The organism is Streptomyces sp. yr375, assembly GCF_900110755.1.
GTDB lineage: Bacteria > Actinomycetota > Actinomycetes > Streptomycetales > Streptomycetaceae > Streptomyces.
The window spans coordinates 1-55,193 of sequence record NZ_FOFF01000048.1; the positions used below are offsets into that span (position 1 = coordinate 1).

56 protein-coding genes, 1 tRNA gene and 1 pseudogene (1 of these 58 running past the window's edge) are annotated in these 55,193 nt (G+C 70.9%); 35 read left to right on the plus strand and 23 right to left on the minus strand.

Annotated elements, in window-relative coordinates; translation table 11 throughout:
• Positions 1-248 (minus strand): annotated as a pseudogene (locus BMZ82_RS32130) (integral membrane plasmid transfer protein); the annotation flags it as partial.
• Entirely contained in the window at positions 245-514 is a 270-nt protein-coding gene (locus tag BMZ82_RS32135) for a DUF6284 family protein (protein ID WP_093780927.1), read from the minus strand. The gene BMZ82_RS32135 and the pseudogene BMZ82_RS32130, both read right to left, overlap by 4 nt.
• A gap of 537 nt (positions 515-1,051) precedes the next feature.
• Here BMZ82_RS32135 and BMZ82_RS32140 point away from each other — a divergent pair.
• The 3 genes from BMZ82_RS32140 (at position 1,052) to BMZ82_RS42200 (ending at position 3,667) form a co-directional block, all read left to right on the plus strand.
• Entirely contained in the window at positions 1,052-1,828 is a 777-nt protein-coding gene (locus BMZ82_RS32140; RefSeq protein WP_093780928.1) for a GntR family transcriptional regulator, read from the plus strand.
• A 14-nt stretch (positions 1,829-1,842) separates the two neighbouring features.
• Complete coding sequence (locus tag BMZ82_RS32145) at positions 1,843-2,391, plus strand: UTRA domain-containing protein (RefSeq protein ID WP_093780929.1); 549 nt, start codon at positions 1,843-1,845, stop codon at positions 2,389-2,391.
• Between the two features lie 400 nt (positions 2,392-2,791).
• Positions 2,792-3,667 carry a hypothetical protein gene (locus BMZ82_RS42200; RefSeq protein ID WP_256252230.1) on the plus strand — a complete coding sequence of 292 codons (876 nt, stop codon included), beginning with the start codon at positions 2,792-2,794 and terminating at the stop codon, positions 3,665-3,667.
• Positions 3,668-4,628: 961 nt separating this feature from the next.
• Here the strand turns inward: BMZ82_RS42200 and BMZ82_RS41375 are convergent.
• From BMZ82_RS41375 to BMZ82_RS42870, 3 genes are all read right to left on the minus strand, one after another.
• Positions 4,629-4,943, minus strand: coding sequence for a hypothetical protein (locus tag BMZ82_RS41375; RefSeq protein ID WP_218159070.1), 315 nt, complete (start codon positions 4,941-4,943; stop codon positions 4,629-4,631).
• 140 nt (positions 4,944-5,083) lie between these two features.
• Positions 5,084-6,064 carry a hypothetical protein gene (locus BMZ82_RS41380; RefSeq protein WP_218159071.1) on the minus strand — a complete coding sequence of 327 codons (981 nt, stop codon included), beginning with the start codon at positions 6,062-6,064 and terminating at the stop codon, positions 5,084-5,086.
• Entirely contained in the window at positions 6,061-6,951 is an 891-nt protein-coding gene (locus BMZ82_RS42870) for a 2OG-Fe(II) oxygenase (protein WP_371271339.1), read from the minus strand. Before BMZ82_RS42870 ends, BMZ82_RS41380 begins: the two co-directional genes overlap by 4 nt.
• Positions 6,952-6,983: 32 nt before the next feature.
• Here BMZ82_RS42870 and BMZ82_RS41390 point away from each other — a divergent pair, with 32 nt between their 5' ends.
• The 4 genes from BMZ82_RS41390 (at position 6,984) to BMZ82_RS41020 (ending at position 11,361) form a co-directional block, all read left to right on the plus strand.
• On the plus strand, positions 6,984-7,712 hold the full coding sequence (locus tag BMZ82_RS41390; protein ID WP_218159073.1) for a hypothetical protein: 729 nt from the start codon (positions 6,984-6,986) through the stop codon (positions 7,710-7,712).
• Entirely contained in the window at positions 7,709-9,037 is a 1,329-nt protein-coding gene (locus tag BMZ82_RS41395; protein ID WP_256252231.1) for a helicase-associated domain-containing protein, read from the plus strand. Before BMZ82_RS41390 ends, BMZ82_RS41395 begins: the two co-directional genes overlap by 4 nt.
• 531 nt (positions 9,038-9,568) lie before the next feature.
• On the plus strand, positions 9,569-11,041 hold the full coding sequence (locus BMZ82_RS32165) for an ATP-binding protein (protein WP_093780930.1): 1,473 nt from the start codon (positions 9,569-9,571) through the stop codon (positions 11,039-11,041).
• A 176-nt stretch (positions 11,042-11,217) separates the two neighbouring features.
• Positions 11,218-11,361, plus strand: a complete 144-nt coding sequence (locus tag BMZ82_RS41020; RefSeq protein WP_177244767.1) for a hypothetical protein — start codon at positions 11,218-11,220, stop codon at positions 11,359-11,361.
• Between the two features lie 87 nt (positions 11,362-11,448).
• Here BMZ82_RS41020 and BMZ82_RS32170 read toward each other — a convergent pair whose 3' ends face one another.
• Complete coding sequence (locus BMZ82_RS32170) at positions 11,449-12,174, minus strand: restriction endonuclease (protein ID WP_093780931.1); 726 nt, start codon at positions 12,172-12,174, stop codon at positions 11,449-11,451.
• 453 nt (positions 12,175-12,627) lie between these two features.
• Between BMZ82_RS32170 and BMZ82_RS32175 the strand changes: the two genes are divergently transcribed.
• The 4 genes from BMZ82_RS32175 to BMZ82_RS32190 all read left to right on the plus strand — a co-directional run bounded on the left by BMZ82_RS32175 (position 12,628) and on the right by BMZ82_RS32190 (position 18,047).
• Positions 12,628-15,075, plus strand: a complete 2,448-nt coding sequence (locus BMZ82_RS32175; protein ID WP_093780932.1) for a helicase-associated domain-containing protein — start codon at positions 12,628-12,630, stop codon at positions 15,073-15,075.
• A 63-nt stretch (positions 15,076-15,138) separates the two neighbouring features.
• The gene (locus BMZ82_RS32180; RefSeq protein ID WP_093780933.1) at positions 15,139-16,560 is read left to right on the plus strand and encodes an ATP-binding protein; all 1,422 of its coding nucleotides are present in this window, start codon (positions 15,139-15,141) and stop codon (positions 16,558-16,560) included.
• Positions 16,561-16,694: 134 nt separating this feature from the next.
• Positions 16,695-17,003 carry a hypothetical protein gene (locus tag BMZ82_RS32185; RefSeq protein WP_143098943.1) on the plus strand — a complete coding sequence of 103 codons (309 nt, stop codon included), beginning with the start codon at positions 16,695-16,697 and terminating at the stop codon, positions 17,001-17,003.
• Between the two features lie 165 nt (positions 17,004-17,168).
• Positions 17,169-18,047: an oxygenase MpaB family protein gene (locus BMZ82_RS32190; protein WP_256252232.1), complete on the plus strand. Its 879-nt coding sequence runs from the start codon at positions 17,169-17,171 to the stop codon at positions 18,045-18,047.
• Positions 18,048-18,148: 101 nt separating this feature from the next.
• On the opposite strand, the gene BMZ82_RS32195 is transcribed toward BMZ82_RS32190, so the two are convergent.
• Complete coding sequence (locus tag BMZ82_RS32195; RefSeq protein ID WP_093780936.1) at positions 18,149-19,444, minus strand: wax ester/triacylglycerol synthase domain-containing protein; 1,296 nt, start codon at positions 19,442-19,444, stop codon at positions 18,149-18,151.
• A gap of 258 nt (positions 19,445-19,702) precedes the next feature.
• Here BMZ82_RS32195 and BMZ82_RS32200 point away from each other — a divergent pair, with 258 nt between their 5' ends.
• On the plus strand, positions 19,703-20,896 hold the full coding sequence (locus BMZ82_RS32200; protein ID WP_256252233.1) for a macrolide family glycosyltransferase: 1,194 nt from the start codon (positions 19,703-19,705) through the stop codon (positions 20,894-20,896).
• Positions 20,897-21,054: 158 nt separating this feature from the next.
• Positions 21,055-21,525 carry an acyl-CoA thioesterase gene (locus BMZ82_RS32205; protein WP_093780937.1) on the plus strand — a complete coding sequence of 157 codons (471 nt, stop codon included), beginning with the start codon at positions 21,055-21,057 and terminating at the stop codon, positions 21,523-21,525.
• A gap of 33 nt (positions 21,526-21,558) precedes the next feature.
• Here BMZ82_RS32205 and BMZ82_RS32210 read toward each other — a convergent pair whose 3' ends face one another.
• From BMZ82_RS32210 to BMZ82_RS32230, 5 genes are all read right to left on the minus strand, one after another.
• Positions 21,559-23,499 (minus strand): copper resistance CopC/CopD family protein, encoded by a 1,941-nt coding sequence (locus tag BMZ82_RS32210; RefSeq protein ID WP_093780938.1) that lies wholly within the window; start codon positions 23,497-23,499, stop codon positions 21,559-21,561.
• Positions 23,500-23,662: 163 nt separating this feature from the next.
• Complete coding sequence (locus BMZ82_RS32215; protein WP_093780939.1) at positions 23,663-24,451, minus strand: SDR family NAD(P)-dependent oxidoreductase; 789 nt, start codon at positions 24,449-24,451, stop codon at positions 23,663-23,665.
• Entirely contained in the window at positions 24,448-24,945 is a 498-nt protein-coding gene (locus tag BMZ82_RS32220; RefSeq protein ID WP_093780940.1) for a cupin domain-containing protein, read from the minus strand. Before BMZ82_RS32220 ends, BMZ82_RS32215 begins: the two co-directional genes overlap by 4 nt.
• Positions 24,942-25,562, minus strand: coding sequence for a GNAT family N-acetyltransferase (locus BMZ82_RS32225; RefSeq protein ID WP_093780941.1), 621 nt, complete (start codon positions 25,560-25,562; stop codon positions 24,942-24,944). The genes BMZ82_RS32220 and BMZ82_RS32225 overlap by 4 nt, the downstream gene beginning before the upstream one ends.
• Positions 25,555-28,083, minus strand: a complete 2,529-nt coding sequence (locus BMZ82_RS32230; RefSeq protein WP_177244768.1) for a penicillin acylase family protein — start codon at positions 28,081-28,083, stop codon at positions 25,555-25,557. The genes BMZ82_RS32225 and BMZ82_RS32230 overlap by 8 nt, the downstream gene beginning before the upstream one ends.
• 77 nt (positions 28,084-28,160) lie before the next feature.
• Between BMZ82_RS32230 and BMZ82_RS32235 the strand changes: the two genes are divergently transcribed.
• The 4 genes from BMZ82_RS32235 to BMZ82_RS42205 all read left to right on the plus strand — a co-directional run bounded on the left by BMZ82_RS32235 (position 28,161) and on the right by BMZ82_RS42205 (position 30,136).
• Complete coding sequence (locus BMZ82_RS32235; protein ID WP_093780943.1) at positions 28,161-28,904, plus strand: siderophore-interacting protein; 744 nt, start codon at positions 28,161-28,163, stop codon at positions 28,902-28,904.
• 68 nt (positions 28,905-28,972) lie between these two features.
• A complete protein-coding gene (locus BMZ82_RS32240; RefSeq protein WP_093780944.1) occupies positions 28,973-29,566 on the plus strand; it encodes an HhH-GPD-type base excision DNA repair protein in 594 nt (197 codons plus the stop codon).
• A gap of 82 nt (positions 29,567-29,648) precedes the next feature.
• Positions 29,649-29,966 carry a hypothetical protein gene (locus BMZ82_RS40400; RefSeq protein ID WP_143098944.1) on the plus strand — a complete coding sequence of 106 codons (318 nt, stop codon included), beginning with the start codon at positions 29,649-29,651 and terminating at the stop codon, positions 29,964-29,966.
• A 47-nt stretch (positions 29,967-30,013) separates the two neighbouring features.
• Entirely contained in the window at positions 30,014-30,136 is a 123-nt protein-coding gene (locus BMZ82_RS42205; RefSeq protein ID WP_256252234.1) for a hypothetical protein, read from the plus strand.
• A gap of 39 nt (positions 30,137-30,175) precedes the next feature.
• Here the strand turns inward: BMZ82_RS42205 and BMZ82_RS32250 are convergent, their stop codons facing one another.
• The gene (locus tag BMZ82_RS32250; protein ID WP_093780945.1) at positions 30,176-31,726 is read right to left on the minus strand and encodes a helicase HerA-like domain-containing protein; all 1,551 of its coding nucleotides are present in this window, start codon (positions 31,724-31,726) and stop codon (positions 30,176-30,178) included.
• A gap of 105 nt (positions 31,727-31,831) precedes the next feature.
• On the opposite strand from BMZ82_RS32250, the gene BMZ82_RS32255 reads away from it, so the two are divergent.
• Both BMZ82_RS32255 and BMZ82_RS32260 read left to right on the plus strand, forming a co-directional pair.
• Entirely contained in the window at positions 31,832-32,128 is a 297-nt protein-coding gene (locus BMZ82_RS32255) for a type II toxin-antitoxin system VapB family antitoxin (RefSeq protein ID WP_004943146.1), read from the plus strand.
• Between the two features lie 189 nt (positions 32,129-32,317).
• On the plus strand, positions 32,318-33,040 hold the full coding sequence (locus tag BMZ82_RS32260) for a LytR C-terminal domain-containing protein (RefSeq protein ID WP_093780946.1): 723 nt from the start codon (positions 32,318-32,320) through the stop codon (positions 33,038-33,040).
• 28 nt (positions 33,041-33,068) lie between these two features.
• Here the strand turns inward: BMZ82_RS32260 and upp are convergent, their stop codons facing one another.
• The gene (gene upp / locus BMZ82_RS32265; protein ID WP_093780977.1) at positions 33,069-33,704 is read right to left on the minus strand and encodes a uracil phosphoribosyltransferase; all 636 of its coding nucleotides are present in this window, start codon (positions 33,702-33,704) and stop codon (positions 33,069-33,071) included.
• 156 nt (positions 33,705-33,860) lie between these two features.
• On the opposite strand from upp, the gene BMZ82_RS32270 reads away from it, so the two are divergent.
• The 4 genes from BMZ82_RS32270 (at position 33,861) to BMZ82_RS32285 (ending at position 35,694) form a co-directional block, all read left to right on the plus strand.
• Entirely contained in the window at positions 33,861-34,133 is a 273-nt protein-coding gene (locus BMZ82_RS32270; RefSeq protein ID WP_093780978.1) for a hypothetical protein, read from the plus strand.
• A 367-nt stretch (positions 34,134-34,500) separates the two neighbouring features.
• Positions 34,501-35,064, plus strand: a complete 564-nt coding sequence (locus BMZ82_RS32275) for a tRNA adenosine deaminase-associated protein (RefSeq protein ID WP_093780947.1) — start codon at positions 34,501-34,503, stop codon at positions 35,062-35,064.
• A 56-nt stretch (positions 35,065-35,120) separates the two neighbouring features.
• Positions 35,121-35,552 (plus strand): tRNA adenosine(34) deaminase TadA, encoded by a 432-nt coding sequence (gene tadA, locus BMZ82_RS32280; protein WP_093780948.1) that lies wholly within the window; start codon positions 35,121-35,123, stop codon positions 35,550-35,552.
• 57 nt (positions 35,553-35,609) lie between these two features.
• A tRNA-Ser gene (locus tag BMZ82_RS32285) sits at positions 35,610-35,694 on the plus strand.
• A 61-nt stretch (positions 35,695-35,755) separates the two neighbouring features.
• On the opposite strand, the gene BMZ82_RS41400 is transcribed toward BMZ82_RS32285, so the two are convergent.
• From BMZ82_RS41400 to BMZ82_RS42875, 3 genes are read right to left on the minus strand one after another with little or no spacing between them, the layout of a single operon-like run.
• Entirely contained in the window at positions 35,756-35,896 is a 141-nt protein-coding gene (locus tag BMZ82_RS41400; protein ID WP_218159074.1) for a hypothetical protein, read from the minus strand.
• Complete coding sequence (locus BMZ82_RS41405; protein WP_218159075.1) at positions 35,889-36,167, minus strand: hypothetical protein; 279 nt, start codon at positions 36,165-36,167, stop codon at positions 35,889-35,891. The genes BMZ82_RS41400 and BMZ82_RS41405 overlap by 8 nt, the downstream gene beginning before the upstream one ends.
• Positions 36,131-36,394 carry an alcohol dehydrogenase catalytic domain-containing protein gene (locus BMZ82_RS42875; RefSeq protein ID WP_218159076.1) on the minus strand — a complete coding sequence of 88 codons (264 nt, stop codon included), beginning with the start codon at positions 36,392-36,394 and terminating at the stop codon, positions 36,131-36,133. Before BMZ82_RS42875 ends, BMZ82_RS41405 begins: the two co-directional genes overlap by 37 nt.
• A gap of 122 nt (positions 36,395-36,516) precedes the next feature.
• Between BMZ82_RS42875 and BMZ82_RS32295 the strand changes: the two genes are divergently transcribed.
• Complete coding sequence (locus BMZ82_RS32295) at positions 36,517-37,116, plus strand: TetR/AcrR family transcriptional regulator (RefSeq protein WP_093780949.1); 600 nt, start codon at positions 36,517-36,519, stop codon at positions 37,114-37,116.
• Between the two features lie 10 nt (positions 37,117-37,126).
• Here the strand turns inward: BMZ82_RS32295 and BMZ82_RS32300 are convergent, their stop codons facing one another.
• Together BMZ82_RS32300 and BMZ82_RS32305 are read right to left on the minus strand one after the other, a co-directional pair.
• Positions 37,127-37,963, minus strand: a complete 837-nt coding sequence (locus tag BMZ82_RS32300) for a patatin-like phospholipase family protein (RefSeq protein WP_093780950.1) — start codon at positions 37,961-37,963, stop codon at positions 37,127-37,129.
• A 55-nt stretch (positions 37,964-38,018) separates the two neighbouring features.
• Complete coding sequence (locus tag BMZ82_RS32305) at positions 38,019-38,336, minus strand: PLD nuclease N-terminal domain-containing protein (protein ID WP_093780951.1); 318 nt, start codon at positions 38,334-38,336, stop codon at positions 38,019-38,021.
• 187 nt (positions 38,337-38,523) lie between these two features.
• Between BMZ82_RS32305 and BMZ82_RS41025 the strand changes: the two genes are divergently transcribed.
• From BMZ82_RS41025 to BMZ82_RS42880, 5 genes are all read left to right on the plus strand, one after another.
• Positions 38,524-38,700: a hypothetical protein gene (locus BMZ82_RS41025; protein ID WP_093780952.1), complete on the plus strand. Its 177-nt coding sequence runs from the start codon at positions 38,524-38,526 to the stop codon at positions 38,698-38,700.
• Between the two features lie 42 nt (positions 38,701-38,742).
• Positions 38,743-39,036 carry a Dabb family protein gene (locus tag BMZ82_RS32315; RefSeq protein WP_093780979.1) on the plus strand — a complete coding sequence of 98 codons (294 nt, stop codon included), beginning with the start codon at positions 38,743-38,745 and terminating at the stop codon, positions 39,034-39,036.
• 212 nt (positions 39,037-39,248) lie between these two features.
• On the plus strand, positions 39,249-40,223 hold the full coding sequence (locus BMZ82_RS32320; protein WP_256252235.1) for an RNA polymerase sigma factor SigF: 975 nt from the start codon (positions 39,249-39,251) through the stop codon (positions 40,221-40,223).
• Positions 40,224-40,553: 330 nt separating this feature from the next.
• A complete protein-coding gene (locus tag BMZ82_RS32325) occupies positions 40,554-41,459 on the plus strand; it encodes an RNA polymerase sigma factor SigF (RefSeq protein WP_093780954.1) in 906 nt (301 codons plus the stop codon).
• A gap of 378 nt (positions 41,460-41,837) precedes the next feature.
• Entirely contained in the window at positions 41,838-42,245 is a 408-nt protein-coding gene (locus BMZ82_RS42880) for a hypothetical protein (RefSeq protein ID WP_143098945.1), read from the plus strand.
• A 99-nt stretch (positions 42,246-42,344) separates the two neighbouring features.
• Here the strand turns inward: BMZ82_RS42880 and BMZ82_RS32335 are convergent, their stop codons facing one another.
• Complete coding sequence (locus tag BMZ82_RS32335) at positions 42,345-42,542, minus strand: hypothetical protein (RefSeq protein ID WP_093780956.1); 198 nt, start codon at positions 42,540-42,542, stop codon at positions 42,345-42,347.
• Positions 42,543-42,770: 228 nt separating this feature from the next.
• Here BMZ82_RS32335 and BMZ82_RS32340 point away from each other — a divergent pair, with 228 nt between their 5' ends.
• The 4 genes from BMZ82_RS32340 to BMZ82_RS32355 are packed head-to-tail and all read left to right on the plus strand — an operon-like array spanning position 42,771 to position 47,244.
• A complete protein-coding gene (locus tag BMZ82_RS32340) occupies positions 42,771-43,283 on the plus strand; it encodes a MarR family winged helix-turn-helix transcriptional regulator (protein WP_093780957.1) in 513 nt (170 codons plus the stop codon).
• Between the two features lie 52 nt (positions 43,284-43,335).
• Entirely contained in the window at positions 43,336-45,858 is a 2,523-nt protein-coding gene (locus tag BMZ82_RS32345; protein ID WP_093780958.1) for an MFS transporter, read from the plus strand.
• Between the two features lie 42 nt (positions 45,859-45,900).
• Complete coding sequence (locus BMZ82_RS32350; RefSeq protein WP_093780959.1) at positions 45,901-46,722, plus strand: YceI family protein; 822 nt, start codon at positions 45,901-45,903, stop codon at positions 46,720-46,722.
• Positions 46,723-46,776: 54 nt separating this feature from the next.
• The gene (locus tag BMZ82_RS32355; protein WP_093780960.1) at positions 46,777-47,244 is read left to right on the plus strand and encodes a PPOX class F420-dependent oxidoreductase; all 468 of its coding nucleotides are present in this window, start codon (positions 46,777-46,779) and stop codon (positions 47,242-47,244) included.
• Between the two features lie 20 nt (positions 47,245-47,264).
• Here BMZ82_RS32355 and BMZ82_RS32360 read toward each other — a convergent pair whose 3' ends face one another.
• Positions 47,265-48,047: a TetR/AcrR family transcriptional regulator gene (locus tag BMZ82_RS32360; protein WP_177244769.1), complete on the minus strand. Its 783-nt coding sequence runs from the start codon at positions 48,045-48,047 to the stop codon at positions 47,265-47,267.
• A 228-nt stretch (positions 48,048-48,275) separates the two neighbouring features.
• On the opposite strand from BMZ82_RS32360, the gene BMZ82_RS32365 reads away from it, so the two are divergent.
• Both BMZ82_RS32365 and helR read left to right on the plus strand, forming a co-directional pair.
• Positions 48,276-49,571: a glycosyltransferase gene (locus BMZ82_RS32365; protein ID WP_093780961.1), complete on the plus strand. Its 1,296-nt coding sequence runs from the start codon at positions 48,276-48,278 to the stop codon at positions 49,569-49,571.
• Positions 49,572-49,645: 74 nt separating this feature from the next.
• The gene (gene helR, locus BMZ82_RS32370; protein ID WP_093780962.1) at positions 49,646-51,814 is read left to right on the plus strand and encodes an RNA polymerase recycling motor ATPase HelR; all 2,169 of its coding nucleotides are present in this window, start codon (positions 49,646-49,648) and stop codon (positions 51,812-51,814) included.
• Between the two features lie 58 nt (positions 51,815-51,872).
• On the opposite strand, the gene BMZ82_RS32375 is transcribed toward helR, so the two are convergent.
• Positions 51,873-53,366, minus strand: coding sequence for an MFS transporter (locus BMZ82_RS32375; RefSeq protein WP_093780963.1), 1,494 nt, complete (start codon positions 53,364-53,366; stop codon positions 51,873-51,875).
• Positions 53,367-53,471: 105 nt separating this feature from the next.
• Positions 53,472-55,193, minus strand: partial view of a glycosyltransferase family 39 protein gene (locus BMZ82_RS32380; RefSeq protein WP_093780964.1) — the 3' portion only. 549 nt of this gene lie beyond the right edge of the window; the window shows 1,722 of its 2,271 coding nt (coding positions 550-2,271); its start codon lies beyond the right edge, outside the window; it ends in the stop codon at positions 53,472-53,474.

A 55,193-nucleotide genomic window follows, 5' to 3' on the forward strand; every position in this document is an offset into this window, starting at 1 on the left:
TGCCCGCCCCGCAGATTCGGACGCACCGACCGCAGCAACAGGCCCGCCGCCCCGATCAGCAGCGCCATCCCCACCCCGCCCGCCACACAGGCAGGCACGTTCAGCGGCAGGTCACGGGCAACCGTCCACGCGCCGGCCAGGACCGCGCCGACGAACGCCAGCAACAACCCCGTCTTGGTGTCCGTCCGCGCGATCTCCGCCTTCACCTCAGCGTGCGCCGCCGTCAGCTTCTGCGTCGGGGTACTCATGCCGCACCGCCGGGCAGCATCGCGGCGGCCGGGCCGTTGGCCAGGTCCCGACGGGCGGCCAGCACCCGGTTGCGGGCCCGGCGGATGCGGCGGGCGTCGAGCTCGTTCGCGGGGCGGTCCATGGCCGTGATCTGCGCGTCGAGCAGGTCGACCTCCGCCGCGATGACGGGGGACTCCAGCTCGATCGCGTCCAACTCGGTGTCCGTCGGCTCGATCCAGTCGGCGAACGCCGTAACAGCGTCCTGAACAGTCACGATGGGGTTCATAGGGTCGTGGTTCCTCTCACAGGGTTGAACGGCCCGACAGCGGCCCCGGGTCTAGCCACCCGGGGCCGCGCGCCGTTAAAGGGAAGAGCCGCACAGGACATGCGGTGCGACCGCGAAAGCAGCGGTCGGAGTGCCCCGGGCGGGATTCGATCCCGCGCCCTTCACGGCTCGATGCCGGGGCTGAGGTCATGCGGTGGTGCAGGTGTCTCCCTTCGGGAACACGAGCTCCCGTTTGTAGGCGTATGGAGACGTTGGCCTTTCGGCCTAGCCATCCGGTTGACCAGGGATCCGGTGCCCTCGGTCCGCTCTGTCCCGGACCCCTTTCGGAGCAGCCCAGAGAAGGCCCCTCCTGCCGCTCCGCTGAACTAGTTCTGCGGTGCGATGTGACGATTAAGGCACGCTCTGGAGTGGGTGTCAACAGAACTAGTTCAGAAGCTCCGAGATTCGCTCGGGCGATCGCGAAGCGGCCCGGCTATCCTTATAGGACTAGTTCTGTAAGACTGGGGGCGTGTGAGTCACACATCAAGGGAGTCAGGCATGGAGGAGACCAAGGTTCCGAAGGTCCAGCGGCTTGCCGCTGAGCTTCGGGCGAAGATTCGGGAGGGGGTCTACCCCCCGGGTTCTGCGCTGCCCAAGGTTCGGGAGCTTCAGGAATCCGAAGGTGTCGCCTACCAGACCGCGCGCGATGTGTACCGGGTGCTGGAAGACGAGGGCCTGATCATTTCCCGCAGGGGTGAAGGCACGTTCGTCTCCCCTATCCTCGGGAAGATCCACCGGGACGGGACCGGCCGCTACATCAAGTCGGCTCGGGAAGAAGCCGGCGCGCGAGGCGCGTTCGCGGCCGAGATTGCCAGGCTCGGGATGACGTCGAACGCGTCAACCGTGATCAGCCGGGAGCGACCACCGAAGCGAGTTGCTCAGATTCTGGGCATCCATCACGCTGCAAAGGCACTGGTCAGGGCGCGGGTCATGCGTGCTGATGCCACCGTCGTGCAGGTGGCTACCTCGTACTTCCCTGGTGACGTGGCGTTCGATACGCAGCTTGAGCAGCAGGACACCGGGGACGGCGGAAGCAAGTCTCGTCTTGCTGAGCTCGGGTACCAGCAGACCCGTATCCGGGAGTCCGTGGATGTACGGCCTCCGAGCAAGGAAGAAGCCGAAGCGCTTGGCGTCTCAGCCGACAGGCTGGTCTACGAGATCACCCATGTCGGCCTGACCGAGAGCGGCAGGGCCGTGGAAGTCTGCGTCCACGTCATGCCCATCACCCTCTGGTCGCTCAGCTATGAGTGGCCCATTGACCAGCCCGCCGTCTGAGAGGAAAGACCGAAGTGAGCAGCAACACCGCCATCGTCCGCGACGCCACGGAGCGCTACCGCACGGCGCGTCGCGAGGCCGGCGAAAGCCGTGGGGCCTTCGAGACCGAGATCAAGCGACTCGGGGGGACTCCCCGCGTGGAAACCGCGATCCGTCGCGACACCGCGCCCTCTCAGGTCGCCGAACTTCTCGGCATCGAGAGCACTGACCAGACCGTGATCCGTGCCAGGCACATGTACGACGGTGACCGCCTGGTCCAGCTTGCCGACTCGTACGTCCCTGTCGACGTGGCAGAGGCCGCAAGCATCGAGAACCCTGACCCCGGTCTTGGCGGCATCATCAGCCGGATGCGTGACGCGGGATACGAGCAGACCGAAGCGATCGAGGAGATCACGCTGTATGCGGCGACCTCGGTCGAAGCAGAGGCGTTCGGGGTCGAGGTCGGCAGCAACCTGCTTCAGATCACGCACACCGGTTACACGAAGACCGGTCGCGCCGTTGAGGTCACCGTTCACCGCCCCAGCCCCGGTTGGGTTCTGCGCTACAGCCCGCCCATCAGCTAATCCCTGCAAGTATCGCCGGCCCGCACCGAACGCGAACGGTGCGGGCCGTCGCGTTCCGGGTATCGCTGTCAGTGGGATGCGTGAGACTGTCCAAGTGTTCATCGGTATTCTCATCGCGCTTTCCCCATGGTTGGTCGCAATTGGGATGGTTCTGTTCTTCATTCCTGGACCGGCTCAGCGCTGGGGAGTGGCGTCCTTGGAGCGTTTCGAGCGACTGCGCGCAGACACGGGGGTGCGTCGAGCTGCTCCGCTTCTGACGCAGATACTGCTACTGCCAACTCGAACACAAGATCGGGTCGGCGGCCATGGATTGGCCCCTCAGTACGTTGTGCGGTGGTGGCGCGCTCGGCCTCTGGCCGCACCAATCAACACACTCCGGTTCGTCTTGCTGCTCGTAGTCGTGGGACACGTCGACGACATAGCAGACTGGGAGCAGTTGCGGATGAGCGCAGATCCCGGACCGCAGCCCGGCCTGGTGCAGGCACTGCTCAGCAGCATCGTGGCTGTGCCGGCGTCGGTGCGCTCCTGGGACTTTTCCGCGATCGACAGAGGGACGGGGATTCTCATCTGGGCCCTGATCCTGATCGCTGAAGTGCGATTCATCAAACGCACGAACCTGACCAGCTCTGGTCACCGCTGGACGCTTGCGGCCTATGACCTGGAGGCCCTCGACGAGGACTCGGAGAAGACGAGTGCGCGAATGGAGGACCGGCGCTGCTGGCCTGTTGTTGCACTGCTGACGGTCGCAGCCCAGTGCGCCACGGTTCTCCGCCGCTGGGAGGAAACCCAGCCGGATTGCAAGATCCCGCGAATTTCCATGCAGCCGGTTGAACGTGTCATCTGGAGGGCTCACCGTACCCGCCGTGGCAGAGCCAGACGGCACAACGAGCGGCAGTTCAAAGCACATGCCGCACTGGTAGTGGGTGCGCTACGAAGGGCCGAAGCACGGCAGGACTCCGAGCCGGGCCCCGCCCTTGAAGACCTCATCGTGATGCTGCTGACCATCGCCGAACGCTACGCCGAGGGTCGCATCGACGACCTTCTCGATGCAGATCAACTCGCCGGTGTGGCTCCGGCCGCGCCGAGGGAGCGATTGCGGGCGCTGGTGGTGGGGGTCTTGGTCGTGGTGACCATGGCTGGTGCTGCTGTCCTCGGGTTGCCCGACGCTGCACTCGGCCCCTTGCTGCCGGTAGTGGTGCTCTTTGTTGCGGTCGTCTTCAACCGTGGTCGGATACCAACTGCGGGGCAGCTCAACGATTTGATCATCCCTCGGTGAGGTAGGAGCGGCCATGAGGCAGACCCAACCGCTCACCATGTAGGACACGTCTTAAGAAGCCGATACAGCGGCCAACCCTGCTTGACCAGCGAAAAGCGGATGACACCCTGACATCAACGCCTGACATCAACAGCCACGTACACTGGCACACATCGGTGGACCGACACCGGTCCACGATCGTGGATCGACGGCGCTCAACCGCTGGTCATGGGTGGCGTGCATCCGGGTGAACGCGCCTACGGATCAGAAGGTTGCAGGTTCGAATCCTGCCGAGTGCACACAGGTCGGAGGCCCCTTGGGATGATCCCAAGGGGCCTCTGACATCAACCTCTGGCATCAGCCCGCGAAGCGGATGTTGGGGGGGGAGCCCTGCTGCCGACTCTCGACAGAGCAGGGTGGGTGCTGCGCTACAGCACGCCCATCAGCTTGACCAAACGCGATCGACGGCCCGCATTGACCAATGCGGGCCGTCGGCGTTTCCACTCCGCTCGGCACAGATCGTTGTCCTGGTCTTTGTCCAGTGCGCTGACGGACGCCACCGTTCACCGCCGTACGCGCACCCTCTCTAACCTGCCCCGTGAACCCCCACGGACGCCTGTGAACGGCCGCGCGGACAGTTGGAAAGCGTGTTGGGGGCAACCCCTCACGAGTTCGAATCTCGTATCCTCCGCAGTCGCCTGAACAGGCGAAACGAAGCGCCGGGCCACGATTGTGGCCCGGCGCTTCGTTGTGCGTCGGTTGCAGTTTTGGTTGCGCTTATAAGCGACATTGAGAATATTTCGACGAACAGGCGGGCGCACGCCCCCGCGACTCCCGGCGAGCAGTCGGCACCAACCTGCGCTGCGGAGGGCCTACGGAACTTGGCGGTAGTCGCGGCCGTCGGCGGCGACTGGGAGGAGTTCGCCTCGCCGGACGCCCTGGCAGCCTTCGCCGACGTCGCTCCCGCGCCCCGCGCCTCGTGTCACGGCCTCGGCTCAGCTCCGACCTCGCCGGAAAGGTTCCATGTCGAGGCCAGCCAGGTCAGGTCGGCTCCGGCCTGGCGGCGGGTCGCCAGCTCGTGCGAGAACAGCTCCTCGGTCTTCGTCAGCACCAGTGTGTAGGGGCGTCCCTGCCGCCTGGTCCGATGGTCTACGGGCAGCTCGGCCGTGTCGATCCTGCTGTGCACGTGCCGCCGCCCGTCCTTCGCCAGCGGCCACTCCAGCGTCTGCCGCGAACGGGAGCCGAGGAACGCGCCCAGGGTGCCGCACAGCTCACAGCCGCACCCGGTCCACGCCACCGACCAGTCATCCGCGGCGCCCGTCGCACGAGCGCGCCGAGCCGGTCCCCGCACTCCTGTGCCACCGCTCCGAGCCCCGCCGCCCGGGGCTCGCCCTCCGTCTGTTCCCGCGCCGCGTGGCGCAGCATCGGCAGCAGGCACTAGAGGACCGTGTCCGGGAAGGAACGCAACGCTGCCATGATCCGGCCGCGCATCTTCGCGTCGGCCGCTTCCAGAACTCGCAGCAGCGGCAGGCTCAGCCGTTCCAACCGCGCGCGGCGGATCTCGGCCGGCCCGGTTTCGGCCCACAGCCGTAGCTCACCGTCCACCTGGGCCCAGGCCCCGGTCGACAGCAGCTGCGCCACCTCCGCACTCCGGGCGGAGCTCAGCGCCGCGCACAGCCGGGGAAGCCGCTCGGTCCAGTCGTACCGGTGTTCCTCGAAGCGGTTCCGCGCGCCGCCGAACCAGCCCTCGGTGACCTGGCCCAGCCACGGGAAGCCGTACCGCTTCGCCACCGCGGCCAGGTCGTCCGCGTGTTGCGGAGTGAGCGCGTCGATCCCGAACGGCTCAAGGAGCATCGCGGCGGTCCCGGGCGCCTGCAGGCCCTCGGCCACCCGCAGCGCGCTCCCCAGCTGCTCGGGCTGTACGCCACTGCCCTTCCAGAACGGCGCGAGGGACTCAGCTGCGGCGCGTGCGCCGTCCCGGTCGCCCTTGTTGATACGGGCCTGCAGTTCCTCGAGTGCCCACCGCGATCCGGCCTCGCCGCGCGCTGCGAAGGCCCGCTCTCGTGGCCACACCACGACCGCGGCCCGCCGGTACCAGCGGTCCAGCGTGTTGCCGTAGTTGCCCATGTAGCCCTCGTACTGGGAGTCATAGGGCTTCAGGTCCGCACTCGGGGTACTGGCGCAGCTCTCGTAGTCGCGGACGTACAGCGAGATCTGCTCGCCGTCGGCGCCGTCCGGACCGGTCCACCAGCCGAGGGTGATCTCGTCGTCGATCAGCTCGCCGAGCTCGTAGTCCTCGTCGGAACCCGCGCCGTCGACCCCGGCTGCTCCCTCTCCCTCGTCGTCCTCCTCGTCGTCGTAGCCGTAGTCGTCCCAGGGGTCGTACACGGCCGGAGTGGCGTCCCAGGTCTCCTTCACCTCGGCGAGGGCGAGTACCGCCTCGCACCCCCTTGGTCGGCCGCGGCGCGCAGCAGCGCGGCACGCTCCGCGTCGGCGCCCTTGAGCCGGTCCCAGCCGAGAGCCCGCTGCGTGTACTCGTGATCGAGCAGGTACACGAGACGACGGGGCGGATCGAGGTGCCGGCCGCCGTAGCGCGGCCTGGCCGGTGCGTCGAAGTGTTGCTCCAGGCAGTGCGCCATGTCGTCGAGCGGGCCGGACTCCTGCTCCGGGGCCCCTCGCTCGGCCAGCAGGTTGAACGTGAGGGTCACCCGGTAGCCGCTCCTGACCGGTGTCACCTCATGCGGGCAGTCGGCGTAGAAGGCCACCAGGCTCAGCTCTGTCTTCGACGCACGGTAGGTCCGGCTCTGCCCTGCGTGCCCGATGACCAGCTCGCCGCCGGTGTGTGCCGAGGGCAGCGACAGCACCAGCGTGCCCACCATGGCGTCGTCCTTCTCCGAGTCCTGGTGGGGGAGAAGAACTGCCCTTTGCCGTACACGAGGAGCGCGTGCGGCTCGGCCCGCAGCCGGGTCGACGCCGGTAGCCCGAGCTCGTCGCGGAAGTGCTCCAGCGCGCCGTCGAGCAATGTCGGCCAGGCCGGGCCGCCCAGCGTGACCTGGTCCGGCGGGATCTGCCAGGTGTCCCGCACGCTGCTGTCGCTCAGGGTGTCCTCCCCCCCCCCGGCCGAACAGTGCCGGGCGGGCCACCGCGATCAGCTTCTTCAGCAGCGGGACCCCGGGTGACCGTCTCACCCGTATGGGAAACGCCTTCCCCGGCACGGAGGACGGGCGGCCGGGAACAGCCGGTTCGGGCCCGCGTGCCCACGCGCGTCCCCCTCCGGAGACAACGGGAACAGCCAGTACCCGCACCTGGCACCCCGGCGTTGCGGAACAATGGCCCCGTGTACGACGACGATGCGCAACTGCTCTCCCAGGTACGGTCGTTGCGGGAGAAAGGCAGCGGACCCAAGCAGATCGCGCGGGCCCTCGGACTGAAGCCGGCCCGGGCGAGCGCGCTGGTGCGCCAGGTGGCCCACGAACAGCAGAGCACGGCCGCGCCGACCGAGCGCCCGGTGGTGGGGTGCTGGGTGAGCGCCGGCTGGAGCACCGACCTGGAGCTGTCCGCGGCCCCCGACTGGGCGCGCGCGGACGACGAAGGCTCCGGGAATCCCGAGGCCGCCGGTTTCGCCCAGATCCTGATCGCCCGCCAGGAGCGGGCCAGCCGGGTCACCCTCTGCGGGTTCCTGGTCGACGTCTACTGCCTCGGCGTCAAGGACACCGTCGGCCCACAGGTGATGGGCGGAGGATCACTGGACGCCTTCGTACGCGACTACTACCGGGCGTTCGACCAACCTCCGCTGCGGATCGGCCTGGAGCAGGCGCAGAGCATCGTGCACGGTGGTGTGGCCTATGCCCGCGCCCTCGGCTTCGAGCCCGCGCCGGACTTCGCACAGGCCGCCGTACATCTCGGCGAGCCCGGCCCGGCCGCCCCGCGGATCGGCTTCGGCCGCCAGGGGATGCCGTTCTACATCAACGGCCCACGCGACGACGCCCAGAAGATCGTACGCACGCTGGAGCGCACCTGCGGCGCGGGCAACTACCACTACGTCCTGGGGACGAGGCCCCTGTGATCAGCGACCACGACGAGCGTGACGAGCATCGGGTACGCACGACCGAGCACGAGGCGCAGGCCAACCTGAAGGCCGTGCTTCAACTCTGCGCGGCGGGCCGGCTGCGCTGCAGCGAGAAGACACTCCGCCCGTCCGCGGCGACGGTCAAGGCGGTCGCGGAAGCGCTCAGCGGCGGCGACTTCTACGCCGAGGAACCGATCGCGTCCTTCGCCTGGCCGCTGCTGCTCCAGGCCGGCGGACTCGCGGAACTGGCCTCCGGAAAACTCGCGCTGACCGCACGCGGCAGGGCGGCGCTGACCAAACCGGCGCACGAGACGCTTGCCCTGCTGTGGCGGCGCTGGCTCAGCCGCGGCGTGATCGACGAGTTCTCCCGCGTCGAAGCGATCAAGGGCCAGCGCGCGGCGAACGTCCTCACCGCTGTCAAACCGCGCCGGACCCAGGTCGGCGCGGCCCTGGCCGCCTGTTCACCCGGCGAGTGGACCGACGTCGACACGCTCTTCCGCACCATGCGCAAGGCCGGTCACGATCCCAGGATCGCCCGCACTGAGCGCGCCCTGTGGAAGCTCTACCTGGAGGACCCCGAGTACGGCAGCCTCGGCTACGACGGGTTCCACAACTGGGAACTCCTCCAGGGCCGTTACACCCTCGCCGTGCTCTTCGAATACGCCGCGGTCCTCGGCCTGATCGACGTGGACCACCGGCCGCCGGTGGGCGCCCGCGACGACTACCGCGACAACTGGGGCGGCGACTGGACCGACTGCATCAGCCGCTACGACGGTCTCCTCGCCCTCCGCCTCAACCCGCTCGGCGCCTACGCCACCGGGCAGACCGCCGCCTACCTCCCCACCCCCGCACCGGCCGACACCGCCCGGAGGAGTTCTGGCGGCCTGAAAGTGCTCCCCAACCACGACGTGGTGGCCCTCGACGGACTCGCCCCCGCCGAGGGCCTCCTCCTCGACGCCTTCGCCAAGCGCACCGGCGACCGTGTGTGGGCCCTGACCCCCGCCTCACTGCTCGCCGCCGTAGACGCGGGACGCGATCTCGCCGAACTCCGCCACCACCTGAACGCCGCCACCACCGTTCCCCTCCCGCAGACGGTCACCACGCTTATGGCCGACGCCGCCCGCCGCGTCGGCCAGGTCCGCGACACCGGGCCGGTGCACCTCATCGAGTGCGCGGACCCCGCCGTCGCGGCCCTGCTCGCCACCAACCGCCGCACCCGCGCCCACTGCACCCGCCTCGGCGAACTCCACCTCGCCGTCCCCCTCGACAGGCTCCCCGCCTTCCGCAAGGCCGCCCTCGCCCAGGGCTACCCCGTCGCCTGACACACGCCCTCGCGAGCACGGGACACGGACCGGCACAGTCAGCGATCCCCGAGTTCAGGCCGAGGGAGCTCATCCAGGTCAGGGGTGAAAGTGCGCCCACCGGACGGCTCGGTCGGGGGCCCACCCGTGCCGTACCCATGGGTGTGCGCCGCTATGTGGCCGGTCCCTGTGGGCATACGAAACCACGGGCAGGGCCACGGAGCCGCGCCGCCAGGGCCGGAGGAGCAACCTCAGCGGATCTTCTTGAAGTCGGTGTGCACCGCAACCTCTCGGAGGGGCTGCCGAAGCACGTGGTCGTGACGAACACGGCCAGGTCGGCTCCGAAGTGCACGTCGGCGCCCAGCAGGTCGCGTGGCTCCCCGGCCTGCGATCGCCTGAGGAACTGGCGCTGATGGCGGTATCGGGGTGGGTGACGTGGCTACCGAGGTTTTCCCCTTGCGATGCGCCGTTCCTCCGTGCGCCGGCAGCCTTCGCACACATATAGGGGTACGTTTTATAGATACGTACTTCTACATCTAACCGAGGTGCCGTGTGGACAAGCCTGCCGAGATGTTCGATCGCGATTACGAGTGGTCGGCGCTGACCCGGTTCATCGGCGACGAACAGACCGGCGCCACGCTCGGAGTGGTCTCCGGTCGGCGCCGCCAGGGCAAGACCTTCCTGCTCGACGCGGCCTGCCGTGCCGAGGGAGGCTTCTATTTCGGTGCGACCGAGGCCGCTGACGCCGAGTCTCTGCGCCGGATCAGCACGGCGCTCACCGCTCATGTCCGGCCCGCCAGCCCCTACCACTTCGCACATTGGGCCGAAGCTGTCGACGCACTCCTTGCCCTCGGCTCCGAGCGCCCTGTGCCCGTGGTGATCGACGAGTTCCCGTACCTCGTCAGAGCCAATCCGGAGCTGCCCTCCATCATTCAAGAGGCGTTCCGTCCGCTGCGGGAGCAGCGCACGGCCTCTCGTGCGCGGTTGTTGCTGTGCGGCTCGGCCCTGTCCTTCATGGGCAAGCTGTTGTCCGGCAACGCACCGCTGAGGGGCCGGGCGGGACTGGAACTTGTCGTGCGCCCTCTCGACCACCGCCTCGCCGCCGAGTTCTGGAACATCACCGACCCCCGGCTGGCCCTGCAGGTCAACGCGATCGTCGGCGGTACGCCCGCCTACCGGCGCGAGTTCGCGCGAGGAGACAGCCCGGGCGGGCCCGACGACTTCGACGCCTGGGTTGTACGTACGGTCCTCAACCCCGAGACGCCGCTCTTCCGCGAAGCCCGTTACCTGCTGGCCGAGGAGCCTGATCTGCGTGACACCGCCCTGTACCTGTCCGTCCTGGCGGCCGTCGCCGACGGCAACGCCACCCGCGGAGGTATGGCCGGCTACCTGGAACGCAAGGCCACCGACATCGCGCACCCCATCAACGTCCTCGAAGACGCCGGACTGCTGCACCGCGACGCCGACGCCTTCCGCGACAACCGCCCGACCTACCGCATCGCCGAACCGCTGATCGGCTTCTACCACGCCATCATGCGCCCGGTCTGGGACCAGTTGGAACGGCCCGGCAGCGCCGCCCGGGTCTGGCAGGCCAGCCGTCGCCGCTTCACCAGCAACGTCCTCGGCCCCCACTTCGAACAGGTCTGCCGCGACTGGACCCTCCACCACGCCGACCCCGACCTGCTCGGCGGCCTACCTGCCCGCGTCGGACACGGCGTCGTCCATGACCCCAAAGCCCGCACCGGCCACGAGATCGATGTGGCGGTCGTCGGCATCGCGGACGGCGGCAAGCTGCCACTGCTGGCCATCGGAGAAGCCAAGTGGAACGACACCATGGGCATCGCGCACATCGATCGCCTCCGGCACATCCGTGACCTCATCACCCAGGCCGGACGCTACGACACCACCCGCACTCAGCTCATCTGCTTCAGCGGGGCGGGCTTCAACGACAAGGCCCGCATCGCCGCCGGCACGACCCCTGGCATCCAGCTGATCGATCTGGCAGCCCTGTACGGCCAGGCGTAACACCGGCGCTGAGCGAGCTGCTGCCTTGATGCCGATCGGCCTCGGCGAGAATGTCATGATCCAGTCCCGAAAGAGCCGGAATCAGTCGAATACACGCGCAGGTAGAGCGGTTCGCACCGCTGGCCGGTGACGATGGTCCTGACATGGCACGCCTCCGACCGGACAGAGGAGGACGAATGGGCAAACAGGTCAAGTGCGGGTCGACCCATACCAAGACCGGCAAGCGGTGCCAGAAACCGGCGATGATCGGTTACTCCCGCTGTCAGTTGCACCGAGGCGAGTGGAGCCCGCCGCAGAAGAAGAAGACCAAGAAGCGCTAGCCGCAAGCTGTGGTGCGGTTCTCTGACGGGGAGTTCGGGGGCCTCGTGACGATTCTCAGGCCATTCCTCAGGCCATTCCTCAGGCAGCTACGCACCTCGACGACGGGCTGCGGGTCTGGGCGACGTGCCATATGTCCTCTTCCAGCGGGCTCGGTGCCGTTGGTCGCCCTGGCCGGAGCCGTTGATGTTGATCAGGGATTGCAGGGTGGCTCCGTTGTTCCACAGTCCGAGGTGGTCGCGGTGGATGGCGAGGATGCCGTTCTGCAGGGCGAAGGTTTCGGAGGGGCGGCTGAACCGGGTGGTGGTGACGAAGACTGCCAGGTCGGCGCCGAAATGGGCTTTCGCGCCGAGGAGGTCACGCAGCTCCCGGCTGGCAATGGTGCTGGTGGTGGTGTAGCGCTTGCACTGGATGATCATTGTGCGGCCGTCTGGGAGGCGGCCGGTGACGTCAGCGCCGTTGTCTCCGGAGCCGCCGACGCGGCGGACGTCGGTGCAGCCGTCGCGCCGGCAGAGAGCCGCGACCAGGTCTTCGAATTCGGTGCCGGACATCTTGTCGACGTCGGCCAGTGTCCGATGGCCGACCCGAATCGCGTCCTGCTGGCGCCAGCGCCGGTCCCCGCCGCGAAGGAGCCGGTCCGTACGTAAAAGCCACCAGGCTCCGGTAGCAAGGCCGCCGAGCACGACAGCTCCGATGAGGTACGGCCAGATCGCTGACCAGAACACCACCAGCGTGACCAGTAGCAGGGCGCCACCGCCGAGGATCACCTTCCACTGCCTGCGCGCAGATGATCGTCGCCCGCGCTTCCTGGCCATGACTTCCCCTCCGTCGCCTGTCTGCCGAGCAGTGTGGCCAGCAGTGCGGTGGCGCAGGTAGGCCGCCTCTTGGCCAATGGCTCGAATCCGGCCGCTGACCTGGGTGAAACGGGGGCAGCCTTGGTTGCAGTTTTGGTTGCATTCACCTCCGTTCAGCAGCGTCCAGAAACCTCCGGACGGACCATTCCGCCGCAGGTCAGGACGCACGCGGCCACCCCCGAACCCCCGGACGAACATTTGGAAAGCGTGTTGGGGGCAACCCCTCACGAGTTCGAATCTCGTATCCTCCGCCAGTGCCTCACCGGGCACGATGTCGAAGGGCCCCGCTGCTTGCAGCGGGGCCCTTCGGCGTGCGTCGGTTGTATGTGTTCGGCATCTGCGGATCGCGGGGATACGCCATGCTTGAACCCGGATCCGCCACGAAGCTTCCTGGTCTGACAAGGTGCACGTCGTATGAAGTCCCGATCAACGCTGGCGACATGGCTCGGCGGCCTCGACAGCTCTCGTCTGGCACGCGTGCTCGGGACACGGCCGGACGCCATGTCGCTTCCGGAGCCGCGTTCGGTGGGGGAACTGGCGGATCGGCTTCAGCGCCCGGGATCGGTGGCGCTGGTCCTGCCGCGGCTCGCGCTGCCGCATCTCCAGGTGGCCGAGGCGCTGGCGGCGCTGGGGGTGCCCGCATCGCGCGATGCCCTGGCGGAGCTGCTGGGCGTTGGGGGCGACGTGACCACCCGCGAACTGGACGCCGTGCTGGAGGCGCTGGCCGATCACGCTCTGGTCTGGCCGGACGGCGCGGGGCGGCTCCGTATGGCCGGACCGCTGCGGGAGGTGTGGAACACGCCCCTGGGGCTGGATGCTCCGCTGGAGGGGCTGCTGGCGAGCACGACTTCCGACGAGTTGCGCGGCATGCTGGTGGCGCTGGGCGTCAAGCCGCCGGGCGCCAAGCCGCAGCGGCTGGCCGCCCTGGTGGAGCACCACGGCGACCCGGAGCGGATCGCCTCCGTGGTCGCACAGGCTCCTGCGGCTTCCCGGAAACTGCTCGACCGCCTGGCGCGGGGCGCGGCGCGGCAACCGGAGTTCGTCGTGTCCGGGTTTCCCGGGCCCGACCTCGAACCGGGCGCGCGATGGGCGCTGGACCGGGGGCTCCTGGTCCAGGACCGGTACCGATACGGCCCGGCCCGTATGCCCGCCGAGGTGGCGCTCGCGCTGCGCGGGCCCGGCTGGCACGCCCCGTTCGAGCCCGTCCCACCGTGGCCCCGACTGGTACCTGTCACCCCGATGGAGGTGGATCGTGAGGCATCGGCCGCGGCCACAGCCTTCGTCGCCCATGCCGCCTCGGTCCTGGCGGCCTGCTCGGCGACCGCACCGGCCCGGCTGAAGTCCGGCGGGATCGGGGCACGTGAACTGGCCCGGATCGGCAAGGCCGCCCAGGCCGACGACGCTGTCGTACGCATCGTCCTGGAAACCTCGTACGCCGCTGGGTTACTGGGCCGGGACGGCGATCGGGTGGCCCCCACCGAGGCGTACGACGCCTGGGCGGAGCAGGAACCTCCGGAGCAGTTCGCCGTGCTGCTCCAGGCATGGCAGACCCTGGCGCTCACCCCCACTCAGGCGCGCGACGAGGACAACAGAGCACTCCCCGCCGTCGCGGGAGCACCTCCCTGCGGCGGCTGTGTGCAGGCCCGCCTCGGGCTGTTGGCCGCAGTCGCGCAGCTCCCGGTCAGGCAGGGCGCGAGGGTCGCCTCGGATCTGGGGCCGCTGATCGCCTGGCATCGCCCGCTCGCCGACTCGACACCCCAGGACGCAACGCCGTTCGCCGCCGTGATCCGTGAGGCCGAGCTCCTCGGCGTACTCGCGCGTGGCGCCCTGTCCGCTTTCGGCATCCACCTGCGGACCGGCGATACGGAGGCGCTGGGCTTCGAGTGCCGGCGGCTGCTCCCCGCGGCGACGGCAGTGGCTCGCATCGGCGCCGACCTCACCGCCGTCGTCACCGGCACGCCGTCCGCGCGACTGGCCGCGCTCCTGGATTCCGTCGCCGACCGTGAGACGAGCGGCACGGCGTCGGTGTGGCGGTTCAGCGCCGGCGGCATCCGCCGGGCCCTGGATGCCGGCCGCATGCCCGAGGACATCGCGGCGGACCTGGCCGCTGTCGCCGCCGGGCCCCTGCCACAGCCGCTGTCGTATCTGATCACCGACACCGCGCGCGGCCACGGGCGCGTGCGCATCGCCCCCGCCGCCTGCGTCATCCACGGCGACGAGCCCGCGCTCCTGGCCGAGCTAGCCGCCCACCGCGCGTTCGCGAGGCTCGGACTGCGGCAACTGGCGCCGACGGTGCTCATCAGCCGCAGTCCGGTCGACGCGACCCTCGCCGCGCTCCGGGCCCAGGGATACGCCCCCGTCGCTGAGACGGCCGAGGGCACGGTGCGCATCGAGAAAGCCGGGCCTCAGCGGGCCGCCGCTCCCGTTCCAACTCCACGCGGCACCAGCGCGCGGGACCGCGGCCGATTCGCTGTCGCTGCCACGCGCGCGAAGGCACCCGCCGCCCTCGACCCGAACGCCTTGGCGACCCGGCTGCTGGCCGCCCCGCCCACGGCTCCCGAACCCGCGCCGTTCGACGGAGGACCTCCCTTCGCCACGGACACCGAAGAGATCGTCGCAGGGTGGGCGAAGCGCCTGCCGTACAGCGACGTCCGCCAGCTCGCGTATGCCATCGACGCCGGTCAGGCCATCACCGTCGAGTACGTCGCCACCTCGGGCAACCGGACCGTGCGCTCCCTCAGCGGTCTCGCACTCGACCCGCCCTACCTGGAAGCCTGGTGCCACCTTCGGGACGCCGAGCGCGTTTTCACCCTCTCCCGCATCCACAGCGTCATGAGCGGCCTGAGCGTCATGCCCGAATGACGAGGAGGATGGTATCGGCAGGGATAGTATCGGCGGCGATACTATCCCTACGGGAGGCTTGCCATGCGTCGCTTCATCGGGCGGGATCGCGAGCTGGACGTGCTCGGCAACGCCTTGCAGGCGGTTCATGACGGCGCCGGGTCGGCGAAACCAGGCCGGTGCATCCTCATGCGCGGACGGCGGCGGGTCGGCAAGTCCAGCCTCGTCGAGGAATTCCTCCGACGTACCGAGACGCCGTACCTCTTCTTCACCGCGGCGGGCGGGACGGCGGAGGACGAGCTGACGGAGTTGCTCGACGCCGTCGCCCGATCCACCCTCCCGGAGCGGGGACTGTTCTCGGAGGAGGCCCCGGCGCAGTGGAACGCGGCGTTCAGGCTGCTTGCGGAGGTCCTGCCCGACGACAGTCCGAGTGTGGTCGTCATCGACGAGGTGCCGTACCTCATGGACCGTATCGACGCGTTCGAGGGGATGTTGCAACGGGCCTGGGACCGGCTGCTCAGCCGTAAGCCCGTGCTGCTCCTCCTGGTCGGATCCGACCTGTCGATGATGGAGGCGCTGAACAGCTACGACCGCCCCTTCCATCAGCGGGGCCGGGAAATGGTCGTGGGGCCGCTGAACCCGGCCGACATCGGCGAGATGCTCGGCCTGTCACCGGCGGCCGCGTTCGACGCCGCCCTGATCACCGGCGGTCTCCCGCTGATCTGCGCGGAGTGGCGGCCCGGAGCGGATGTCCGGGAGTTCCTCCGCGACTCGCTGGACAACCCGATCTCGGCGCTACTGGTCTCGGCCGAGCGCTCGCTGGCCGCGGAGTTCCCACCGCAGGCGATGAGCAGGGAAGTCCTGCGGGCCATCGGGTCCGGGGAGCGGACCTTCACCAACATCGCGCGCGCCGCCGGCGGCATCGCCCACACCACTCTCACCCGAGCCACGGACGTCCTGACCGAGAAGCGGGTGGTGGCGGCCGAACTGCCCCTCTCCCTGCGGCCCTCGAAGGAGCGCCGCTACCGAGTGGCAGACCCCTATCTGCGGTTCTGGCTCGCGTTTCTGGATCCGCACATGGCGGAGATCGAGCGGATGCGAGGAGATCTCACTCTCAGCCGGATCACGGAGCGGTGGACGAGCTGGCGCGGCCGCGCGATCGAACCGCTGGTCCGGGAATCCCTCGCCCGTCTCCTGCCGGACGGGCTCCTGCCCGCCGCCCCGGCGATCGGCGGTTACTGGACCCGCAGCAACGACGTCGAAATCGACCTGGTGGGCGCCGACCGGCAGCCGGTGGCCAAGCAGTTGCTCTTCCTCGGCTCGGTCAAGTGGCTGGAGAACTCCCCGTTCGACAGCCACGACCTGGCCGCACTGCAGAAGCACCGGGCGGCAATCACCGACGAGCCGGTACCGCTCGTGGCAGTCTCGCGCAACGGGGTCAGTTGCTCCGGACTCCAGGCGGCATACGGCCCCGAGGAACTGCTCGGCGCTTGGCACAGGTCATGAGCGCGTGAACTCCCGTGGTTGCGGTGCTGGTTGCGTCGCATGCACCCCTGTCTCGGGTTCCGGCATGCGGTCGCATGTGGGGTGGCATGCAGTGGCGGTGGCATCTGGTTCAGCCGCCCGCGATGCTGCACGTCATGCTCATGATCGCCATCTCATCGGCCGCGCCCTCATCCGACCCGACCGGAGTCCTGATCTTTCTCGCAGCCCTGGGGGCCGCAGCGATCTGCATCGGGGCAAGGTGGGCCTTCAACCTGCGCGGCGCCGTTGACGCGACGCTGGCGCGCCGGCGGGCCGCGCTGGAGCTGCGGGGCCAGCGCACCGGCGATCTGAGCCTCGCGGACACCGACAGCGTCGGCCCCGGGTTCTTCAAGTACCTCGGCGGCGTCATCGCCGTGGCAGGACTTGCCTTGCTGGCCCTGAGCCTCTTCCTCGTGACCGACTGAGCCGCGTACGGGCGGCAGCAGCAGCCGGGTGCCCAACCCTGTCTTGCAGGAGTTGCGCAGGTAGTTGGCCAGTTCGGGTGGATGGAGTTCGAGCGCGGTCACGGCCGATTCGTCCAACGCGACTCGCACGGGCGAGAAGTCGCCTGTGTCGGGGGCGTCGAGAACATGCACCCCGGGCTGGATGCGGGGGTCGAGCGGCACTCGCGGTTTTTCGAGGAGCGCTGGCAGCGGTTGTTGCGGTCGCTCTATCCGATCAGCGGAGTCGTGTACGACGGCCCGCGCGCGCATCGGACCGCGCTCGAAGTGCGCGGCTACCACGACCGGATAAAGGGCGTCGGCGCCCGGGGCCGGAAGTACCACGCGCTGGATCCTGAGACCTTCTACTGGGCGCACGCCACGTTCTTCGTCAGCACGATCCTGATCGCCGAGCGGTTCACGGGCGGCGGCGGCATCGGTGTGGCGGAGAAGCGGCGGCTGTTCGACGAGCATGTGCGGTGGTACCGGATGTACGGCATGAGCATGCGGCCGGTGCCGGAGAGCTGGGAGGACTTCCAGCGCTACGGGAAACGCATGTGCGCGGAGGTGCTGGAGGACAACAAGGCCACCCGGGACGTCCTCGACACCGCCGGCCTCGCGAGGCCGCCGTTTCTGCCATGGCTGGCGGAGGTGATGTGGCGCCCGGTCGGTGCGTTGATCGGGCGGAGCTTCGTGTGGTTCACGATCGGGCTGTACGACCGGGAGGTCCGCGTCCTGCTCGGCTTCGCCTGGTCGCGGCGCGACGCCCGGCGGCATCGCCGGATCTGTCAGGCGATCAGCGCCGTCTTCAGGCTCGTCCCGCACGACCGCCGCTACCACCCGCGGGCGCGGGCGGGCCGGCGTCGCGCCCGCGGTGAACTCGCTGCGGACGCCGAGCCGGTCGAGACCCCGCGAAGGAACCTTCCGCCACCGTCACCGTCCGAACGCGGCAAGCCGGAGCACTACGCACCGGATGTCCAGGAGCCTGCCTGGGTCAGGTACGGGAACGGCGTCGACGTCACCGGGTAACCGGTGTACCGCTCGGCCTGGTCCGGTGTGTTGAGCCATGCGGAGGGGGCCGTCGGCGCTTCGGTGTCGGCGGCCCCCCTCTTCGTCGCCTCCGTCTCCGGTCAGCCAGCGCCGTCCGCCAGGAGTTTCAGTTCGTCCAGGAACGTCTCCGCGAGGAGTGCGGCGTCCTGGTTGCCCGAGTTGGTGGCGACGCTGAGTGTGTGGCCCTGGGCGCAGCCGCCCAGGGCGAAGGTGGCCGTGTCGGCCGGGGGGACCATCGGGACGATGGTGAGGTGGCGCAGTGGCCGTCCGGCCAGGGTCTGGCCGTGCTCGCGCAGATGGACGTAGGAGCAGGCCGCCGGGGCGTACGCGGGCGCGAAGATCTTTCCGCCGGCCAGGGCCAGCGTCGCCCCGGGAACCGCCGCGAGGGTGCCTTCGACCAGCTTCTCGGCGGTGCGCCGGGGGCGGGTGACGGTGGTGAGCAGGCCGGTGCACGCGGTCAGCCGGGCCGCCGGGTCGGACAGCGTCACCGGCGCGGGGACGCGGACGTTCGCGAACGCGTTGCCCAGGAACTCCCCGCAGTCGTCCGGGCGTTCGTCGACCGGGACGGACAGCCAGACCTGTTGCGATCCAGAGTCCATCCCGTCAGTGCCCAGGCAGGAGCGGAGTACTCCGGAGACCGTTGCCAGGAACACCTCGTTGGTGGTCGCCGGGCGGGGCGCGCCCGCCTCGCCCGTTCCTGCCGTGTGGACGGCTTGGCGGGCGGCTCGTAGGACGTCGGTGCGTAGGCGTACGACCGTGTACGCGGGCTCGCGTGCGCCCTGGTGCGGCAGGGGCACCGCGCGGCCGGCGGTCAGCAGGCCCGGCGGGCCGCCCGCCACCGTGCTGTCGAGGCGGGCCGTGCGGCGGCGGGGGCCGGGTACGGCCAGGGAGGCGGGGCCGTCCAGCGGGCCGCCGTCGTCGAAGAGGGCGCGCAGGAGGGTCGTCAAAGAGCGGCCGTCGAGCAGGCTGTGGTGCATCCGGAAGAGGAGGGAGAACTCGCACTCCGTCGCGCCGCGCAGGAGGTGCAGGCTCCACGGCGGGCGGCCCGCGGGGAACGGGGTGTGGAACCACTGCCGGACCGCGTCCCGGAGGGTGGCGTCCGCGCTGTCGACCTGCTGGGCGAGGTCGTGGCCGTCCCGCCGCGCCCAGCGGTGCCGGCCGGTCCACCAGGCCAGGCCGCCCGGGCGGGCCGCGCCGGGCGCGACGAGGGTCTGGGTGAGGCGGGGCAGCGCCTTCCAGCGTTCCTCGACCAGCGCCCGCAGTTCGTCCAGCGCGGGCGGGGCTCCTACGAAGTCCAGGGCGATCCCGGCGTTCGGCGGGCCGAACGGCCAGCGGGCCATCCCCTCCTCCATCAAGGGCAGATGCGATCCGGGCATGAGACTGCTCCTGTCATGGGCTGAGGACGACGACGTCCTGTACTCCCAACGGCCGATCCCGACCGGCGGTCACGTCCCACCGCCCTCTCAGGGGTCAACGCGCGGCCGTGCGGGCTCCCTGATGGAGTGACACTGCAGCAGGTTTGGGGTCCCGAACCGCGTCGGAGCGCCTTTAATCGGGACTCCGCGTCTGCCGTCCTTTCCGCCGTCCGGACGCGCGTCCTTCCGTCCCCGCCCCGGCTCGGTGCCGGTCAGGAGTTGCGTGTCGTGCCTGGTACTCGTCCGAATCCCGCGCACATCGCCGTCTTCAACGTTCCGATGCACGGGCACGTGAATCCAACGCTGGGGGTCGTCGAGGAACTCGTACGACGCGGTCACCGGGTCAGTTACGCCGTCACCGAGGACTTCGCGCACCAGGTGAAGGCGGCCGGCGCCGAGCCCGTGCTCTACCCGGACCCGGGGGACGGCTCGGACGCGCCGGAGGACATGGGCGAGGGGTTCGCGCGGGTCGTCCGGGTGGCGCTGGCGTCCCTGCCCGCGCTGAGCCAGGCATACGACAGCGGCGACGGCGGCGACCGTCCGGACCTGGTGGTGTGCGACATCTACGGCTTCGCCGGGCTGCTGCTGGGCGCGCGCTGGCAGGTGCCGACCGTCGTGGCGTCGCCGACGCACCTCGCCTACGACGGCATCGTCCCCGAGTTCTTCGGCGTGCCCGGTCTGCCGCAGGTCCAGGGCTTCGGCGAGCTGGCGGCGGCCTTCGCGGAGCACGGGGTCGACGCCGCGCGGATCCACGAGCTGGTGCGGCCCGAGCACGCCGTCGCGTTCTTCCCGCGCGCCTTCCAGCGCCGGGCGGACACCGTCGAGGCGCGGCGCGTCGCGTACGTCGGGCCCGCGCTCGCGGACCGCTCCTACCAGGGGTCGTGGCAGCCGCCGCGGCCGGATCTGCCGGTGCTGCTGGTGTCGCTGGGCTCGCAGTTCACCCGGCGGCCGGAGTTCTACCGGTCCTGCGTCCAGGCCTTCGCGGAGCTGCCCTGGCATGTGGTCATGTCCGTCGGCCACGCCGTCCCGCCCGAGCTGCTCGGGCCGCTCCCCGGCAACGTGGAGGTGCACGCGCACGTGCCCCAACTGGCCGTGCTGGCCCACGCGAACGCCTTCGTCACGCACGCCGGGATGGGCGGCACGATGGAGGCCCTGTACTACGGCGTACCGCTGGTGGCGGTGCCGCAGATGGCCGAGCAGCGGGTCAACGCCGCCCGGATCGAACAGCTCCGGATCGGGGTCCATCTGCCGCGCGAGACCGTCACCCCCGAGGCGCTGCGCGAGGCCGTCCTGCGGGTCTCGTCCGACCGGGAGATCCGCGCGGGCGTGTCCGCCATGCGCCGCGAGATCGTGGCGGCGGGCGGGGCGGGCGCCGCCGCCGACCTGATCGAACAGGCCCTTCCCCACCCGTAGTTCCGGACCGTCACCCGACCCGTAGTCCCGGACCGGCGTCCCGGACCGGCGTCCCGGACCCGCCCGCAACGCCGGTTTCCGCCGCCGCCCAGTGGTCCCCGCACCGAACACCGGCCCGGGAGACCGGAACCCCCGCTGTTCCTAGGAGTTACTGACACATGTTGACCCACGCCCTGCCGACCGGCATCCCCGCAGCCCGCCCCGCGAACTGTCGCCCGCACCTCTATCTCCGCCAGGTGCGCATGAGCGACCTGGACTCCATGCAGCACGTGAACAACGCCCGGCTGCTGGAGATGATCCAGGACGCCCACATCGAGATGTTCTACCTGCGCTCCGGGCTCCCCGGGCAGGAGATCCGCCCCCGGTTCGTCTACGCCCGCCACGAACTCGACTACACGGAACCGCTCGTGCTGCAGCCCGAGCCGGTCACCATCACCACCACCATCGGCGACCTGCGCCGCTCGTCCTTCCGGCTCACGAGCCGGATCACGCGCGACGCGCACGTGTTCTGCACCAGCGTCAGCACGGCCGTCGCCTACGACCCGGACGCCCGCTGCTCACGCCGACTGGAGGAAGCGGAGCTGGCCCTCGCCGCCCGACACGCCACACCACCGGACCCGGCCCACTGACCGGCTCCGGTCAATACGAGGCGGGGCCGGGCCTCAGCGCTCGATCCGTACCGTCCTCGTCTCGCTCACCTGGTCGATCTCCGACACCCGCACCGTCGCCTTCATCTCCCAGGTGCCGGGGATGGGCAGGTTGACGGCGTCGGCGGCCCAGTAGCCGCCCCGGTCGGTGACCTTGGCGTCGATGGGGCCGATCTTCTGGGCGGGGAGGCTGAAGGAGAGGCGCAGTTCGGGGACGCTGACGAAGCCGCCGTCGGGCCCGTAGACCACGGCCTGGAGGCTGTTGTCGCCGACCCGGCCCGGGTCGAGGGTGACCTGCACCTTGCCGCGGACGGTGCCGACGTCGGGGGCGCCGATCTCGAAGGGGATGTTGGTCACCGACGCCACGGGCAGCCCGGCCGACTGCTCCGCCGTCGCCGCCTCGGCCGCCGCCCGGCCCGGGAGCGTGCCGGTCAGCACGGTCGTCAGCACGAGTACGACGACGGAGACGGCGACCTCGGCCAGCACCGACCGCCGCAGCGCCCGGCGGTGGGCGTCCTCGGCCGGGGTGAGGGGCGTGGGCCGCTTGGCGGGCGACTCGGTCTTGTCGGTCTTGTCGGTCTTGTCGGGCAGTCCCGAACCGGCCGAACCGGCCGAACCGGCCGCCGGTGCGCCCACCGTCTCCGGAACCCGCGCCTCCACCTTCGTGGACTCCACCTTCAGCGCCTCCGTCGTCCCGGTCGCCTCAGTCATCTCGGTCGCCTCGGTCGTCACGTTCCCCTCCGTCCTTTCCCTTTCCCTTGCCTTCCTTGTCGCCGACGCCGTCGCCGACGCCGTAACCGTCGTCACCGTCTGGCGGGACCGTGCGCCCGCCGCCAGCAGCAGGGTCACGACGGCGACTTTGGCGAGCAGGATCCGGCCGTACGTCGTGTCCGTCAGCGCGGACAGGGAGCCAAGGCCGCGCCAGGACTGGTAGACGCCGGTCACCACCAGGACCGTCACCGACAGGCCGGCCAGCCGGGAGAAGCCGGTGACCACGTGGGACGGGACGGACGCGCGGTAGAGCAGGGTGAGCAGCGCCGTCAGTCCGCCCAGCCACACCGCCATGGCCAGCAGGTGCAGCACCGCGGACGTCATCGCGGCCGGGACCTGGATGCCGGCCGAGGCGTGTTCGGCGGCGGCCCAGGTCAGGGCCAGGCCCACCGCCAGCGCGGCGCCGGTCACAAGCACCGGGCGCGACGGCCGTTCCCCGTTCGGCTGCTCCGCAAGCCTGCGCTGCCGCAGGAGCAGGACCGCGACCGCCGCCAGCAGCGCGAGGCGCGCCACCAGGGCCAGACCCGGCCGGGTGCCCAGGGTGCGGGTCAGGCCGGACGGGTCGAGGGCCTGCGCCGGGCCGGACCCGGTCTCGTAGGGGGCGCGGAGCAGGAGCAGGAACACCGTCGATCCGGCGAGCGCCCACCAGCCGGCGAGCAGCAGGCGTCGTAGCGGCCGGACGTCCGGCGGACGGCAGACGGCGACGAAGGCGGCGGTGCCGATGAGCAGTGCCGCGGCGAGGTAGGCGACGTAGCGGCCGATGTTGAACAGGCCGCTGGTGGCCGGGTCCTCCACGGAGGTGCTGGGCAGCGGCGGCGGGGTCGCGGAGGGTTCGCCCACGGAGAAGGTGAAGGCGCCCGCGATCGGGTGGCTGTCCGCCGACACCACGCGCCAGGCCACGGTGAACGTGCCGGTGCCGAGCTTGCCGGGCAGGGTGACGCGCGCGGTGTCGGCGCGGTCGTCCGCGTGGCCCGCCTTGCCCGTCTTCACCCGCTGGTTGTCGGGGTCGAAGACGCGGAAGGAGTCGTCGAGCAGGCCTACCGACTCGGTGAAGGTGAGGGTGATGGAGCCGGGGGCCGTCTTGACGACGCTTCCGTCGGCGGGGTCGGCACCGCGAAGGGCCGCGTGCGCGGAGGCCGGTCCGCCGCCGAGGAGCAGCAGGAGCAGCACGGTGCCCAGCAGCACCAGCCCTTGAAGCCGTCTGCGGCCCGCTCGCTCACCGCCGTGCCGTCCGCCTTCGTGCCTTTCGCTCACGTCAACCGCTCCGTACTGGTCGAGACTCGAGTACTCGCGTGCTCAGGGATACGTACGCATGCACAGGGCATCGGGTTCATCGGGTTCACGTAGCTCACCACGTCGGGCGGGCCGACACCCCGCCGTCGACCACCAGGTCGTGCCCGGTGATCCAGGACGCGAGCGGCGAGGCCAGGAACACGCAGGCGTCGCCGACGTCCTCGGGGCGGCCGAGCCGGTCGACCGCGACCGCGTCCCGCCACCGCCGTACCCCCTCCGGCCAGGCCTCGGCCAGCCCCGGCCGGTCGATCAGCCCCGGCGAGACGGTGTTCACGCGGATGCCGAACGGTCCGTACTCCTGCGCCGCTGCCCGCGCGTGCATCACGACCGCCGCCTTGGCCGCGGAGTAGTGGGCGTGGCCGGGGGCGGGCATCCCCGCCTCGACGGAGGCGATGTGGGTGATGGTCCCGCCGTGCTCGCGCATCACCTCCACCGCGGCCTGCGTGCAGGCGAACACGCTGGTCAGGTTGGTGTCCACGACCGCCCGCCAGTCCGCCGCCGCCATCCCGGGCAACGGCTGCACCGGCTGCACGCCCGCGTTGTTGACGAGCGCCGTCAACCGGCCACCGTCTCGCCGATCACCCCACCGCGCGCCCCACTCGGCGGCTTCGGCGACCAGCCGCCTGCACTCCTCCTCGACGGTCAGATCCGCGCCCGGCAGGACGACGGCCCGCTCGCCGATCTCCCGCGCCAGCGCCTGAGTCGCCGCGACCGCCGTACGGCAGTGCAGCGCCACCGCCGCGCCCTCCTCGGCGAACCGCAGCGCGATACCGCGCCCGATCCCGCCGCCCGCACCCGTGATCAGGGCCACCTGGCCCGCCAGCAACGCCGTCGAACTCGTCATGGTCGGCACAGTTCCGTGATCAGGGGCGCGCGGTCCGGATAACGCGCCGTCAGGACGGCCGCGTCGCCGTGTTCGTAGTCCCCGTAGGTGAAGCCGGGGGCCATCGTGCAGCCGAAGAAGGTCCAGGCTCCCCCGGCGACCACCCGCGCGCCCATCCAGGTGCCGGCGGGCACGGTGAGTTGCGGGTGCTGTCCGCCGAGGACGTCCGGGCCCAGGACGGCCGTGCGGGAGGTGCCGTCGGGGGCGAGGAGCAGCAGGTCGAGCGGGTCGCCGAGGTAGAAGTGCCAGACCTCGTCGGTGGGCAGCCGGTGCAGCGCCGAGTGGTCGCCGACGGTGACCAGCGCGACGATCGCCGTGCCGGCGGGGCGGCCGTCCGGCCCCTCGGGACCCGCCCACGTACGGCGGAACAGGCCGCCCTCGCGGGGGATCGGTTCCAACCCGTAGTGGGCGACGAGGTCTTCGGGGGTGATGTCAGGGGTGAGCGGGGGAGTCACCCGGGGAACGCTACCTCCCGCCTCAGGAAGGCGAGCTGGGCCCGCTTCGCGGGCAGGTACACGTCCGGCAGGTCGATCTCCGGGAGCGTGACGACCGGTCCCGCCTCGAAGCCCTGTCGCAGGAACCGGGTGATGGCCTTCTCGTTGCGCACGTCCGGGTCCACCACGGCCCGCCGCCGGTCCAGACCGATCATCACGTACGAGGTGAACGCGCCCATGATCACCGCCGACCAGCCGGGCCGCGCGCCGCCCGCGCCGGCCGGCGCGATGAGCAGGTGCACGCCGATGTCGCCGGGCTGGACCTCGTAGACCTCGCCGACCCGGTCCTCGGTCGGCTCGTAGAGCTGGAAGAGGGCGGCCGGGACGCCGTCCAGCTCGGCGAGGAAAGCGTGATGGGTGTCCAGGGTGTCCATGTGGGCGTAGATCTCGGCGACTTGGTCCCGCGTCAGGCCGTTCATGCCCCAGAACGCGGCCCGTTCCTCGCTCACCCAGCCGTGGACGACGTCGGCGTCGCCCTCGGCGTCGAGGCGGCGGATGCCGACGGTGCCGAAGCCGTCGGCCACCTGCTCGTGCACGTAGGGGTACGGGTGGGCGCTCTGCGTGTAGGGGTCAGTCATCGTCGCTCTCCTTCGTCAGGTGGGCCCAGTCGGTGACGACCGGGGCCAGTTCGCCCTTGAGCCACAGGGGGAGCTGGTCGTGGTGGTGGGGGTGGCCCGGCAGGCCGGACGCCCCGTACGGGACGACCCACCGGCTGTCCTCGCGGCGGGCCAGGTCCCACACGTAACGGGCGGCCGGGCCGCGCGCGGCCAGGTCGGTCCAGCCGGGCACGGCCGATGTGCACAGCACGCAGTCGTGGTCGCCGGAGAGGGCCGGGCCCGCCTGGTCGGAGGCGTCGGGCAGGGCCCGCCAGGGCGCGAGGCGGTGAGTGTCGCCCCAGCGCTGCTGCGAGGGCTGCGCCGATTGCTGCCGCGAGGACTGCGGCTGTCCGGCGGCCTCTTCCAGGGCCTCCCGGACTAGGGCCGGCCGGTCGATCCCGTACAACTCCTCGGCGCGCAGCAGGTGTTCGAGGGCGAAGCCGACGCGCGGGAGGAGCGCAAGCCAGGGGCGGAAGACCTCCGGGTAGGCGGGCGGGGTCGTCAGGGAGGCGAACGCCGGGTGCGCGGCGAGGCGGCGGACGAGGGCGCTGCGCAGGGCGGCGAACCCGGCCGCGTCCCGGCTGTCGGCGTCCATACGGCGGTCCCAGCGCAGGAGGCGGTCCCGGAGTGCGGCGGCCGGTGTGGTCAGGTCGCCGAGGTCGTCGAGGGCGGTCAGGTGGTCCAACAGGGGGGCTGCGGAGGCGAGATACGTGTCCATGTGGAGGGCCGGCATGTCGGACGCGGTCCAGGCGCGCTTCTCGGCCAGCAGCGCCCCGATCCGGTCGGCGCGGTGCGGCGGGGCGAACTCGACGCCCAACTCCCCTGACAGGCCACGCTGGTTGGCCATCACGGCGACGCCGTCGGTCAGTCCCGCGCGGGGCGTCTCGTGCCAGCCGGTCCACTCGTGGCCGGGTTCCCAGGCGGGCACCAGCCGGGTGCCGTTGGCCGCCGCGCGCAGCGGCACCCGGCCCGCGACCCGGTGCAGCAGGCCGCCCTCGGTGTCGGCGGCCTGGACGACGTTGACGGGCTCGGCCCACAGGTCGAGGGCCCGGTCCACGTCGGCGACCCGGCGGGCGCGGAGCAGGGGCAGCAACGCGCCGAACCCCAGATCGGCGGTGACGCGGGGCGGATAGCGCAGGCTCAGCGCGAGCGGGATGCCGTCGTCCTCGTCCGGGGTGCCGTCGTCGAGACCCTCCGGGCCACCGGCGATCACCGGCCCGCGCTCGGTCTCCAGTACCTCGACCTCGGAGGTCTCCTCCCCGGCGACGCGTACGAGTTCGGTGTGCCGGGCGACCCGTCGCCAGGTGCCGTCGGGGCCGAGGGCCTCCACGCCCGCGCCGGTGCGGCGCAGCCGTTCGCGGTAGAGGTCCTGGTAGTCGGCCATGGCGTTGGTGATGGCCCAGGCGACCGTGCCGGTGTGGCCGAAGTGCGCGATGCCGGGGACACCGGGGACGGCGAGGCCGACGACGTCGAACTCGTCGCAGGCGAGGCGGATCTGCTGGTAGACGCCGGGGTCCTCGATGAAGCGGTGCGGGTCGCCCGCGATGACCGGCTGCCCGGTGACCGTCCGGGCGCCGCTCACCAGCCAGCCGTTGCTGCCAGAGGTGCCGGGTCCGTCGGCGGCGAACAGTCCGACCGCCTCGGGACCGAGCCGACGCGCGGCCTCCTCGCGCCACAGCTTGGCGGGAAACCCGGCGAACAGGATGTGCGTGGCCAGCCAGACGGCAAGCGGAGTCCACGCCTCCCAACCCCCGGGCACCAGCCCGACCCGCGCGAACTCGGGGGCTTGGCTCGGGGTCTGGCTGAGGGTTTGGCTCGGGGCTTGGCGAGGGGCCTGACTCGGGGCCTGGCGGGGAGTTCGGCTCGGGGCCTGGCTCGGGGCCTGGCTCGGGGTTTGCCCTGAGGCTGGATCGGGGGCTTGGCCTGAGGCTGGATCGGGGGCTTGGGCGGGAGTTTGGCTCGGGGCCTGGCTCGGGGTTTGCCCTGACGCTGGATCGGGAACTCGGCCCGCGGCTTGCTCGGAAGCCCGGCCCGCGGCTTGCTCGGAAGCCCGGCCCGCGGCTTGCTCGGAAGCCCGGCCCGCGGCCTGCTCGGAAGCCCGGCCCGCGGCCTGCTCGGAAGCCCGGCCCGCGGCCTGCTCGGAAGCCCGGCCCGCGGCCTGCTCGGAAGCCCGGCCCGCGCATCTCGCTTCCGCCAGGCCCTCGTTGACGCCGTCGACGTATGCCCGTACCCAGTCCGCCGTCTCCGGGTCCCGTCTCTCCAGACGGTCGAAGCAGCGTCTCGCGGTGTCGTCGAGGCGGGCGCGGCGTACGAAACGGTCCCAGGGGAGGGCTTCGGGGCCGAGGAAGGACGCCGAGGTGCCTTGCGCGCGGTGCCGTTCGACCTCCAGTTGCCAGGCGCGGTCGCGGGCGGTGACCAGTCCCTGGAGGCGGGCGAGCGCGCGGGCGCTGTCGGCTCGCAGATGCGGAACGCCCCACGCGTCACGGTAGATCTCAGCGGTCACCCTGCACCCCAGCTCTGCTTTAGGTTAGCCTTACCTAAGTAAGTTGTGCCGGAATCGTACACAAGGGGTGAAGAGTCATGGCGCAGGGGCGGGGCTGGGAGGGCGCGGTCCTCAAGTTGATGCGCGCGAAGGACTTCACACTCACCGTCACGGGGGTGGAGGAGGTCACCGGCGACTACCGCAGGCTGCACCTCACCGACGGCGGGCTGCTCGCCGCCACCGGCGTCCACCCGACGATCTGGGTCCGGCTCTGGTTCGACAACGCGGGCAAGCCGCACCAGCGGGCCTACACGCTGGTCGACCCCGACCCGGCGGCCGGCGCCTTCAGCCTGGAGTTCGCCCTGCACGAGGGCGCGGCCAGCGACTGGGCACGGGCCGCGCAGCCCGGCGACACCATCGAGGCGACCGTCCAGGGCACCGGCTTCGAACGGCCCGCCCCGGCCCCCTCCCACGTCCTCGTGATCGGCGACCCGGCCTCCCTGCCCGCCATCAACTCCCTGCTCGGCCCGGACGAGGGCGCGCTCGGCTCCGCCCCGGCGACCGTCTGGTTCGAGGGCTCCCCCGACGGCACGGCCGGACTCCCCTTCCGGACCGACCCCGCCCGCCACGAGATACGGCACGTGCCGCGCCGCGACGCGGGCGCCCACCTCGTCGCACGCGTGAAGGCGGAACTCCCCGCCCTCCTGACGGCCACCCCCGACCCGTACGTCTGGATCGCCTGCGACACCCTCACCACCCGGACCCTGACGTCCTACCTGCGCAAGGAACTCGCCGTCCCCAAGGACCGCCTGCACGCACTGGGGTACTGGCGCGCAAGCTGAGAGCGGAGTGGAGTGGAACCCGGGGGGCGCGGCGCGCGAGGCGACGGCGCAGGCGGGATCATCGACGCATGGACGTCACCCTGCACCTCTCCCAGGACCCCGAGGCCGACGAACTCCTCGGCCGCTCCCCGCTCGCCGCGCTGGTCGGGATGCTGCTGGACCAGCAGGTTCCGATGGAGTGGGCGTTCAAGGGCCCCCGCACGATCGCCGACCGCCTCGCCGCCGACGACCTCGACGCGCACGTCATCGCCGCCCAGGACCCGGAGGCCTTCGCCGCGCTCCTCTCCGAGAAACCGGCCGTGCACCGCTACCCCGGCTCCATGGCCAAGCGCGTCCAGCAGCTCTGCCAGTACCTCGTCGAGCACTACGACGGTGACGCCGACGCCGTCTGGACCGGCGTGAGCACCGGCAAGGAGCTGCTCAAACGCCTGGAGGACCTGCCCGGCTTCGGCAAGCAGAAGGCCCAGATCTTCCTGGCCCTGCTGGGCAAGCAGCTCGGCGTACGCCCCACCGGCTGGCGCGAGGCCGCAGGACTCTACGGCGAACCGAAGTCCTTCCGCTCGGTCGCCGACATCACCGGCCCGGAGTCCCTGACGAAGGTGCGCGCCCACAAACAGGAGATGAAGGCGGCGGCGAAGGCGGCGAAGGCCGCCAAGGGCTGAGCGCCTCGGCCGCTGCTCCGAACAGGTGATTCTCGCGTCCCGCGTGCTGAACGACGGGCGTGTCGCGGGCAGATGACCTGCCATGGGCAGCACCGCACGCAGACACTCCCGCAGCCGCGCCTGGCTGCGGGTGCTCGTCGTGCTCCTCGCCCTGCTGGTACCGGGCGCACCCGCCGAGGTCTCAGCGAAGCCGGTCGCCGCCGCCGCCGAATTCGCCGAGTACGACGTCGTCGAGCCGGTGCTGCGCCCCGCCCCCTGCGCCCACCGTCCCGCCGCACCCCTGCGCCCCGCGCCGCTCCCGACCCCCGCGCCCGGCGTCCCGGCGGCCCCGCCGCTCCGCACGCCGCCGAGCCCGTCGTACGCCCTGCACATCCTGCGCACCGTGGTCCTGCGCTGCTGACCGGTCCCGTCCCCGAGGCCAGTCAGTACGACGCGAGGAGCACAGCCATGCCCACCGACCCGTACGCCGTCCTGCGCGCCCTGCTGCGCGCGGAGGCCGTCCGCAACACACCGAAACCGCAGGTGCAGGAACCGAGTCCGCAGGTGCCCCAGGAGAAGCGGGACCGCTGACCGGTCGGCGGAGGCGGCACCCGGCGGACACCCGCCGGGCTACCGCCTCCGCCGTGCCGTACCGAACAGCGAACGGGTGATCTCCCGGCCGATCTGCGTCCCGACGGAACGGGCGAGAGACTTGAACATGCCGCTGCCGACGACCTGTTGGACGACGGATCGCCCTTCGCCGGGCTCCCCCGGTGCCTTGGTCCCCTCAGGCTGCCGAGGTGCCTGCTTCGCAGGCTGGGGCGTGGGCCTGGCGGCAAGTTTCTCGAACGCCGATTCTCTGTCCACAGCCTGTGCATACCGCCCGTACAGCGGGGACGCCTGTACGGCGCTGTCGAGCGCCGGGCCGTCGATCGGGCCCATCAGGGACTCGGGGGCGCGCAGCCTGGTCGCCGCGACCGGGGTCGGAGCGCCCTGCTCGCTGAGGACCGTGACGACGGCCTCGCCGGTGCCGAGCCCGGTGAGCAGTTCCTCCAGGTCGTAGGCGGAGTTCGGGAACGTCTTCACCGTGGCCTTCAGCGCCTTCTGGTCGTCCGGCGTGAAGGCCCGCAGGGCGTGCTGGACGCGGTTGCCGAGCTGGGCGAGGACGTCTCCGGGCACGTCCTTGGGCGTCTGCGTGACGAAGAACACGCCTACCGCTTTCGAGCGAATCAGCCGCACGGTCTGCGTGATGGAGTCCAGAAACGCCTTCGACGCGTCGTTGAACAGCAGGTGCGCCTCGTCGAAGAAGAAGACGAGCTTCGGCTTGTCGACGTCGCCGACCTCGGGCAGATCGTGGAAGAGGTCGGCCAGCAGCCACATCAGGAACGTCGAGAAGAGCTGCGGCTTGTCCTGGACGGCGGACAGCTCCAGGACCGACACGACCCCCCGCCCGTCAGGTGCCGTACGCAGGAACTCGGCCGTGTCGAACTCCGGCTCGCCGAAGAAGTCCGCCATGCCCTGCGCCTCGAAGGCGGTCAGCGAGCGCAGGATCACCCCGGCCGTCGCCGTCGACAGGCCGCCGATGTTCTTCAGCTCCGCCTTCCCCTCGTCGGAGGTGAGGAAGGCGACGACGGACCTCAGATCCTTGAGGTCGAGCAGCTCCAGGCCCTTGGTGTCCGCGTAGTGGAAGATCAGGCCGAGGGACTGCTCCTGGGTCCGGTTGAGCTGGAGCACCTTGGACAGCAGCACCGGACCGAAGCTGGTGATCGTGGCCCGCAGCGGGATGCCGTGGCCGAGGCCGCCGAGGGCGTAGAACTCCGCAGGGAAACCCGTCGCCGTCCATTTCTGGCCGACTTCCGCCGCCCGCCCCCGCACCCGGTCGTTCGCCACCCCGGGGGCCGACACCCCGGACAGGTCGCCCTTCACGTCCGCGAGGAAGACGGGCACGCCCTGCGCCGAGAGCTGCTCGGCGATCAACTGGAGCGTCTTGGTCTTACCGGTGCCGGTCGCGCCCGCGACCAGGCCATGCCGGTTCAGCACGGGGAGCGGGATGCGGACCGGGGCGTCGGGCAGACACGTTCCGTCCCACAGCAGGGCGCCCAGGTCGAGGGCGGGGCCGGTGAAGGCGTACCCGGCGGCGATGCCGACAGCGGTGCCGACGGCGCTCGGCGACTCGGTCATCGGCGGCCGCTCCTTCCGTTTTACCCCTGTTCATCACGTCTTTTCCAGCGTCGCACTCCGTCTCCATGGCTGCGCCCGGAACGTCGGGACCGGTAGGCTTTCCGTGTGATCTTCAAGCGCATCGGAAACGGCCGGCCGTACCCCGACCACGGCCGGGAAAGCACCCGGCAGTGGGCGGACGTCGCGCCGCGCCCGGTCCGCCTCGATCAGCTCGTGACCACCAAGCAGCAGCTCGACCTGGAAACCCTGCTCGCGGAGGACTCGACGTTCTACGGCGACCTCTTCGCGCACGTCGTGAAGTGGCAGGGCGACCTGTATCTGGAGGACGGGCTGCACCGGGCGGTGCGAGCGGCGCTCCAGCAGCGACAGGTGCTCCACGCGCGCGTGCTCGAGCTGGACTGACCCCGCCTCAGACCGTGCCGCGGGCAGCGGTTCACCCGTCGGCCGCCGGTCTGACGCTCGTCGGATACCCGTCGGATTGACCCGTTCGGGTTCTTTCCGCGTGCCCGTACGGCGTCGGATGATCGTTTATTAGTCACGGCGTCCCGGGCGCACTACGCTGCGCCCATGAGCATGCTGACTCCCCCCGGCATGGGCGGTAAATACCGGATCACGGGGGACAAGTTCCCCCGCATGCGCCCCCATCGGCGACGCGGCAGGCTGGGCGTCGTGGTCGTGGCCTGCGGCGCCGTGCTCGGCGTGGCGGGCTGGGGCACCCTGCAGCTCATCGACGTCTTCACGGGCGGCGGAGGGACGGCCACGGCCGCCGGTGCCGACTGCTCGACGAACGCCGACAAGACGACGAAGACCGGCAAGGCGACCAACGCGACCAACGCGACCAAGGCCACGAACGGCACCAAGGCGAGCCCCTCGCCCGCAGCCACGGGTGCGAGCACTGGTGCTGGTGCCGGTGCGAGTGTCGGCGGGGTGCCCAAGCCCGCGCAGATCACCGTGAACGTCTTCAACGCCACGACCCGCAGCGGTCTCGCCAAGACCACCGCGGACGAGCTGAGGAGACGCGGCTTCAAGATCGGCGAGGTGGGCAACGCCAGCAAGCAGTACGACAAGAAGGTCGCCGGCACCGGGATACTGCTCGGCCCCGCGGCCTCCCTGAACACCTCGCTGCCGGTCCTCGCCACCCAGCTCGCCGCCGCCGAGCGCCGCACGGACGCCGCGCGCACCGGTCCGGCCGTCGACCTGATCATCGGCACCGGCTTCAAGGCACTGACCAGCCAGGCGGACGCGACCAAGGCCCTCACGGCCCTGACCGCACCCAAGCCGACGACGGGCAGCCACCCGAAGAAGGCCTGCTAGCAGGCCTTCTCACCTGGGCGACTCCCCGTTACTCGGCCGCGCCGTACAGCCGGTCGCCCGCGTCGCCCAGGCCCGGGACGATGTAACCCTGCTCGTTGAGGTGGTCGTCGACGGCCGCCGTGACGACGGTCACCGGCGCGCCCGCGAGCTCGCGCTCCATCAGCTCCACGCCCTCCGGGGCGGCGAGCAGCACCACGGCCGTCACGTCGTCCGCGCCGCGCCGGATCAGCTCGCGGATCGCGGCGACCAGCGTGCCGCCGGTGGCCAGCATCGGGTCCAGGACGTACACCTGACGGTTGGAGAGGTCCTCCGGCATCCGCGTGGCGTACGTGGACGCCTCGAGCGTCTCCTCGTTGCGGATCATGCCCAGGAAGCCCACCTCGGCGGTCGGCAGCAGCCGGACCATGCCGTCCAGCATGCCGAGGCCCGCGCGCAGGATCGGCACCACCAGCGGGCGCGGGTAGGAGAGCTTGACGCCGGTGGTCGGGGCGACCGGCGTCTTGATGTCGACCTGCTCGGTGCGCACGTCCCGCGTGGCCTCGTAGGCGAGCAGGGTGACCAGTTCGTCGGCCAGCCGGCGGAAGGTCGCGGAGTCCGTGCGCTGGTCGCGCAGCGTGGTGAGCTTGTGAGCGACCAGAGGGTGGTCGACGACGTGGAGACGCATGTCCACAACACTAACCGGGCCGAACCCACCCGGCGTCCCCACACACAGCGAACCTCTCCCCTCTGCTTCTGGCGTTCGCTGGCGGCAAACCACCCATCGGAGGGAAAGTGGGAGAAAGGGATCGAGACGGACCGGGGTACCCGGGGTGGTGTGCTGATGCCTGAGCTGCCCGACTCGCCGGACCTGCCGGACCCGCCCGACCGCGACGCGCCGGACGCGTCGAAAGCATCCGGGGCACCGGACGGACCACCGGACGGTCCGCCGGACGGGCCACGACCACCCGAGTCCGACGCCGAGCGCCGGCGACGCCGCGCCCGGTTCCTGCGCGAGCTGGCCGAGGCCCGCGAACTGCGCGACCGGGTCCAGCCGCGCCGCGCGAAGACGGCCCGCCTGCGTCACGCGATGCGCATGCGCACATTCCGCTGGTAGCCGTATCCCGTAAGAGACTTGGGGCGCGAGCGGGGCGGACGGGGGGCACACGTGGGGCATACGGGGAAGATCGCCACCGTCACGGGTATCCCGGGGGGTGGGCGTGCGTGGGCGCGTGGGAAAGCCGCGTACGATCCGCTGGTGGCGGCAACGGGTGTGCCGGTGAGTCGCACGGACGTACTCAGGGACGAGCTCACGGGCGTGCGATCAAAACCACCGGACACAGGGAGCCGAAGACGTCCCCTGAACGCCTTGTTTCTGCCACGATTCCGAGTGGGTGGGGCTCGGAGCCCGAGCTCTCGCTCCGCCCGCAACCTCCGCCGGGGGGATCCCCAACCGGCACGCCTAAACCAGTGGGAGAGTCACGGTGTACTTCGCCGCACTGCTCGCGCGCACCGAAGACGGGTGGGAAGCGAGCGACACAGAGCTCGACGATGTGGAAACCCTGTCGGATCTGGCCGACCTGGCCCGGGAAGCCTCTCCCGACGACGACACGGTGCTCGTGCTGATCGAGCAGGAGGACTCCTGGTTCGGAGTCGTCCGCTTCGACGGCGAGGAGGACCCTCGCATCTTCGTCTCCGACGCCGCTGCCGCCGCTCGCAGCTCGTACGGCGAGATCCTGCTCACCGACGAACTGCTCGGAAGGGACCCGGATTCCGACGACACGGATCTGGACGCCCTCGACCTCGACGGCACCGAGGACGGTGAGAACGAGAACGATGAGACCGGCGAGGACGACGAGGACGACGCCTCCGTCGGCCCCGCGGGCGGCGGCTCCGCCGAAGCCGTGCCGCACGGCCCGGTCGGCGACCCCCGCATCCTCGACGACCTCGGCGTCGGCGAGAAGGAACTGAAGTCGCTGTCCGAGGACGCCGTCACCGAGATCGCCGAGGCCCTGGGCGCCTCGGAGGTCCTGGAGACCGTCCGCTGACCGCACCCGACGAGGCCGGCACACCCGACCCCGTACGCGACCGGTGGCGGGCCGCGATGCGGCTCGCGCTGGCCGAGGCCCGGCTCGCCGCCCGGGGCGGGGACGTCCCGGTCGGCGCCGTCGTGCTGGCTCCGGACGGCACGACGGTCCTCGCCGCCGGCCACAACGAACGTGAGGCGGGCGGCGATCCGACGGCCCACGCGGAGGTCCTCGCCGTCCGGCGGGCCGCCGCGCGGTTCGGCGAGTGGCGGCTGACCGGCTGCACGCTCGTCGTCACCCTCGAACCGTGCACGATGTGCGCGGGCGCGCTCGTACAGTCCCGGGTGGACCGGGTCGTCTACGGCGCCCGCGACGACAAGGCGGGCGCGGCCGGCTCCCTCTGGGACGTCGTCCGCGACCGACGCCTCAACCACCGCCCCGAGGTCGTCGAGGGCGTCCTCGCGCAGGAGTGCGCGGGCCTCCTCACCGACTTCTTCCGCGACCGCTGATCCCCCCTCCGTATACGGATTTCAAACCGGGGCTCACCTTGTTGTAAGGTCTCTCTCGGTAGCGTGTCCGAGCGGCCGAAGGAGCTCGCCTCGAAAGCGAGTGTGGCGCAAGTCACCGAGGGTTCAAATCCCTCCGCTACCGCTCTCACACCCTCCTGATCTGCGGAAACGCGATCAGGGGGGTGTTTTGCGTGCGGTCGGGGTCACGTGGTCACGACCAGCTCGCCGGTGGTGTGGGTACGGGCGAGGTCCACGTACGCCTGCAGGCCCTCGTCGAGGGGGTATCGGCGGCTGATGGTCGCGGGCAGTCGGCCGGACAGGGCCAGCTCGCCAACCTCATGCATGCCGCCGGACCTTCCTTCGGGCACCCTGCACCACGGCGGTGCCGACCCCGCCGGTCGCGCCCACGACCAGAACGGTCTCGTCCGGCCGCACCTCGGCTGCCCCCATCATCGCCAGCGCGGTCAGGCCGGCGGTCGCCAGTGCTGCCGGGTCCGCCGGCGGCAATCCTGCCGGTCGACGAGCGAGCAGCGGGGTGTTCGCCTCGAAGACCGTGAACTCGGCGAGCGAACCGGTGCTCAGCGAGGGTCGGGTGGCGCGGGGTACCGCGCGCATGGCCCGGGTACCGCTTCGCCGAACACCTCGTCCCCCGCCCGGAAACCGGTGACCCCGGGGCCAGCCTCGGTGACCGTCCCGGCGAAGTCGTTGCCGGGAACGTGGGGGAACTCCAGATCCAGCAGCCCGCGATACTCGCCGCCCGGCAGTCGGATGTCGGTCGGGTTCGGCGACGCTGCGGAGATTCGGACCTGGATCTGCACCGGACCTGGCCTCGGTGTCGGCACCTCCGCCAGCGTGAGCCGTTCCGGCGGGCCGTAGCCGGTCGCGACGACCGCCTTCAGGGATGTCGCTCTCCCTGTACGCCAGACTTAACCTGACCGGGCGGTCAACTTGTTAGGGTGGCGGCATGACAGCCACCCGCCCCCTTCGCGCCGATGCGGCCCGCAACAGGCAGTTGTTGCTGACAGCGGCGTCGCAGGAGTTCGCCGAGCGGGGTTTCGACGTGTCGATCGCGGACATCGCGCGCCGGGCCGGCATCGCCAAGGGCACGGTTTTCCGGCACTTCCCGACCAAGGACGACCTGATCTCGGCGATCATCGTCGACCAGGTCATCGCCCTGACCGAGGTCGGCGAACGCCTGCTGGACGCCCCGGACGCGGGGGCGGCGCTGTTGCAGTTCCTCACCACCGCCGCGCGCGAGCTGCGCCAGCTCGACCTGTCGTTCCTGACCGGCGCCGCGGATCCGGCCGCCGAGGTGGTCGAGACCGAGCAGCGGCTGTACGCCACCATCCACGCCCTGGTGGATCGCGCTCGCGACCAGGGCGACCTGCGGCCCGACATCACGGGGACGGACGTCGTGGCACTGATGTGCGCGCCGAACCACGTGGTGAAATCCCTGCCGGACGCCTCACCCGACCTGTGGCGGCGCTACCTCGGGATCATCTTCGACGGCCTGCGGCCCCAAGGCGCTCATCCCCTCCCGCACCCACCGCCCCTCCCGTTGTGACAACCGTGTCTCAGCGCCAGAGGTCCGCGACCGCTGCGGCGGCCGACCGGCCCTGGGTACGGCCCGCGGCGGCCACCGGGCCACGGCGGGCCGGATCGTACGGGTTGGGACCGATGGCCTCGACGGACTGCTCGTCGGGAGTGATCAGTTCGACCCTCGAGGTGGCTCGCATGGCTTCCACGTCCTGGTGGGCCGACGGTATTCCCCCGTGGCCGTTGGGCATGGGGGCGATGACCAGGACCCGTTCGTAGCCGTCGGCCAGTCGTGCGTTGGCGGCGGAGACCATCCCGGCGTCGATCCATGTCCGCCCGCCGAACAGGACCATCGGCGAGATGCCCGGGACCGCGCCGCTGGCCGAGACGACCTCGGCCAGCGGGTGCCCGCAGGTGTGGTCGAACGCGGTCAGGACGCCGGTGTCGGCATCCGTCGCGGTGACGTGCAGCGTCGCCGGCCACTGCGTGGTGTGGAGCCGCGCCAGCACGGTGCGACGCCGCTCCTCCACGGAGACCTGCGGGGTGAAACGGCGGGCGACGGCCCCGAACGCGGCCCCCACCTGTTCGGGATTGCCCCGCCCTTGGAGGAATGCCCCACCCCAGGCGGCGGTCAGCTCGGAGGACGCCGCGGTGACGGATTCGTCGACGGCGGGCGCCTGCTGGGTCGCGTAGAGCTGTTCGATGTCGGCGCCCGCGGCCAGCGCGGTGCCGACGAAGGAACCGGCCGAGGTCCCGAACACGGCATCGGCCTCCAGATCCACGCCCGCCTCCAGCAGACCGGCCAGCACACCGATCTCCCAGGCGATGCCGGTCACACCTCCGCCGCCCAGAACGATCGCACTGCTTCGCTTCATGGATATCGCTCCCCCTGAGCCCGATGAGTCCGACCCACCAAAACGGACCAAATGGTCATGCTATGTCGGCACGGTAGCCACAAGCGGACCGAGTGGTCAACTTGCCGGGGAGGGAGGACGATCGCCGAGCGCACCCTTCTTCCCAGTCGGTCGAGTCGGTGTAGTCGGCGCAGTCGATGGACTCGGGGCGCTTACCCAGGTAGAGCCAGGCGAGGGCGCCGACGATCGAGGTGCCGAGGATGAAGAGCACCCACAGCAGCTTCGGCAGATAGCGGCAGCGCTCGGCGGGTGTGCGGACGCAGTTGAACAACGCCCCCAGGTTCACCACGGCAACGAGGACCACCGGAACCGCGGTCGGCAGTAGCTCCAGCATGCGTCTTCTCTCCTTCTCACCCGCGTCGCCCGCCTCCCGGCGGCTGCCTTCATCCCTTCATCGGACGAGCACCCCCGATCGGTTCACGAACGCGCCGTCGATGTTCAAAAGCAGTGTGAAAATCGGACGGGCGGTTACACTCACCGCCGGCAACAGGGGCCCAAGTGGGCACAACAGGGGAGGCCAGGTGGCGGTGAACGCCAAGAAGATCGCCGTCTACGTACTCGTGGTCTTCGTGCTCTACGTGATCATCACGGACCCCGCGAAGGCGGCGGACTACGTCCAGATAGGCTTCCAGGGCATATCGGACGCCGCCAAGGCCGTCGGCGACTTCTTCACCTGGCTGGCCGACGGGGCGCACTAGGCGGGGCCGTCACCGAGGCCGTCGTACGCACTGGGAGTGTTCATGATCCGCCATCTGGTCCTTTTCAAGCTCAACGAGGGCGTCGGGCGCGACGATCCGCGGGTCGTGCGGGGCGAGGCGGCCTTCCGGGCACTGGGCGGCCAGATCGACGAACTGCGCTTCTGGGAGCTGGGCTGGAACATCAGCGACCGCCCCATCGCCTACGACTTCGCGATCAACTCGGCGGTCGAGGACGCGGACGCGCTGAAGCGGTATCTCGAGCACCCGGCCCATCAGGCGGGCGTCGCACTGTGGCGGGAGTTCGCCACCTGGGTGGTCGCCGACTACGAGTTCTGAGCCGCCCCACGCGCCGGTACTCGGCAGTACCGAGCCCTCCGCCGGAACGGTGGGGGGCTTTTGCGCGTCCCGATCCAGGATCAATGCCCCAACTTCTCCCTCAACACGGGGTTATGAGGTGCTTGCACACAGTGCACATGTCTTGTGATGCTATGACCGCTTTTGACGGATGAGTTGACCGATGGTGATCTGACGAAGAGGTGGCGTTGACCGTGTCGGCCAGTACTGCGCCGCCTCAGCAAGAGGCACCCCCGGCACCCGCTTCGGCGCCCGCCCTGGAAACCGTCCTGGGAACGGTTCTGGGAACCGTCCCGGAGGCCGCCACACAGACCGCCCCACAGGCCGCGGCGGAGACCGTCCCGGAAGTCGTCCCGGAAGCCGCCTCGGAAGTCGTCCCGGAAACCGTCCCGGCGCCCGAGCGGCGGCGCGGTGCCGACACCCGGGCGCTGACCCAACTGCTCTTCGGCGAGCTCAAGGAGCTCCAGCCGGGCACGCCGGAGCACAACCGGGTGCGCGGGGCGCTCATCGAGGCCAACCTCCCGCTCGTGCGCTACGCGGCCGGGCGTTTCCGCTCCCGCAACGAGCCGATGGAGGACGTCGTCCAGGTCGGCACCATCGGGCTCATCAACGCCATCGACCGCTTCGACCCGGACCGGGGCGTGCAGTTCCCGACGTTCGCGATGCCGACGGTCGTCGGCGAGATCAAGCGATACTTCCGCGACAACGTCCGCACGGTCCACGTACCGCGCCGGTTGCACGAGTTGTGGGTGCAGGTGAACAGCGCGACCGAGGACCTGACGACCGCCTTCGGGCGCACTCCGACCACGGCCGAGATCGCCGAGCGGCTGCGCATCGGCGAGGACGAGGTGCTCTCCTGCATCGAGGCCGGACGGTCGTACCACGCGACGTCCCTGGAAGCCGCCCAGGAGGGCGACGGACTGCCGGGCCTGCTGGACCGCCTCGGCTACGAGGACCCGGCGCTGGACGGCGTCGAGCACCGCGACCTCGTCCGCCACCTCCTGGTCCAACTCCCGGAGCGCGAACAGCGCATCCTGCTGCTGCGCTACTACAGCAACCTGACGCAGTCCCAGATCAGCGCGGAACTCGGCGTGTCCCAGATGCACGTGTCCCGGCTGCTCGCGCGCAGCTTCCAGCGGCTGCGCTCGGCGAACCGCATCGAGGCGTGAGCCGAGCCGGGGGCGTGCCCAGAGGTGCCGGGACACGGTTTCAGGCGTAGCTCGATCGTGGATCGCATGCGCGAGCGAGCTGTCACCTGTAGGAGCGAATCACTCATGAGGGTTCTTCCCGGCTGATCTGCGCTGAAAAACCGTCACACCCCCTCTTTCCAGGGCTGATTCGTCACTGACATGTCGACATGTCACTACAGCGTGTTGCCGACATGTGACATTCTGCCGGAAGCGCGTTTGCCGGGGCTTCGGCTCCGGTATTCAGGTGAAGGCTGACGTTCCTCAAGCGGGAATGTCCGCCGGCCCGTCCCGCGACCCAAAGGGGGTGGCATGTCCGCAGATCAGGGCAGCTCGAAGGTGCTCATGCTCACGAAGAGCGAGTCCGCGCCCGTCGTGCCTGTAGAGCCCGACGTGCTCGACGACGTCACAGCCCCCGAGGCCGCACAGGCCCCGGCTCTCACCACGGCCACGGGGGCCATCGACACCCGCACCCTGTCCCGCTCCCTGTTCCTGCGACTGGCCACGCTCGCCGAGGACAGCCCCGAGCGCGTGTACGTCCGGGACACCCTCATCGAGCTCAACCTCCCCCTCGTGCGCTACGCGGCAGCCCGCTTCCGCTCGCGCAACGAGCCGATGGAGGACATCGTCCAGGTCGGCACCATCGGCCTGATCAAGGCGATCGACCGCTTCGACTGCGAACGCGGCGTGGAGTTCCCGACGTTCGCGATGCCGACGGTCGTGGGCGAGATCAAGCGCTTCTTCCGCGACACGTCGTGGTCGGTGCGCGTGCCGAGGCGACTCCAGGAGCTGCGCCTCGCCCTCACCAAGGCCAGCGACGAGCTGTCCCAGAAGCTGGACCGCTCCCCGACGGTCGCCGAACTGGCCGCCGTCCTGGGCGTGTCGGAAGAGGACGTGGTCGACGGCCTCGCGGTCGGCAACGCGTACACGGCGTCCTCGCTGGACTCCCCGGCACCTGAGGACGACGGCGGCGAAGGCTCCCTGGCCGACCGCCTCGGCTACGAGGACACGGCGCTGGAGGGCGTGGAGTACCGCGAGTCCCTGAAGCCGCTGCTGGCCAAGCTGCCGCCGCGCGAGCGCCGCATCATCATGCTGCGCTTCTTCGCCAACATGACGCAGTCCCAGATCGGCGAGGAGGTCGGCATCTCCCAGATGCACGTGTCACGCCTGCTCACCCGCACGCTGGCCCAGTTGCGCGAGGGCCTGATCTCCGACTAGGGACTTCTTTCCTGACGGTACGTCAGGAACACTGACGCGATGCGAAGTCCGATACGGACATGTGGCCGCCGGGGCGCCTTATGGGGCGCGTCGGCGGCCGCCGTCGTGGTGGGGGTGGGGACTGCGGGGCTGTTGGCCGGGTGCGGGGGCGGCGGCCATGGCGGCGACTACGTCGCGATCGGCGCGGCACCGCCCGGTGCGCGCGCGGGCGGCTCGACGGCTCCGACGGGCGGGGTACGGCTCGTACCGCTGGATGGAGAGACCAACTCCCCTACGGGGAAGCCCTCTTCGGGGGCGACGGCCGCTCCAACCGCCACACCGACTGCGGCTGCGGCTGCGACCGCTGCTACGGCTACGGCTACGGCTACAGAAGTGACCGTGACAGCCACGCCAGGTATCCCGACGCCCACGGCCGCCACGACCGCAACCGCCACGGCATCGCCCACGCCCACGCCCACCGCCACCGCCCCGTCCGCCGGACCGGCCGACCTCGTCGTGAGCGAGCCCGTCCGTGCGGGCACGGATCAACGATGGTGCGAGGACGTCACCCTCACCCTCCACAACTCCGGTGGCGCGGCGGTGCGTTCCGGCACGATCGTCTTCGGGACCCATGTCGTCGACGCGCTCGGCATCGACTGGGCGACCCGCGCGTCGACGGCCCCGCTCCCCACACCGATCGCCGCCGGCACGCGCGAGGTGAAGACCTGGACGGTGTGCGTGGACGCGTGGAGAGTCCCGCTCGGGATGCACATCGAGACGCGGGACGTGTCGGTGCGGTGGGAGTGAGGAGTGAGGAGTGAGGAGTGAGGAGTGAGGAGTGAGGAAGGGTGAGGGACGGGGTTGGGGGATGAGGGTGACGGTCAAGTAGGGGCGCGGGAGGGGGAGTTACTTCAGCGCGAGCCAGGCGACCGCCGCGACGATCACGACGGCGGCGACGATGCCCACGATCAGGCCGATGCGGGGGCCGGCCGGTGCGGGGGCCGGCTGGGCGGCCCGGGGGGCGCCCTCGTCGACGAACGCGCGGAACATCTGGGTGCTGCCTGCGGGGTCGGGGTTGCCCTGGGGGTTCTGGGTGTTGGCCATGGGCCGAGACACTAGCGAAAACGGGCCGGGCGGCCCAAGTGGGGGTTGCCACAGGGATCGTCACGGGGGACGTCGCAGAGGACGTCACAAGGGTCGTCACAGAGGTCGCCACCGAACCCCCTTTGCCAACTTTTTGCGGCCATCGACCCCCCTTTTATTTGCCTGTAGCAACCAACCGGTCCTATGGTTGCCTCAAGCAACAAGTTGGGGTCGAGTTCGGGAGGTGTGATGGCAGCGCAGGCGCAGTACGAGCGGTACGAGGAACTCGCGCGTCAGCTCAGTGCCGTCGGAGCCGTGAAGCGGGAGGTCGCGCGGATCATGCCGACGGACTGTTCCGCCGGATCGGCCGCCGTCCTGGCCCTGCTCGAACAGCACGGCGACATGCGCATGAGCAACCTCTCCGAGCTGCTGGCCGTGGACATGTCGGTGACCAGCCGGTACGCCGCCCATCTCGCCGAGCGCGGCTGGATCGACCGCTCCCCGGACCCGGCGGACAAACGCTCCCGCATCCTGCACCTCACCCCCGAGGGCCGCACCCTGCTCGCCGAGCTGTCCCGGCGCAGCGCCGGCCTGCTGGCGGAGCGGCTGGGCGACTGGACCGACGACGAGGTGAGCCAGTTGATCCGGCTGATGACCCGGCTGCGCGCCAGCTTCGGCGACACCCGGACGACGACTCACCCGCACCCCGCCCGAAGTACCGGAACCACCCGAAGTACCAGCACCACCCGCACACCCGCATAAGCGACGCAGCAGTCTCCCGAGACGCAAGAAGAGACGTAAGAGAAGGAAGTTCATGGCTACGACCACACCGGCCGGTGTGCGGGCTCACGCGAAGCACGGCGGAGGGGCGCACGGCTCCGCCGAGGCCGCTCCGATGACGCACCGGCAGATCATGGAGGCGCTCTCCGGGCTGCTGCTCGGGATGTTCGTGGCGATCCTGTCGTCCACGATCGTCTCGAACGCCCTCCCGGAGATCATCGGCGACCTCGGCGGCGGCCAGTCCGCGTACACCTGGGTGGTGACCGCCACCCTGCTGGCGATGACGGCGACCACCCCCCTCTGGGGCAAGCTCTCCGACCTGTACGACAAGAAGGCGCTCGTCCAGATAGCCCTGGTCATCTACGTCCTGGGCTCCGCGGCCGCCGGCCTCTCGCAGAACTCCGGCATGCTGATCGCCTGCCGGGTCGTGCAGGGCGTCGGCGTGGGCGGGCTCTCCGCGCTCGCGCAGATCGTGATGGCCGCGATGATCTCGCCGCGTGAGCGCGGGCGTTACTCCGGCTACCTCGGCGCGACCTTCGCCGTGGCGACCGTCGGCGGTCCGCTGCTCGGCGGTGTCATCACCGACACGAGCTGGCTCGGCTGGCGCTGGTGCTTCTACGTCGGCGTGCCCTTCGCCGTCATCGCGCTGATCGTGCTCCAGAAGACCCTGCACCTGCCGGTCGTGAAGCGGGACGTCAAGGTCGACTGGGCCGGCGCGTTCTTCATCTCGGCGGCGGTCTCGCTGCTGCTGGTGTGGGTCACCTTCGCGGGTGACAAGTACGACTGGCTGTCGTGGCAGACGTACACGATGGTGGCCGGTTCGGTGCTGCTCGCGCTCGTCTTCGTGTTCGTCGAGTCGCGCGCCGCCGAGCCGATCATCCCGCTGCGCCTGTTCCGCAACCGGACGATCACGCTCTCCTCCATCGCCTCGATGTTCGTCGGCGTCGCGATGTTCTCCGGCACTGTGTTCTTCGCCCAGTACTTCCAACTGGCGCGGGACAAGTCGCCGACCATGTCGGGCGTCATGACGATCCCGATGATCGGCGGTCTGTTCGTCTCCTCCACCGTCTCCGGGCAGTTCATCACCCGCACCGGCAAGTGGAAGGCCTGGCTGGTCAGCGGCGGTGTGCTCATCACGGCCGGGCTCGGGATGCTGGGCACCATCCGCTACGACACGGAGTACTGGAAGACCGCCGTCTTCATGGCGCTGCTGGGTCTCGGCATCGGCATGATGATGCAGAACCTGGTGCTGTCCACGCAGAACCAGGTGGACCCGCGGGATCTCGGCTCGGCCAGCTCGACCGTCACCTTCTTCCGGTCCCTCGGCGGTGCGATGGGCGTCTCGGCGCTCGGCGCGGTCATGGCCCACCGGATCACCGACTACGCCAAGGACGGCATCGCCGGTCTCGGCCCCCAGTACGCCTCCCTCGCGTCCGGTTCGGGCTCCTCCAGCGAGATCCCGGACATGGACAAGCTGCCCGCGCCGCTGCGCACGGTCATGGAGAGCGCGTACGGCCACGGCATCGCGGACGTCTTCCTGATCGCCTCGGCCCTGGCCCTGCTCGCCTTCCTGATCACCCTGTTCATCAAGGAGGTCCCGTTGCGGACCAAGTCCATGGGCGCGATGGCGCAGACGGCTGCCGAGGAGACCACCCCGGCGGCGAGCGCGGCGGCCCCGAGCACGCAGGTCCCGAGCTGGGCCGACGTCACGGTCGAGGCACCCCAGGCACAGGCACCCCAGGCACAGGCACTTCAGGCAGAGGCACTTCAGGCAGAGGCACCCCAGGGCTCCTCGGGCGGCATTCCGGTCCACGGGCACGTCCGTGGTGCGGAGAGCGCGCCCGTCCCGCAGGCCGCCGTCACGCTGATCTCGCTCGCCGGGCGGCAGCTCGGCCGGTCGGTCGCGCAGGCCGACGGCTCCTACACGCTGGACGCGCCGGGTACGGGTTCGTACGTGCTGATCGCCGCCGCGGACGGGTTCCAGCCGCAGGCCTCCACCGTCGTCGTGAACGGCGAGCCGGTCGCGTACGACATCCTGCTCAGCGGGACCAGCGGGCTCAGCGGTGTGGTGCGCGCCGCCGGGTCGGGCGACGGAGTCAACGGCGCGATGGTGATCGTCGCCGATGTGCGTGGCGATCTGCTGGCCACCGCCGCCACCGGTGAGCAGGGGGAGTTCTCCTTCGCGGAGCTGGTGCCGGGTGCCGTGACCGTCGCGGTGAACGCCGTCGGGTTCCGGCCGCGCGCGCTGCCCGTCGAGATCGGCGCGACGGGCGTGACCCGCGCGGACGTCGTCCTCGAGGCGGGCGCGCGGCTCCAGGGCGTCGTCCGGGCCCCGCACGGTCCGCTGGGCGACGCGCGGGTGACGCTCGTGGACGCGGCCGGCAACGTCGTCGGCACGGCCACCACCGGCGTCGACGGGGCGTACGCCTTCGCCGACCTCGACGGCGGCGAGTACACGGTCATCGCGACCGGCTACCCGCCGGTGGCCACCGCGCTGACCGTCGCGGGCGCCGGCGTCGACGGCCACGACATCGAACTCGCCCACTCCGGCGAGTAGTACGCACTGAGATCGAACAGACGGAACTGACATGGAACTGACATGGCACTGACCGCGAGGATCCGCACCAGGGACGGCTGGGCCGTGTCGCACGCGGTCGTCACGGTGACCGACATGACGGGCGCCCAGGTGCTGCGGGCGGAGGCGGACGACGAGGGGGCCGTCCGGGACGCGACCGAGCTGGCGCCCGGCCCGTACACGGTGATCATCACCGCCGTCGGGTACGCGCCCGCCGCGTCCACCGCGATCGTCACGGCGAGCGGCCGGGCGGCGGTCGGCACCGTGACCCTGGCCCGGCAGGGCGGCGCGGAGCTGCCCCCGCCCGGCCCGTGGACCGTCGACCCGGCGCACTCCACGGTCGGCGCGGTCGCCCAGCACCTGGGCATCTCCAGCGTGCGCGGCCGGTTCACAAACTTCACGGCGGCCGTCGAGATCGCCCCGGACGACGTCACCAAGTCCCGCGTGGAGACGGTGATCCGGGCGGCGTCCATCGACACCGGCAACGACATGCGCGACACCCACCTGCGCTCGTCGGACTTCCTGGACGTCGAGACGTACCCGGAGATCACCTACCGCTCGACCGGCCTGACGGTGGCGGGCCCCGACCGCTGGACGGTCCACGGCGAGCTGACCATGCGCGGTGTCGTACGCCCCGTCGACCTGGACCTCGCCTACCTCGGCACCGGCGCGGACCCGTGGGGCGGCACCCGCGCCGCGTTCCGCGCGACGGCGGAACTGCGCCGCGAGGACTTCGCGATGGACTACAACCAGGTCGTCCAGGCCGGCATCGCCGCCATCGGTACGACCCTCAAGGTCGAACTGGACGTCCAGGCGGTGCAGGGGGACGCCCTGCCGCAGCCGTAGGCATGTCGCGGTCGTAGGCACGGGGAGCCGGGTGGTGCCGCCTAGGCTGGGCGCATGGCACCGAACATCGCTACGAACACCAAGGTCTCGCTGGACGAGCTGCTGGACTTCGTCCGCCCCCGGCATCACGCGATCCTGCTGACCCGGCGGGGCGACGGCGGGCCCCAGGCGTCGCCGCTGACCTGCGGGGTCGACGACGCGGGGCGCATCGTCGTCTCCACCTACCCCGAGCGGGCGAAGACCCGTAACGCCAAGCGGGACGAGCGGGTGAGCCTGCTCGTCCTCAGCGACGACTGGAACGGGCCCTGGGTCCAGATCGACGGCACCGCCGAGGTCGTCGACGCGCCGGACTCCGTCGAGCCGCTCGTGGAGTACTACCGCAACATCGCCGGCGAGCACCCCGACTGGGACGAGTACCGGCAGGCCATGCTGAAGCAGGGCAAGTCGATCATCCGGGTCACTCCGGAGCGGTGGGGTCCGGTGGCGACCGGCGGATTCCCGGCCCGGCTGGTCCAGGACTAGAAGCGGGGCCGAAGGGTGGGCTAACCGCGTTTCACCATCGCCTCGATGCCCGCCACCAGCAGGTCCAGGGCGAAGGTGAAGTCGCGGTCCATCATCTCGGCGACCGTGTCGCCGCCGCGGGCCGCCATCAGGTTCTTGGACTGCGCGACGATCTCCGCGGTCTGCGGGGCCTCGGCGCTCGCGCTCAGGGCGTGCTGGAAGTACTCGTCCGGGGTCAGACCGGTGTCGGCGACGCGCGTGAAGAAGTGGCCCTCGATCGTGCCGTAGCCGTACACGAACTGGAAGACGGCCGAGATCGCGCCGGTGATGCCGCGCGCGGGCAGCCCGGTGCGCAGCACGGTCTCCTGGACCGTGCGGGAGAACCTCAGGGAGTTCGGGCCGAGGTTGAGGTAGGTGCCGGCGAGCGGCGACAGCCAGGCGTGCCGGACCAGCAGCCGCCGGTAGACCGTGGCCAGCGTGCGCAGTTGCTCGCGCCAGTCCGCGCCCTCGTCCCGCGGGTCGGGCAGTTCCTCGAGTTCGCCGTAGACCCGGTCGAGGGCGAGTTCGAGGAGGTCGTCCTTGGTGTCGACGTACCAGTACACGGACATCGCCGTCACGTTCAGCTCGGCGGCCAGCCGGCGCATGGAGAATTTGGTCAGCCCCTCGGCGTCCAGCAGGCGCACGGTGACCTCGGTGATCCGGTCCAGATCGAGCCCGGAGGGCTGCTTGCCGCCCCGCCCACGCCGACGCGCCTTGCCCTCCAGCCACACGCTGTGCCGCGCGGCGTCCTTGGCGGTCCCGGCGTCCTTGGCGGTCTCGGCCATGGCAGGGGCACCTTCCTCACGTCGCGGTAACTGGGTCGCGGTAGCTGGGAAGAATGCTAGGCCTGACGGCGGAGGCGGCGGAAAGCGGGGAAAAAAGCAAAGGCAAGGAGGTCACGCGCTCCTTGCCACTCTCAACTTATAGCGCAGTGGGGGGCTTGCGGCAAGGCCCCCGTAGTGCCGCAGAATCTCCCGCCTGAGCCGGAATCTGCGGAAAACGGGGTCGTGGGAATGCGTGTGCTGTTGACGACGTACGGGTCGCGCGGGGACGTCGAGCCGCTGGCGGGACTGGCGGCGGCGGTGCGGGAACTCGGCGCGCAGGTGCGGGTGTGCGCGCCGCCGGACGGGGAGTTCGAGGAGTTGGTGACGGGCGTCGGCGCGGAGTTCGTGCCGTTCGGGCGGTCGGTGCGCGAGCTGGTGACCGGGGTGGCTCCGGTGTCGGCGGATGACGTGCCCCGGTTCGCGGCCGAGCTGGTCGCCGCGCGGTTCGACACGGTCGCCGCGGCGGCCGAGGGATGCGACGTGGTGGTGGCGACCGGCCTGCTGCCGGTCGGCACCCGGTCGGTGGCCGAGCTGCGGGGCATCCCCTACGTGTACGCGTGCTTCCATCCGTGCGAGCTGCCGTCGCCGCACTACCTGCCGTCGGCGGCGCGGCCGGGGCCGCCGTTCCCGCCGGGCGTGACCGACAACCGGGTGCTGTGGGACCTGGACGCCCGGAAGGTGGACGCGCTGTACGGCGACGCCCTCAACAGCCACCTGGCGGCGCTCGGCCTGCCACCGGTGACCGGCGTCCGCGACCACGTCTTCACCGGGCAGCCGTGGCTGGCGGCCGACCCGGTCCTCGGCCCGTGGCAGGACCTGACCGACCTCGACGTCGTACAGACCGGCGCGTGGCTCCTGCCGGACCAACGCCCGCTCCCCGCCGACCTGTCGGCGTTCCTGGAGGCCGGCGCGCCGCCGGTGTACGTCGGCTTCGGCAGCATGCCGATGCGCGGCGCGCCGGACGTCGCCCGGGTGGCCGTCGAGGCGGTGCGCGCGCAGGGCCGACGCGTGGTCGTGGGGAGCGGCTGGGCGGGGCTGGGCCTCACCGACGTGGGCCCGGTCGACGGGGACCGGATCGACGGGGACCGGGACGACTGTTTCGTCGTCGGCGAGGTGAATCAGCAGCGGTTGTTCGGGCGGGTGGCGGCCGTCGTGCACCACGGCGGCGCGGGGACGACGACCACGGCCGCGCGGGCCGGTGCGCCCCAGGTGGTCGTCCCGCAGCTCGTGGACCAGCCGCGCTGGGCCGAGCGGGTCGCCGAGCTGGGCATCGGCGCGGCGCACGACGGTCCGACGCCGACCTTCGCGTCCCTGTCGGCCGCGCTGACGACGGCCCTCGCCGACGAGACCCGCGCCCGCGCGACCACCGTGGCCGCCATGATCCGCACCGACGGAGCGGAGGTGGCCGCGCGGCTGCTGTTCGACGTCGTCGGCCGGAGCCCGGAAGGGCCGGTCGGGTCGGTCGCGTCGGTCAGGTCGGCGTGAGGCCTGTCACGCCGGTCCCGCCGCCTCCCGTCACGTGCAATGGTCGTAAGCGACCTCATATCGGAGCTGATGCAGTGAACCCCCTGACCACCAGCGCGTTCGACCTTCCCGAGCGCCTGTCCGCCAAGGCCGACCCGGCGCTGATCGCCGCCGACCAGCAGCACTTCGCGGCGATCGCCGAGTGCCTGGAGGAGGCGATCGCCGAGCTGACCGACCGCCTCGACGCCGAGCGCAGGGCGCCCGGCGGCATCGGCCGGGCGGCGATGGACCGGGACATGGAGATCCACCGGCTGACCGGCCGACTGCGCGCTCTGCGCCGCTTCGGGCTGGACCTGTGCCTGGGGCACATGGTCGGCGCGGACGGCTCCGAGCCGCTCTACGTCGGGCGGCTCGGCCTCACCGACAGCGAGGGGCGCCGGCTGCTGCTCGACTGGCGCTCGCCCGCCGCCGAGCCGTTCTTCGGGGCCACCCACGCCAACCCGATGGGGCTGGCGAGCCGCCGCCGCTACCGCTGGACCGGCGGCCGGATCAGCGACTACTGGGACGAGGTGTTCACCTCGGACGGGTTCGCCGGGCACGCCGCGCTCGACGACCAGTCCGCGTTCATCGCCAGCCTCGGCGGCAACCGGTCGGACCGGATGCGGGACGTGCTCGGCACCATCCAGGCCGACCAGGACGCCGTCATCCGCGCGGGCTCGCGCGGCGCGCTCGTCGTCGACGGCGGCCCCGGCACGGGCAAGACCGTCGTCGCCCTGCACCGCTCCGCCTACCTGCTGTACTCCGACCCGCGCCTCGGGCATCGCCGGGGCAGCGTGCTGTTCGTCGGACCGAGCCGGCCCTACCTGGGCTACGTCGCCGACGTGCTGCCCAGTCTGGGGGAGGAGGGCGTGCAGACGTGCACCCTGCGCGACCTCGTCGCCGAGGGCGCTTCGGCGGCGGTCGAGGCCGATCCGGAGGTGGCCCGGCTGAAGTCGTCCGCGCACCTGGTGCGGGCGATCGAGAAAGCCGTCCGGTTCTACGAGGATCCGCCCACCGAGGGGATGACGGTCACCACGCACTGGTCCGACGTCCGGCTGACCGCCGACGACTGGGCCGCGGCGTTCGACGCGGCGGAACCCGGCACTCCGCACAACGACGCGCGCGAGCAGGTCTGGGAGGAGCTGCTCACGATCGTGATGGACAAGCACGAGAGCGTGCACGACGGCGACGACGTCCCGCCCGTCCTGCTGCGCAAGTCGCTGCTCCAGAACAGGGAGCTGCTCACCGCGTTCAACCGCGCGTGGCCGCTGCTCGCCGCGCCCGACCTCGTCTCGGACCTGTGGTCGGTCCCCGCCTACCTGCGGATGTGCGCTCCCTGGCTCGACCGGGACGAGGTGGCGCGGCTCCAGCGCGCGGACGCGCAGGCCTGGACGGTGTCCGACCTGCCGCTGCTGGACGCGGCGCGGCAGCGGCTCGGCGACCCGGAGGCGGCCCGCCGTCAGCGCCGTCAGAAGGCCGCGCTCGCCGCCGAACGCGCCCGCCGCGACGACGTCATCGACAGCCTGCTGCAGAACGTCGAGATCGACGAGAGCGAGGGCGCGATGGGGATGCTGCACGGGCAGGACCTGCGGGACACCCTGGTCGACGAGAGCGCCCTGACGCGTATCGAACCGGACCTGCTCGTCGGCCCGTTCGCGCACGTCGTCGTGGACGAGGCCCAGGAACTGACCGACGCGGAGTGGCAGATGCTGCTGCTGCGGTGCCCGTCCCGCAGCTTCACCATCGTCGGCGACCGCGCCCAGGCCCGGCACGGGTTCACGGAGTCGTGGCGGGAACGGCTGGAGCGGGTCGGCTTCGACCGGATCAACCTGGCGTCCCTGAGCATCAACTACCGCACGCCGGAAGAGATCATGACGGAGGCCGAGCCGGTCATCCGCGCCGTCCTGCCGGACGCCAACGTGCCCACGTCCATCCGCAGCGGCGGTGTCCCCGTCGTCCACGGGTCGGTCACGGAGCTGGACTCGATCCTCGACACCTGGCTCGCGGCGCATGCCGACGGGGTCGCGTGCGTCATCGGCGACCCGACGTTCCGGGCGACGGCCCGCGTACGGTCATTGACGCCGGAGCTGTCGAAGGGGCTTGAGTTCGACCTGGTCGTGCTCGTCGACCCGGAGGGGTTCGGCGAGGGGATCGAGGGGGCCGTCGACCGTTACGTCGCGATGACTCGGGCCACGCAGCAGCTCGTCGTGCTCACCGGCTCGTGACCGGCTCCTGACGGGGTGAGGGGCCCGGCACGAACACCGACCGGGCCCCCTCGCCCCCTCAGGCGGCCAGCACCGCCGACTCCTCCCCCGTCTCCCCCTTCTCCTGCTTCTCCGCTCTGCGGAGCAAGGCCGCCGCCAGCACCCCGCCCGCCAGCACGGCCGTCGCCCCCAGCAACTGGCTGGTCTCCAGCCCGGCGGCGAACGAGTCGACCAGGCGGGCCTTCTCCGTCGCCGAGTCCGTCGCGGCCAACGCCACCGGCAGGGACTCCGCCGCGAACCGCGAGGTCAGCACCGCGCCCAGCACGGCGACCCCCAGCCCGGTGCCGAACTCCCCCAGCGTGCCGTTGATCCCCGCGCCCACCCCCGCCTTCGCCGGCGGTATGGAACTCATGATCGCGTGGGCCATCGCCGGGCTGGCGACCGCGGTGCCCACGCCGATGAGGACGAGCCCGGCCAGCATCCCGGCGTACCCGTCGGCGGCGAGCGTGGCGATGGACACCAGGCCGCCCGCCATCACCACCATCCCCACCAGCACCGACAGCGGCCCGCCGAGCCTGGTCAGCACCTTGGCCGACAGCCCGGTGAAGTTGAGGGCCACGACGGTCAGCGCCAGCGGCGCGGTGCGCAGGCCGGCCTCCAGAGGGCCGTATCCGAGGACGAATTGCAGGTGCTGGGTGAGCAGGAACAGCGCGCCGCCCATCCCGAAGGTGACCAGCACCGCGCCGGCCACCGCGCCCGTGAACCGGCGGTCGCGGAAGAACGCCAGGTCGAGCATGGGGTACGGAATCCTGCTCTCCCAGTAGGCGAACAGCGCGAGGACGACGACCGCCACGCCCGCGCTGACCGCCACCCGCGGCGACGTCCAGCCGTGCGCCGGACCGGAGATGATCGCGAAGACCAGCGAGGCCATGCCGACCGTGGAGAGGAACGCGCCGAGCAGGTCGGGCCGGTCGCCCTGCGGACTCTTCGACTCCGGGACCAACGCGACCACGGCCACCAGCCCCAGCGCGACCACCGGCAGGTTGATCAGGAAGATCGCGCCCCACCAGAAGTGGTTCAGCACGAAGCCGCCTATGAGCGGACCGGTCGCGAAGCCCAGCGAGTTCACCGCGGCCCAGATGCCGATCGCCTTCGGCTGCTCCTCGGGCGCGAAGATCTGCATGGCCACGGCGAGCGTGGTGGTGAACAACAGCGCCCCGCCGACGCCCATGCCGGCCCGCGCCGCGATCAACTGGGCGGTGGTGTCGGCGAGTCCGGCCACCAGCGACCCGACACCGAACAGCGCGAGTCCCGCGACCAGCATCTTCTTACGGCCATAGCGGTCGGCGGCGCTGCCCGCGGTGAGCAGCAGCCCGGACTGGACCAGCGAGTACGCGTTGATCATCCACTGGATGTCGGAGGTGGTGGCGTCCAACTCCCGGGTGAGGGAGGGGATAGCGACGTTCAGGACGGTGTTGTCGAGCAGCACGGTGAGCTGCGCGAGGCAGATCACGCCGAGGATCAGCCAGCGTTGGGGGTGGATCTGGGGGTGGGTCTGGGGGGACGTCGTCATGCTGTACACCGTAGAAGAGTTCCCATACGGCGTACAACAGAAATACGGGTAAGGGGCGGCGACCATGGGTCACCGCCCCTTACCCGGCTGCTCAGAGCACCGCCGTCAGCTACTCGCCTTCTGCGTCAGGTCGTAGAAGGTGGACGAACCCACCGTCACCTTCTTGTAGTTGGCCTCGACCCAGGAGCTGATCTGCGAGGACGTACCGCTGCTGCTACTGCCGCCGCCCATGCCGCCGCCGGAGGAGCCGCTGCTGATGAAGTAGTGGATCTTTCCTTCCGCCACGTACTTCTTGAACTGCGCCAGCGTCGGGGACGGGTCGGTGCCGTTGAAGCCGCCGATCGCCATCACCGCGTCGCCCGTGGCGAGTTGGTAGCTCGCGGCGTTCTGGGCGCCGATCGCGGCGGCGACCCAGGTGTAGTCCCCGGCGTTCGCGTCCAGCAGCTTCTTGGCCGCGTCGGAGACCGACGCGCCGTTGAGCAGCCCGCCGACACCGCCACCACCGCCGCCGCCCATACCCCCACCGTCACCGGTCTGGCCGCCGGGCATACCGCCCTGCGTGTTGCCGTTGCCGTTCTGCGTGTTGCCGTTGCCGTTCTGCTGGTTCTGGCCGCCGGTGCCCCCGCCGGGGAAGCCGCCGGTGCCGCCGCCCTGCTGGTTCTGGCCCTGGCCCTGGCCTTGACCCTGACCCTGGTTTTGCGTGTTGCCGTTGCCGTTCTGGTTCTGGCCGCCGGGGCCGCCGCCGTTGCCGCCGAAGCCGCCCCGGCCACCGCCACCGCCGCCACCGGGACCGCCGCCGCCCATCATGCTCGCGCCGGCCGGACCGGCGGTCACGATGGAACCGGTGTGGCCCTCCTGGAGCGTGCTGATCGTGTACGCCGTCGGTCCGGCCAGCGCGGCCACCAGGCCCACCGAGGCCGCCGCGAGGGCGAGTTGGCGGTTGAGGCGACCCGCGAAGGTCAGGCCGAGCGCGGCGGTCAGGCCGCCGATCAGGACCAGCCACTTCAGCCAGGGCAGGTAGTCGGAGGTGCGGTTGAGCAGGACGTACGACCAGCCGGCCGCCGCGACGACCGAGGCCGCGAGGGTGATCGAGGCCCACAGCTCGGACCGCTTCTCCCACAGCAGACCGGCGCCCATGCCGATCACGGCCGCCATGTAGGGGGCCAGGGCCACCGTGTAGTACTGGTGGAAGATGCCCGCCATGTAGCTGAAGACGACCATGGTGATCAGCAGCGAGCCGCCCCAGACCAGGAACAGACCGCGGGTCGTCGACGTCCGCTTGAGCTTGCGGGTGGCGATCAGGCCGCCGATCAGCAGGACCAGCGCGGCCGGCAGCAGCCAGGAGATCTGGCCGCCGATCTCGGAGTTGAACATCCGGTCCCAGCCGGTCTCGCCCCACTGCCCGGTGCCGCCTCCGCCACCGCCACCGCCGACGCTGCCGGTCTCCTCGCCGTTGAGGCGGCCGAGACCGTTGTAGCCGAAGGTCAGCTCCAGGAAGGAGTTGTTCTGCGAGCCGCCGATGTAGGGGCGGGAGGACGCCGGCCACAGTTCGACGATCGCGACCCACCAGCCACCGGACACGATCAACGCGCCCGTCGCGACGGCCAGTTGACCGAGCCGCTTCTTCACCGACACCGGCGCGCAGACCGCGTAGACGATCGCGAGCGGCGGGAGGATGAGGAACGCCTGGAGCGTCTTGGCGAGGAACGCGAAGCCGATCGCGACCCCGGCCCACACCAGCCACTTCGTCCGGCCGTCCTCCAGCGCGCGGGCCACCATGTAGCAGGCCACGGCCATCAGCAGGGCCAGCATCGCGTCCGGGTTGTT

What these genes read in the sequence shown, in the direction of transcription:
- BMZ82_RS32135 (WP_093780927.1), bottom strand. Translation starts at nt 514, where the DNA reads ATGAACCCCATCGTGACTGTTCAGGACGCTGTTACGGCGTTCGCCGAC.
- BMZ82_RS32140 (WP_093780928.1), top strand. Translation starts at nt 1,052, where the DNA reads ATGGAGGAGACCAAGGTTCCGAAGGTCCAGCGGCTTGCCGCTGAGCTT.
- BMZ82_RS41020 (WP_177244767.1), top strand. Translation starts at nt 11,218, where the DNA reads ATGGGCAAACAGGTCAAGTGCGGGTCGACCCATACCAAGACCGGCAAG.
- BMZ82_RS32170 (WP_093780931.1), bottom strand. Translation starts at nt 12,174, where the DNA reads ATGGCCAGGAAGCGCGGGCGACGATCATCTGCGCGCAGGCAGTGGAAG.
- BMZ82_RS32175 (WP_093780932.1), top strand. Translation starts at nt 12,628, where the DNA reads ATGAAGTCCCGATCAACGCTGGCGACATGGCTCGGCGGCCTCGACAGC.
- BMZ82_RS32180 (WP_093780933.1), top strand. Translation starts at nt 15,139, where the DNA reads ATGCGTCGCTTCATCGGGCGGGATCGCGAGCTGGACGTGCTCGGCAAC.
- BMZ82_RS32185 (WP_143098943.1), top strand. Translation starts at nt 16,695, where the DNA reads ATGCTCATGATCGCCATCTCATCGGCCGCGCCCTCATCCGACCCGACC.
- BMZ82_RS32190 (WP_256252232.1), top strand. Translation starts at nt 17,169, where the DNA reads ATGCACCCCGGGCTGGATGCGGGGGTCGAGCGGCACTCGCGGTTTTTC.
- BMZ82_RS32195 (WP_093780936.1), bottom strand. Translation starts at nt 19,444, where the DNA reads ATGCCCGGATCGCATCTGCCCTTGATGGAGGAGGGGATGGCCCGCTGG.
- BMZ82_RS32205 (WP_093780937.1), top strand. Translation starts at nt 21,055, where the DNA reads ATGTTGACCCACGCCCTGCCGACCGGCATCCCCGCAGCCCGCCCCGCG.
- BMZ82_RS32215 (WP_093780939.1), bottom strand. Translation starts at nt 24,451, where the DNA reads ATGACGAGTTCGACGGCGTTGCTGGCGGGCCAGGTGGCCCTGATCACG.
- BMZ82_RS32225 (WP_093780941.1), bottom strand. Translation starts at nt 25,562, where the DNA reads ATGACTGACCCCTACACGCAGAGCGCCCACCCGTACCCCTACGTGCAC.
- BMZ82_RS32235 (WP_093780943.1), top strand. Translation starts at nt 28,161, where the DNA reads ATGGCGCAGGGGCGGGGCTGGGAGGGCGCGGTCCTCAAGTTGATGCGC.
- BMZ82_RS32240 (WP_093780944.1), top strand. Translation starts at nt 28,973, where the DNA reads ATGGACGTCACCCTGCACCTCTCCCAGGACCCCGAGGCCGACGAACTC.
- BMZ82_RS40400 (WP_143098944.1), top strand. Translation starts at nt 29,649, where the DNA reads ATGGGCAGCACCGCACGCAGACACTCCCGCAGCCGCGCCTGGCTGCGG.
- BMZ82_RS42205 (WP_256252234.1), top strand. Translation starts at nt 30,014, where the DNA reads ATGCCCACCGACCCGTACGCCGTCCTGCGCGCCCTGCTGCGCGCGGAG.
- BMZ82_RS32250 (WP_093780945.1), bottom strand. Translation starts at nt 31,726, where the DNA reads ATGACCGAGTCGCCGAGCGCCGTCGGCACCGCTGTCGGCATCGCCGCC.
- BMZ82_RS32260 (WP_093780946.1), top strand. Translation starts at nt 32,318, where the DNA reads ATGGGCGGTAAATACCGGATCACGGGGGACAAGTTCCCCCGCATGCGC.
- upp (WP_093780977.1), bottom strand. Translation starts at nt 33,704, where the DNA reads ATGCGTCTCCACGTCGTCGACCACCCTCTGGTCGCTCACAAGCTCACC.
- BMZ82_RS32270 (WP_093780978.1), top strand. Translation starts at nt 33,861, where the DNA reads ATGCCTGAGCTGCCCGACTCGCCGGACCTGCCGGACCCGCCCGACCGC.
- tadA (WP_093780948.1), top strand. Translation starts at nt 35,121, where the DNA reads ATGCGGCTCGCGCTGGCCGAGGCCCGGCTCGCCGCCCGGGGCGGGGAC.
- BMZ82_RS41400 (WP_218159074.1), bottom strand. Translation starts at nt 35,896, where the DNA reads ATGCATGAGGTTGGCGAGCTGGCCCTGTCCGGCCGACTGCCCGCGACC.
- BMZ82_RS41405 (WP_218159075.1), bottom strand. Translation starts at nt 36,167, where the DNA reads ATGCGCGCGGTACCCCGCGCCACCCGACCCTCGCTGAGCACCGGTTCG.
- BMZ82_RS32295 (WP_093780949.1), top strand. Translation starts at nt 36,517, where the DNA reads ATGACAGCCACCCGCCCCCTTCGCGCCGATGCGGCCCGCAACAGGCAG.
- BMZ82_RS32300 (WP_093780950.1), bottom strand. Translation starts at nt 37,963, where the DNA reads ATGAAGCGAAGCAGTGCGATCGTTCTGGGCGGCGGAGGTGTGACCGGC.
- BMZ82_RS32305 (WP_093780951.1), bottom strand. Translation starts at nt 38,336, where the DNA reads ATGCTGGAGCTACTGCCGACCGCGGTTCCGGTGGTCCTCGTTGCCGTG.
- BMZ82_RS32315 (WP_093780979.1), top strand. Translation starts at nt 38,743, where the DNA reads ATGATCCGCCATCTGGTCCTTTTCAAGCTCAACGAGGGCGTCGGGCGC.
- BMZ82_RS32325 (WP_093780954.1), top strand. Translation starts at nt 40,554, where the DNA reads ATGTCCGCAGATCAGGGCAGCTCGAAGGTGCTCATGCTCACGAAGAGC.
- BMZ82_RS32335 (WP_093780956.1), bottom strand. Translation starts at nt 42,542, where the DNA reads ATGGCCAACACCCAGAACCCCCAGGGCAACCCCGACCCCGCAGGCAGC.
- BMZ82_RS32340 (WP_093780957.1), top strand. Translation starts at nt 42,771, where the DNA reads ATGGCAGCGCAGGCGCAGTACGAGCGGTACGAGGAACTCGCGCGTCAG.
- BMZ82_RS32345 (WP_093780958.1), top strand. Translation starts at nt 43,336, where the DNA reads ATGGCTACGACCACACCGGCCGGTGTGCGGGCTCACGCGAAGCACGGC.
- BMZ82_RS32350 (WP_093780959.1), top strand. Translation starts at nt 45,901, where the DNA reads ATGGCACTGACCGCGAGGATCCGCACCAGGGACGGCTGGGCCGTGTCG.
- BMZ82_RS32355 (WP_093780960.1), top strand. Translation starts at nt 46,777, where the DNA reads ATGGCACCGAACATCGCTACGAACACCAAGGTCTCGCTGGACGAGCTG.
- BMZ82_RS32360 (WP_177244769.1), bottom strand. Translation starts at nt 48,047, where the DNA reads ATGGCCGAGACCGCCAAGGACGCCGGGACCGCCAAGGACGCCGCGCGG.
- BMZ82_RS32365 (WP_093780961.1), top strand. Translation starts at nt 48,276, where the DNA reads ATGCGTGTGCTGTTGACGACGTACGGGTCGCGCGGGGACGTCGAGCCG.
- BMZ82_RS32375 (WP_093780963.1), bottom strand. Translation starts at nt 53,366, where the DNA reads ATGACGACGTCCCCCCAGACCCACCCCCAGATCCACCCCCAACGCTGG.